The sequence below is a fragment of the Janthinobacterium lyxosi genome (assembly GCF_051380665.1).
Taxonomy (GTDB): domain Bacteria; phylum Pseudomonadota; class Gammaproteobacteria; order Burkholderiales; family Burkholderiaceae_D; genus Janthinobacterium.
Genome location: NZ_JBNYXM010000014.1, coordinates 1 through 56792, shown reverse-complemented (window position 1 = coordinate 56792; position 56792 = coordinate 1). Strand labels below are relative to the sequence as shown.

General features: G+C 62.6%; 50 protein-coding genes, 5 tRNA genes and 1 pseudogene (1 of these 56 running past the window's edge). 36 read left to right on the top strand and 20 right to left on the bottom strand.

Annotation, left to right across the window (positions count from 1 at the left end):
* A protein-coding gene (locus tag ACQ4WP_RS16645; protein ID WP_436522491.1) for an HD-GYP domain-containing protein crosses the window boundary here: on the top strand, positions 1-47 show its end. Its footprint begins 1180 nt before the window's first position; only the last 47 of its 1227 coding nucleotides appear in the window; its start codon lies off the left edge, out of view; the stop codon is at positions 45-47.
* An 84-nt stretch (positions 48-131) separates the two neighbouring features.
* A complete protein-coding gene (locus ACQ4WP_RS16640; RefSeq protein WP_436522489.1) occupies positions 132-359 on the top strand; it encodes a hypothetical protein in 228 nt (75 codons plus the stop codon).
* Here ACQ4WP_RS16640 and ACQ4WP_RS16635 read toward each other — a convergent pair.
* The 3 genes from ACQ4WP_RS16635 to ACQ4WP_RS16625 all read right to left on the bottom strand — a co-directional run bounded on the left by ACQ4WP_RS16635 (position 342) and on the right by ACQ4WP_RS16625 (position 3206).
* On the bottom strand, positions 342-1190 hold the full coding sequence (locus ACQ4WP_RS16635) for a DUF2071 domain-containing protein (protein WP_436522487.1): 849 nt from the start codon (positions 1188-1190) through the stop codon (positions 342-344). The two genes, ACQ4WP_RS16640 and ACQ4WP_RS16635, sit on opposite strands and share 18 nt — an antisense overlap.
* Positions 1191-1254: 64 nt before the next feature.
* Complete coding sequence (locus tag ACQ4WP_RS16630; protein WP_436522485.1) at positions 1255-2037, bottom strand: 3-hydroxybutyrate dehydrogenase; 783 nt, start codon at positions 2035-2037, stop codon at positions 1255-1257.
* Positions 2038-2129: 92 nt separating this feature from the next.
* The gene (locus ACQ4WP_RS16625; protein ID WP_436522483.1) at positions 2130-3206 is read right to left on the bottom strand and encodes an AraC family transcriptional regulator; all 1077 of its coding nucleotides are present in this window, start codon (positions 3204-3206) and stop codon (positions 2130-2132) included.
* Positions 3207-3332: 126 nt separating this feature from the next.
* Between ACQ4WP_RS16625 and ACQ4WP_RS16620 the strand changes: the two genes are divergently transcribed.
* The 5 genes from ACQ4WP_RS16620 to ACQ4WP_RS16600 all read left to right on the top strand — a co-directional run bounded on the left by ACQ4WP_RS16620 (position 3333) and on the right by ACQ4WP_RS16600 (position 10956).
* The gene (locus ACQ4WP_RS16620; protein WP_436522481.1) at positions 3333-4943 is read left to right on the top strand and encodes an FAD-binding oxidoreductase; all 1611 of its coding nucleotides are present in this window, start codon (positions 3333-3335) and stop codon (positions 4941-4943) included.
* Positions 4940-6508 (top strand): glycerol-3-phosphate dehydrogenase/oxidase, encoded by a 1569-nt coding sequence (locus tag ACQ4WP_RS16615; RefSeq protein ID WP_436522479.1) that lies wholly within the window; start codon positions 4940-4942, stop codon positions 6506-6508. Before ACQ4WP_RS16620 ends, ACQ4WP_RS16615 begins: the two co-directional genes overlap by 4 nt.
* Positions 6505-6873: a hypothetical protein gene (locus tag ACQ4WP_RS16610; protein ID WP_436522477.1), complete on the top strand. Its 369-nt coding sequence runs from the start codon at positions 6505-6507 to the stop codon at positions 6871-6873. Before ACQ4WP_RS16615 ends, ACQ4WP_RS16610 begins: the two co-directional genes overlap by 4 nt.
* A gap of 4 nt (positions 6874-6877) precedes the next feature.
* Positions 6878-8455 (top strand): FGGY-family carbohydrate kinase, encoded by a 1578-nt coding sequence (locus tag ACQ4WP_RS16605; protein ID WP_436522475.1) that lies wholly within the window; start codon positions 6878-6880, stop codon positions 8453-8455.
* Positions 8456-8691: 236 nt separating this feature from the next.
* Positions 8692-10956 (top strand): TonB-dependent hemoglobin/transferrin/lactoferrin family receptor, encoded by a 2265-nt coding sequence (locus ACQ4WP_RS16600; RefSeq protein ID WP_436522473.1) that lies wholly within the window; start codon positions 8692-8694, stop codon positions 10954-10956.
* Here the strand turns inward: ACQ4WP_RS16600 and ACQ4WP_RS16595 are convergent.
* From ACQ4WP_RS16595 to ACQ4WP_RS16585, 3 genes are all read right to left on the bottom strand, one after another.
* Positions 10953-12311 carry a diguanylate cyclase domain-containing protein gene (locus ACQ4WP_RS16595; RefSeq protein ID WP_436522471.1) on the bottom strand — a complete coding sequence of 453 codons (1359 nt, stop codon included), beginning with the start codon at positions 12309-12311 and terminating at the stop codon, positions 10953-10955. The two genes, ACQ4WP_RS16600 and ACQ4WP_RS16595, sit on opposite strands and share 4 nt — an antisense overlap.
* 289 nt (positions 12312-12600) lie before the next feature.
* Positions 12601-13794: an aminotransferase-like domain-containing protein gene (locus ACQ4WP_RS16590; RefSeq protein WP_436522469.1), complete on the bottom strand. Its 1194-nt coding sequence runs from the start codon at positions 13792-13794 to the stop codon at positions 12601-12603.
* 176 nt (positions 13795-13970) lie between these two features.
* A complete protein-coding gene (locus tag ACQ4WP_RS16585; RefSeq protein WP_436522467.1) occupies positions 13971-14888 on the bottom strand; it encodes a DMT family transporter in 918 nt (305 codons plus the stop codon).
* Positions 14889-15016: 128 nt separating this feature from the next.
* Between ACQ4WP_RS16585 and ACQ4WP_RS16580 the strand changes: the two genes are divergently transcribed.
* The 3 genes from ACQ4WP_RS16580 (at position 15017) to ACQ4WP_RS16570 (ending at position 18891) form a co-directional block, all read left to right on the top strand.
* Complete coding sequence (locus ACQ4WP_RS16580) at positions 15017-16435, top strand: aminotransferase-like domain-containing protein (RefSeq protein ID WP_436522465.1); 1419 nt, start codon at positions 15017-15019, stop codon at positions 16433-16435.
* Positions 16436-16533: 98 nt separating this feature from the next.
* A complete protein-coding gene (gene htpG, locus ACQ4WP_RS16575; protein WP_436522463.1) occupies positions 16534-18453 on the top strand; it encodes a molecular chaperone HtpG in 1920 nt (639 codons plus the stop codon).
* A 72-nt stretch (positions 18454-18525) separates the two neighbouring features.
* Positions 18526-18891 carry a hypothetical protein gene (locus ACQ4WP_RS16570; protein ID WP_436522461.1) on the top strand — a complete coding sequence of 122 codons (366 nt, stop codon included), beginning with the start codon at positions 18526-18528 and terminating at the stop codon, positions 18889-18891.
* Here ACQ4WP_RS16570 and ACQ4WP_RS16565 read toward each other — a convergent pair.
* Complete coding sequence (locus ACQ4WP_RS16565; RefSeq protein WP_436522459.1) at positions 18868-19599, bottom strand: alpha/beta fold hydrolase; 732 nt, start codon at positions 19597-19599, stop codon at positions 18868-18870. The genes ACQ4WP_RS16570 and ACQ4WP_RS16565 overlap by 24 nt on opposite strands.
* Positions 19600-19733: 134 nt before the next feature.
* Here ACQ4WP_RS16565 and ACQ4WP_RS16560 point away from each other — a divergent pair, with 134 nt between their 5' ends.
* Positions 19734-20768, top strand: a complete 1035-nt coding sequence (locus ACQ4WP_RS16560) for a hypothetical protein (protein ID WP_436522457.1) — start codon at positions 19734-19736, stop codon at positions 20766-20768.
* A 2-nt stretch (positions 20769-20770) separates the two neighbouring features.
* Here the strand turns inward: ACQ4WP_RS16560 and ACQ4WP_RS16555 are convergent, their stop codons facing one another.
* From ACQ4WP_RS16555 to kynU, 5 genes are all read right to left on the bottom strand, one after another.
* Positions 20771-21796, bottom strand: a complete 1026-nt coding sequence (locus ACQ4WP_RS16555) for a leucine-rich repeat domain-containing protein (RefSeq protein WP_436522455.1) — start codon at positions 21794-21796, stop codon at positions 20771-20773.
* 2 nt (positions 21797-21798) lie between these two features.
* Positions 21799-23853, bottom strand: a complete 2055-nt coding sequence (locus tag ACQ4WP_RS16550) for a toxin-antitoxin system YwqK family antitoxin (protein WP_436522453.1) — start codon at positions 23851-23853, stop codon at positions 21799-21801.
* Between the two features lie 109 nt (positions 23854-23962).
* On the bottom strand, positions 23963-24508 hold the full coding sequence (locus ACQ4WP_RS16545) for an RBBP9/YdeN family alpha/beta hydrolase (RefSeq protein WP_436522451.1): 546 nt from the start codon (positions 24506-24508) through the stop codon (positions 23963-23965).
* A 136-nt stretch (positions 24509-24644) separates the two neighbouring features.
* Positions 24645-25532 (bottom strand): tryptophan 2,3-dioxygenase, encoded by an 888-nt coding sequence (gene kynA / locus ACQ4WP_RS16540; RefSeq protein ID WP_436522449.1) that lies wholly within the window; start codon positions 25530-25532, stop codon positions 24645-24647.
* 7 nt (positions 25533-25539) lie between these two features.
* Positions 25540-26790 carry a kynureninase gene (gene kynU, locus ACQ4WP_RS16535; RefSeq protein WP_436522447.1) on the bottom strand — a complete coding sequence of 417 codons (1251 nt, stop codon included), beginning with the start codon at positions 26788-26790 and terminating at the stop codon, positions 25540-25542.
* Between the two features lie 603 nt (positions 26791-27393).
* On the opposite strand from kynU, the gene flhD reads away from it, so the two are divergent.
* The 14 genes from flhD to cheY all read left to right on the top strand — a co-directional run bounded on the left by flhD (position 27394) and on the right by cheY (position 40373).
* Positions 27394-27711 carry a flagellar transcriptional regulator FlhD gene (gene flhD, locus ACQ4WP_RS16530; protein ID WP_034758381.1) on the top strand — a complete coding sequence of 106 codons (318 nt, stop codon included), beginning with the start codon at positions 27394-27396 and terminating at the stop codon, positions 27709-27711.
* Positions 27712-27750: 39 nt separating this feature from the next.
* On the top strand, positions 27751-28314 hold the full coding sequence (gene flhC, locus ACQ4WP_RS16525) for a flagellar transcriptional regulator FlhC (RefSeq protein WP_436510287.1): 564 nt from the start codon (positions 27751-27753) through the stop codon (positions 28312-28314).
* 103 nt (positions 28315-28417) lie between these two features.
* Positions 28418-29179 (top strand): SAM-dependent methyltransferase, encoded by a 762-nt coding sequence (locus ACQ4WP_RS16520; protein WP_436522445.1) that lies wholly within the window; start codon positions 28418-28420, stop codon positions 29177-29179.
* 222 nt (positions 29180-29401) lie between these two features.
* Positions 29402-30262: a flagellar motor stator protein MotA gene (gene motA, locus ACQ4WP_RS16515; protein ID WP_436522443.1), complete on the top strand. Its 861-nt coding sequence runs from the start codon at positions 29402-29404 to the stop codon at positions 30260-30262.
* Positions 30263-30320: 58 nt separating this feature from the next.
* Positions 30321-31298: a flagellar motor protein MotB gene (motB, locus tag ACQ4WP_RS16510; protein WP_436522441.1), complete on the top strand. Its 978-nt coding sequence runs from the start codon at positions 30321-30323 to the stop codon at positions 31296-31298.
* 46 nt (positions 31299-31344) lie between these two features.
* Positions 31345-31893 (top strand): chemotaxis protein, encoded by a 549-nt coding sequence (locus ACQ4WP_RS16505; RefSeq protein WP_436522440.1) that lies wholly within the window; start codon positions 31345-31347, stop codon positions 31891-31893.
* Between the two features lie 83 nt (positions 31894-31976).
* Entirely contained in the window at positions 31977-32342 is a 366-nt protein-coding gene (locus ACQ4WP_RS16500) for a response regulator (protein ID WP_034758362.1), read from the top strand.
* Positions 32343-32385: 43 nt separating this feature from the next.
* Positions 32386-34587, top strand: a complete 2202-nt coding sequence (cheA, locus tag ACQ4WP_RS16495; RefSeq protein ID WP_436522438.1) for a chemotaxis protein CheA — start codon at positions 32386-32388, stop codon at positions 34585-34587.
* Positions 34588-34617: 30 nt separating this feature from the next.
* Complete coding sequence (locus ACQ4WP_RS16490; RefSeq protein ID WP_034758356.1) at positions 34618-35124, top strand: chemotaxis protein CheW; 507 nt, start codon at positions 34618-34620, stop codon at positions 35122-35124.
* 188 nt (positions 35125-35312) lie between these two features.
* A complete protein-coding gene (locus ACQ4WP_RS16485) occupies positions 35313-37028 on the top strand; it encodes a methyl-accepting chemotaxis protein (RefSeq protein ID WP_436522435.1) in 1716 nt (571 codons plus the stop codon).
* A gap of 71 nt (positions 37029-37099) precedes the next feature.
* Positions 37100-37972: a CheR family methyltransferase gene (locus ACQ4WP_RS16480; protein ID WP_436522433.1), complete on the top strand. Its 873-nt coding sequence runs from the start codon at positions 37100-37102 to the stop codon at positions 37970-37972.
* 9 nt (positions 37973-37981) lie between these two features.
* Positions 37982-38590, top strand: coding sequence for a chemoreceptor glutamine deamidase CheD (gene cheD / locus ACQ4WP_RS16475; protein ID WP_436522431.1), 609 nt, complete (start codon positions 37982-37984; stop codon positions 38588-38590).
* 166 nt (positions 38591-38756) lie between these two features.
* Positions 38757-39827, top strand: a complete 1071-nt coding sequence (locus ACQ4WP_RS16470) for a protein-glutamate methylesterase/protein-glutamine glutaminase (RefSeq protein WP_071078256.1) — start codon at positions 38757-38759, stop codon at positions 39825-39827.
* Between the two features lie 147 nt (positions 39828-39974).
* The gene (gene cheY, locus ACQ4WP_RS16465; protein ID WP_010396677.1) at positions 39975-40373 is read left to right on the top strand and encodes a chemotaxis response regulator CheY; all 399 of its coding nucleotides are present in this window, start codon (positions 39975-39977) and stop codon (positions 40371-40373) included.
* Between the two features lie 77 nt (positions 40374-40450).
* On the opposite strand, the pseudogene ACQ4WP_RS16460 reads toward cheY, so the two are convergent.
* A pseudogene (locus tag ACQ4WP_RS16460) lies at positions 40451-40829 on the bottom strand (SDR family oxidoreductase); the annotation flags it as partial.
* A gap of 263 nt (positions 40830-41092) precedes the next feature.
* Between ACQ4WP_RS16460 and ACQ4WP_RS16455 the strand changes: the two are divergent.
* Positions 41093-41557, top strand: a complete 465-nt coding sequence (locus ACQ4WP_RS16455) for a hypothetical protein (protein ID WP_436522429.1) — start codon at positions 41093-41095, stop codon at positions 41555-41557.
* Positions 41558-41596: 39 nt separating this feature from the next.
* On the opposite strand, the gene panC is transcribed toward ACQ4WP_RS16455, so the two are convergent.
* The 5 genes from panC to metG form a co-directional block, all read right to left on the bottom strand.
* Positions 41597-42436 carry a pantoate--beta-alanine ligase gene (gene panC / locus ACQ4WP_RS16450; protein ID WP_436522427.1) on the bottom strand — a complete coding sequence of 280 codons (840 nt, stop codon included), beginning with the start codon at positions 42434-42436 and terminating at the stop codon, positions 41597-41599.
* A gap of 54 nt (positions 42437-42490) precedes the next feature.
* Positions 42491-43417 carry a segregation and condensation protein A gene (locus ACQ4WP_RS16445; protein ID WP_436522425.1) on the bottom strand — a complete coding sequence of 309 codons (927 nt, stop codon included), beginning with the start codon at positions 43415-43417 and terminating at the stop codon, positions 42491-42493.
* Between the two features lie 17 nt (positions 43418-43434).
* Positions 43435-43644, bottom strand: coding sequence for a DUF3460 family protein (locus ACQ4WP_RS16440; protein ID WP_034778041.1), 210 nt, complete (start codon positions 43642-43644; stop codon positions 43435-43437).
* 108 nt (positions 43645-43752) lie between these two features.
* A complete protein-coding gene (locus ACQ4WP_RS16435) occupies positions 43753-44232 on the bottom strand; it encodes a GNAT family N-acetyltransferase (protein ID WP_436522647.1) in 480 nt (159 codons plus the stop codon).
* 9 nt (positions 44233-44241) lie between these two features.
* Entirely contained in the window at positions 44242-46398 is a 2157-nt protein-coding gene (metG, locus tag ACQ4WP_RS16430) for a methionine--tRNA ligase (protein ID WP_436522423.1), read from the bottom strand.
* 160 nt (positions 46399-46558) lie between these two features.
* Here metG and apbC point away from each other — a divergent pair, with 160 nt between their 5' ends.
* The 3 genes from apbC (at position 46559) to ACQ4WP_RS16415 (ending at position 49960) form a co-directional block, all read left to right on the top strand.
* On the top strand, positions 46559-47647 hold the full coding sequence (gene apbC, locus ACQ4WP_RS16425; protein ID WP_436522421.1) for an iron-sulfur cluster carrier protein ApbC: 1089 nt from the start codon (positions 46559-46561) through the stop codon (positions 47645-47647).
* Positions 47648-47733: 86 nt separating this feature from the next.
* The gene (locus tag ACQ4WP_RS16420) at positions 47734-48141 is read left to right on the top strand and encodes a DUF4399 domain-containing protein (RefSeq protein ID WP_436522419.1); all 408 of its coding nucleotides are present in this window, start codon (positions 47734-47736) and stop codon (positions 48139-48141) included.
* Positions 48142-48283: 142 nt separating this feature from the next.
* Positions 48284-49960, top strand: coding sequence for an alkaline phosphatase family protein (locus tag ACQ4WP_RS16415; RefSeq protein WP_436522417.1), 1677 nt, complete (start codon positions 48284-48286; stop codon positions 49958-49960).
* Between the two features lie 7 nt (positions 49961-49967).
* Here the strand turns inward: ACQ4WP_RS16415 and ACQ4WP_RS16410 are convergent, their stop codons facing one another.
* On the bottom strand, positions 49968-51530 hold the full coding sequence (locus ACQ4WP_RS16410) for a phospholipase D family protein (RefSeq protein ID WP_436522415.1): 1563 nt from the start codon (positions 51528-51530) through the stop codon (positions 49968-49970).
* Positions 51531-51602: 72 nt separating this feature from the next.
* Positions 51603-52841: a diaminopimelate decarboxylase gene (lysA, locus tag ACQ4WP_RS16405; RefSeq protein WP_436522413.1), complete on the bottom strand. Its 1239-nt coding sequence runs from the start codon at positions 52839-52841 to the stop codon at positions 51603-51605.
* A 102-nt stretch (positions 52842-52943) separates the two neighbouring features.
* Between lysA and ACQ4WP_RS16400 the strand changes: the two genes are divergently transcribed.
* The 7 genes from ACQ4WP_RS16400 to ACQ4WP_RS16370 all read left to right on the top strand — a co-directional run bounded on the left by ACQ4WP_RS16400 (position 52944) and on the right by ACQ4WP_RS16370 (position 56136).
* Positions 52944-53855 carry a LysR family transcriptional regulator gene (locus ACQ4WP_RS16400; protein WP_436522411.1) on the top strand — a complete coding sequence of 304 codons (912 nt, stop codon included), beginning with the start codon at positions 52944-52946 and terminating at the stop codon, positions 53853-53855.
* 68 nt (positions 53856-53923) lie between these two features.
* Positions 53924-55330 carry a glutamate--tRNA ligase gene (gene gltX, locus ACQ4WP_RS16395; protein ID WP_436522409.1) on the top strand — a complete coding sequence of 469 codons (1407 nt, stop codon included), beginning with the start codon at positions 53924-53926 and terminating at the stop codon, positions 55328-55330.
* Between the two features lie 124 nt (positions 55331-55454).
* Positions 55455-55530: transfer RNA gene (locus ACQ4WP_RS16390), tRNA-Ala, on the top strand.
* A 67-nt stretch (positions 55531-55597) separates the two neighbouring features.
* Positions 55598-55673 (top strand) — tRNA-Glu (locus ACQ4WP_RS16385).
* Between the two features lie 134 nt (positions 55674-55807).
* Positions 55808-55883: transfer RNA gene (locus ACQ4WP_RS16380), tRNA-Ala, on the top strand.
* A 51-nt stretch (positions 55884-55934) separates the two neighbouring features.
* A tRNA-Glu gene (locus ACQ4WP_RS16375) sits at positions 55935-56010 on the top strand.
* A 50-nt stretch (positions 56011-56060) separates the two neighbouring features.
* Positions 56061-56136 (top strand) — tRNA-Ala (locus ACQ4WP_RS16370).
* Positions 56137-56792: the final 656 nt, after the last annotated feature.

Sequence of the window (56792 nt, the reverse complement as noted above, 5' to 3'; positions counted from 1 at the left end):
TGCTGGACGTGGACCGTTACTGGACCGGCGAACCGGCCTTGGCATAGCGGCTGCCACGGCTGGAATAAAGTACATTTTATTAATAATAAGATATTGAAATAAGGGTGTCAGTGCCGTGTCCCGTCAGCGACATGTCCGTGCGCACCAAACCCACGCGCCAGCAGGCGGCGCAGGCGTTCGCCTTGCAGCAGACGGCGCCGAGATGCCGGGCGCCGTGCAAGGCGTGCACGGCATCATCGCTGCAAGACCAGACCCTGCAGCTGGAGCAGGCGATGGCTCTGTTCAAGCTGGAACGGCGGCGCGGTGGCCAGGCAGGTGCCACCACGCACCGGCGCGCCGCGCTACAGCAGGCGCTCTGACAGTGCTTTGAAGGGAACCTTGGGCACGAGGAAGGCAAACGGTTTTGACACCGGTGGCAACTGCCCCAGCAAGCCGCAGTCGGCGCGCAAGGCGGTCAGCGCTTGCACTTGATCCAGATCAACGGGCAAGTCGATTTCCCCGAAGACCAGCTTGTCGTTGCGTGGCACGTGCGCGATGGCCGCATCCTGGCAAGCCAGGAAGGCGACGGCATCGTGCCAGTTGCCGAACAGCGCTTGCCAGTCGGCATCCAGGCAATGGTCCGCTGTGATGTCCGCCTGCACCTCCAGCGGCGGCGCGCTGCCGGCGCCGCTGGCAATGCTGCAGCGGGCTTGTGTGGCGGAAATGTCCAGTGTCATGGAGTTCGCCAGGTGCGTGGGCAGGATATCGCTGAACAGCCGCGTGCCCAGTGCATGGGGCAAGCTATCCATGATGTTTTTTAGGAAATACACGCAAGGCACATCGGGCGCGCCCGGCGGCGTGTGGTCCAGGTAGAAGCGCCAGTTGCTTTGCAGGGGCGATGGCAGCGGCTTACGTAACGGACCCAAGAGGGCCGGGCCGAAATGTCCGTGGCGGTAGGTCAGCACGGTAAACGGCGTCTTGCCGTCGCGCTGCCACAGGGTCACGCCGGCGGGCAGCAGTTGCTGCGCGGCCCGGGCGTCGACCAGCCAGCTCACATACACGACGTCGCGCACGTCGCTGTGCAGGGTCAGGAAGGGCAGGCGGGACAGGATAGCCTGGCGCGCGTTGGCAAAGTGCGTGCAATTGGCGAGCGCGGCAAACAGGTGCCCCGGCCAGCCCGCGCGCGGGTGGCGGTAGGAGTTGTCGTGCAATTGGGAAGTCTTTCGGTTGCGCTGATGCAGGCGGACGGCGCCGCCTGCCGGATACGTTAGGTGTTTATTGCATGTGCCAGCCGTGGCTGACGACGATCGACTGGCCGCTCAGTGCCGTCGATGGGAACGCTGCCAGGAACACGGCCGTTTGCGCCACGTCCTGGGTGGTGGTGAATTCACCGTCGATGGTGTCTTTCAGCATCACCTTCTTGATCACGTCTTCTTCGCTGATGTTCAGCTGGGCTGCCTGTTCGGGGATTTGCTTGTCGACCAGCGGCGTGCGCACGAAGCCGGGGCAGATGACGTTGGCGCGGATGCCATCCTTCGCACCTTCCTTGGCCACCACCTTGGCCAGGCCCAGCAAACCATGCTTGGCGGCCACATAGGCGCTTTTGAACGGCGAGCCTTCGTGCGAGTGCACGGAACCCATGTAGATGATGGCGCCGCCGCGGCCGGCCTTGATCATTTCGCGCATGCAGGCGCGCGTGGTGAGGAAGGCGCCGTCCATGTGAATGGCGAGCATCTTTTTCCACTGATCGAACGGGTAGTCGACGACGGGACTGATGATCTGGATGCCCGCGTTGCTGATCAGGATGTCGATGCCGCCGAAGTGGGCCACGGCATCCGCCACGCCCTGGTCGACCTGCGCTTCGCTGGAGACATCCATGGCGACGGCAAATGCCTGGCCGCCCGATTGCTTGATTTCCTCGGCCGTCTTGCTGGCCGCTTCCAGGACCAGGTCGGCGATGACGACCTTGGCGCCTTGTTTCGCGTATTCAATGGCCATTTCCTTGCCGATACCACTGGCGGCGCCGGTAATCAGTGCGACTTTGTCTTTGAGTTGCATATTAATCCTTTGCATTGCGGGTTGGAGTGATCGTGGGAAGTCAGACTATGCCAGTATAGCCAGAAAACGCGCCGGGCATGGCCCCCGCACGCCTACAAGCCGGCTTGTCTCGCCTGTAATTCCTGCAGGCGCCAGGCGCCGGGATTGGTACCCGCCCAGGTACGAAACGCGTGGTTGAAGGCGCTTTGTTCCTGGTAGCCGAGCAGAAAGGCGATGTCGACCAGGGACAAGTCCGGCTCGCGCAAATAATCGCGCGCCAGGCCGTACCTGGCCTGGTCCAGCAGGGCCTGGAAGCTGGTGCCTGCGTCGGCCAGCTTGCGCTGCAGGGTGCGCGGCGTAACAGCTAGCGTGGCGGCAACGGTGGCCAGCCGCGCCGAACCCTGGCGCAAGCCTCCCACGATGGCCGCGTGCACTTGCGCCTCGATGCCGCCGCCAGTGTCCGTTTCGGCCTGGCGCTGCGCCAGCAATTGTTCCGCATGCTGGCACAGCACGGGGTACAGGCTGACGTCGGCGTTCGGCACGGGCCAATCCAGCAATTGCGCGTCGAAGGTGGCCGTGTTGGCGTCCGCGCCGAAGGCTGGCAGGCTGCCCAGCACGCGCACGTATTCGTCACGGTGCGTCGCGTGGCGCAGCAAGTTGCCGCCGCCATCGTGGGTAAACGCCAGCCGGGCCGGCGGCAGCGGCAGGCCAGCCAGCCAGTCGCCGCACACGCGGATGCCGGCAAAGACGCTGTCGACCAGGTGCCGGCTGGCGCCCGGATAGTGGCTGGCCCAGCGGTAATGCGCGACGGCGCCATCGCGCTGCAATGTCGAGCGGCCCAGGTCGTGTGCCAGCCGTTCATAGCGGGCCGTCTGTTCCAGCGCGTGGCCCACACTCTTGCAACTGAGCAAAATCAACCCATACGCGCTGTAGGTGCCCATGCGCACGCGCTGGCCCACGTGCAGGCCGAAATGCGCGTCGCCCGCCAACTGTGCGCCCGCATCGAGCAGGCGCACGTAGTCGCGCGCGGCCAGGCTGGCCGCTGACGCTTCCAGGCTGTGCGGCGCTACGCCGGCCGCGCGCGCCAGGGTGGCGGCAGCGATGCCGTGCGCGCCGGCCGCTTCCAGCAGCGGCTGCAGATAGGCGCCGGCGACCCTGCCTTCCACGTGGTGGCTGTCAGTGCCTGGCATGATGGAACAATGCAATTGTCATGAAAAACCAATACCCTTCGTCTCTGGCGGCATATGCTGTTGATAAGGCAAGGACAGTATAGCAAGCCGCCGTGGCGCGCAACTGGCCAAACACAGGGGATGTCGATGCAACGCTGGAATGGCTGGGGGGACGAGAGCGTCACATATGCGCTGAGCGCGGAGGCGCTGGCTTTTTTGGGCGAGCGCCTGGGTCCGGGCAGCGGCATGCTCGATGCCACATTTGACGAGGCCTGCGCGCGGGTTCCCGCTTCGCGCCTGGCGCCGCATCCGCTGATCGACACCATGCCTGCCACGCGCGTGCGCCATGCGCTGGGTCAAAGCCTGCCCGACTGGCTCAAGCTGCGCCATGGCCGCATCGGCGCGGTGCCCGATGGCGTGGCCTTTCCCGACAGCGCGCTGCAGGTGCGCCAGTTGCTCGCGTATGCGCGCCAGGCGTGCGTGGCCGTGATACCCCACGGTGGCGGCAGCAGCGTGGCCGGGCACCTGACGGTGGCGGCGGGGTCGCGCCCTGTGCTGTCGCTGAGCCTCCGGCGTTTGTCTGCGCTGGGCCATCTGGATCGCGAGGCGCAGCTGGCCACGTTCGGCGCGGGCGTGTATGGCCCCGACCTGGAAGCGCAGCTGCGCGCGCATGGCTATACCCTGGGCCATTATCCGCAGTCGTTCGAATATTCCACCCTGGGCGGCTGGATCGCCACGCGCTCGTCGGGCCAGCAATCGCTGCGCTATGGTCGCATCGAGCAGTTGTTTGCGGGCGGCGAAGTGGAAACGCCGTCCGGCACTTTGACGATTCCCACGTTTCCTGCCTCGGCGGCCGGCATCGACCTGCGCGAAATGGTGCTCGGTTCCGAGGGGCGGCTGGGCATCCTGACGCAGGCCACGGTGCGCATCTCGCCGCTGCCGCCCCATGAAGCATTCCACGCCGTGTTTTTCGCCGACTGGGGCCAGGCGCAGGCGGCCGTGCGGGCGCTGGCCCAGTCGCGCCTGCCCCTGTGCATGCTGCGCCTGTCGAACGCACTCGAGACGCAGACCATGCTGACCCTGGCCGGCCACAAGAAACTGGTGGGATTGCTGGAACGTTACCTGTCCCTGCGCGGCTGCGCAGAAGGAAAATGCATGCTGATGGTGGGCGTCAGCGGAGAAAAAAAACCGGCGCGCGCAGCCCTGCGCGGCGCCCTGGCGCTGGCGCGGCGGCACAAGGGCGTGCACGTGGGGCGGCACATGGGCGACAAGTGGAAGCAGGGGCGCTTTCGCAACGTCTACCTGCGCAATGGCGCCTGGGAACACGGCTATGTCATCGACACGGTGGAAACGGCCGTCGACTGGCCGCGCGTGGCACCCATGATGGCGGCGCTGGAGCAGGCGGGGGCAGGCGCGCTGGCCGCGCATGGCGAGCAGGTGCACGCCTACACGCATCTGTCGCATGTGTATGCGCAGGGCGCCAGCGTCTACACCACGTATGTATACCGGCTGGCGCCCACGTATGAAGAAAACATGGCGCGCTGGCGCAGCCTGAAGGACGCGGCCTGCGCCGCCATCGTGGCCAACGGCGGCACAATCAGCCACCAGCATGGCGTGGGCACCGACCACGCGCCGTGGCTGGCTGCCGAAAAGGGCGAGCTGGGCATCGCGGCCATGCGCGCGCTGCTGCGCCAGTTCGACCCGCAGGGCATGATGAATCCCGGCAAACTGCTGCCCGAGGCCGGGGGCGGATTGTGAGCAGGGAGGATTTGCCCGGCGCCCTGGCGCGCGACTGGGATGTGCTGATCGTCGGCGGCGGCATCACGGGCGCCGGCATCTTGCTGGAAGCATCGCGGCGCGGCTTGACGGCGCTGCTGGTGGAGCAGCGCGATTTCGCCTGGGGCACGTCGAGCCGTTCATCGAAGCTGGTGCATGGCGGCTTGCGCTACCTCAAACAGGGCCAGTTCGCGATGACGCGCGAGTCTGTGCATGAGCGGCAAGCCTTGCTGACGGATGCGGCCGGGCTGGTCGAGCCGCAGGGCTTTGCCTTTGGCGATTACGTCGGCAGGAAACCGGGGCGGCGCCAGTTCATGCTGGGGCTGGCCATCTATGACGTGATGGCGGGCCGGCGCGCGCGCCGCTATGTCGATGCGGCGGACTTTGCCATGCTGGCGCCGCACATCCAGCGCGAAGGCTTGCAGGGCGGCATGCTGTACCAGGACGCCAAGACGGACGATGCGCGCCTGGTGCTGCGCGTGCTGCAGGAGGCGCGCCGCCATGGCGGCGTGGCCGTCAATTACCTGGGCGTGGCATCGCTGCTGCGAGAGGGGCAGCGGGTCGTCGGTGCCACCTTGATCGATGGCGTCGGCGGCGAAAAGCCAACGGTGCGCGCGCGGCTGGTGATCAGCGCCACGGGCGCCTGGGCCGACGGCTTGCGCGGCCAGGTGGGAGAAAAGCCGAAACTGCGACCCCTGCGCGGCAGCCATCTGCTGCTGCCTGCCTGGCGCCTGCCGCTGGCGCAAGCCGTCAGCCTGATGCATCCGCAGGATGGCCGTCCCGTCTTCGCCTATCCATGGGAGGGCGTGACACTGGTGGGCACCACCGATGTCGACCACGGCGCCAGCCTGGACCTGGAACCGGCCATCACGCGCGGCGAACTCGATTATCTGCTGCTGGCGCTGCGCTGGCAGTTTCCGCAGCTGGCGCTGGGCGAAGACGACGTGCTGTCCACGTTTGCCGGCGTGCGCCCCGTGATCGACAGCGGCCAGCTTGACCCGTCGAAAGAAGCGCGCGAACATGCGCTATGGCTGGAAAACGGTTTGCTGACAGTGGCTGGCGGCAAGCTGACGACGTTTCGCGCGATCGCCCTCGACGCGCTGCGCTGCGCCGCGCCGCTGCTGGCGGGCTGGCAGGCGGATCTGCTCCCCTTGCCTATTTTTGACGCAACGCCGCCCTTGTCGGGCAAGGCCTTGCTGCTCGATGGCGAGCAGCGCGCGCGCCTGCTGGGCCGTCATGGTGCGGCCGCGCAGGCGCTGTGCGATGCGGCGCAGGAGGGCGAACTGGAGCAAATTCCCGGCACGCAGACCCTGTGGGCGCAGCTGCGCTGGGGCGCGCGCAACGAGGACGTGCAGCACCTGGACGACCTGCTGCTGCGGCGCACGCGCCTCGGTTTGCAGCTGGCCGGCGGCGCGCTTGCTATCATGCCGCGCCTGCGCGCCATCTGCCAGCGTGAACTCGGGTGGGATGATGTACGCTGGGATGCGGAGCAGGCGCGCTATCTGGCCCTGTGGCGCAGTCATTACAGCGTGCCGCAAGACGCATGAAGCAAACGATAAAAACAACGATAAAAAACTATAAAAAGGAGAGCATCATCGAGACCATCCTGTTTGGCCAGCCCCTGGCGCTGGGCGACGCCCGCATCACCTATGACAGCCTGTCGCCGCTGGACCTGCGCCAGCCCGTGAATGCCCTCGTCGACGACCTGGGCGAAGACTTGCTGCAAATCACGTGCGCGAATGGCGATATCGTCGACGTGGGCTGGTATCCGGCCTGGAGCGCACAGGGCGGCCTGCGCGTGGTGGCCGTGCACGGACAGGACTGGGAGGCGCCCGTATTCAGCGCGCAGCCGGAAAAAGATCCGCAAGCGCTGCTGCAGGCGCTGCGCGCCGCGCTGGCCATGGTGGGCTGAGGCCATGGCGAGCGTTTCCGGCGCCGGGCCGTATATCCTTGCCATCGACAATGGCACGCAAAGCGTGCGCGCGCTGCTGTTCGACAGGGACGGCAACCTGGCGGCCAAGGCGCAAGTGTTCCTCGAAGCGTATTACTCCGAGCACCCCGGCTGGGCCGAGCATGACGCCGACGGTTACTGGCAAGCCGTGTGCGAAGCGTGCCAGCAATTGTGGCGCAGCACGGACATCGCTAAATCCTCGGTAGCCGGCGTGGCCGTGACCACGCAGCGCGGCACGGTGGTGAACGTGGATGAACATGGCGCGGCCCTGCGCCCTGCCATCACCTGGCTGGACCAGCGCAGCACGCGCCAGATTCCCCGGCTGGCGCCATGGTGGCGCGCCGCCTTCCGCGTCACGCGCCTCGAAGGCACGATCGCGTACTTCCGCCGCGAAGCCGAGATCAACTGGATTAGCGCGCACCAGCCCGACATCTGGCGCCGCACGCATAAATTCCTGCTGCTGTCGGGTTTTCTGAATCACCGCCTCTGCGGAAAGTATATCGATTCGACGGGATCGCAAGTGGCGTACATCCCGTTCGACTACAAGCGCCACGCCTGGGCCGGGCGCTTCGACTGGAAATGGCAGGCGCTGGCGATTCAACGCTCCATGCTGCCCGAGCTGGCGACGCCGGGCGCGCGCATGGGCGCCATCACGGCGGCCGCCGCTGCGGCGACGGGCATCCCCGAGGGCACGCCGCTGCTGGCGGCCGCCGCCGACAAGGCGTGTGAAGTGCTGGGCGCGGGCTGCGTCGAGCCGCATGTGGCGTGCCTGAGCTACGGTACCACGGCCACCATCAATACGACCAACCGCAAGTATGTGGAGGTGACGCGCTTCATTCCGCCGTATCCGGCCGCCATGCCGGGCGCCTACAGCACGGAAGTGCAGATCTTCCGCGGCTACTGGATGGTCAACTGGTTCAAGGAGCAGTTCGGCGACCGCGAACGGGCAGCCGCCGCCGAAGATGGCACGGGCTTGTCTGCCGAAGCGTTGTTCGACCACCTGGTCGAGGCCGTGCCCCCCGGCTCCATGGGCCTGATGCTGCAGCCGTACTGGAGCCCGGGCATCAAGGTGCCGGGCCCGGAAGCGAAGGGCGCCATGATCGGCTTTGGCGACGTGCACACGCGCGCGCACATCTACCGCGCCATCCTCGAAGGGCTCGCGTATGCGCTGCGCGAAGGCAAGGAGCGCATCGAGCGGCGCAGCGGCATTGCGATTACGGAGCTGCGCATCGCGGGCGGCGGCTCGCAAAGCGACGCGGCCATGCAGCTGACGGCCGACATCTTCGGCTTGCCCGCCGCGCGCGCCCACGTGTATGAAAGTTCGGGCCTGGGCGCGGCCATCGCCGCCGCCGTGGGCCTGGGCTGGCATGCGGATTTTCCCGCCGCCGTGAAAGCCATGACGCGCAAGGGCAAGGTATTCCAGCCGCACCTTGGGCACAGCAAGGTCTATGAGCAACTGTACCGGCGCGTCTACCAGAAAATGTATGCGCGGCTGCAGCCCCTGTACCGCGAGATCGCCGACATCACAGGCTATCCGGAATAACTACTCATCAAATCGTATTGCGAATCATTCGCATCCGATATATGATGTGTTCCGCATTTCACCAAGGCAACGTATCCCGGTGACTGCAGTGCGCCGGCGGCGTGTCCGCGCGGGCAGAGTTCCGCCGCAACGCTTCCGTCAACGCCGCCGCTTGATCGTGCACCGCCTATCCTCTGCCCCAGTGTTTTTTCATTCCAGAAGCATCAAGTAGTAAGCAAACCCAGGCAAGGATAGCGATGAAGAGCAGCAGCAAACAAGGATTGACCCCGCTGGCCGCCGCGCTGGCGCTGGCATTGGGCGGCGCGCATGGTCATGCTTGGGCGGCAGCGATGGCCGACAAGGCCGATGCGGTGCAGATGCCCGCCATCAGCGTCTTTGGCGACGCCATCAGCGCCGGCACGGCCGGGCGCTCGTACATCAACAGCGCCGACATCGAGCGCCAGCAGGCCGACAATGTCGCCTCGCTGCTCGACACCCTGCCCGGCGTGGACCTGGCCGGCACGGCCCGTCCCAGCGGCCAGAGCCTCAATATCTGGGGTTTCAATAAAGTACAGGATGTGAAAGTCATCCTCGATGGCGTGCCCAAGGGCTTTGAAAAATACCGCCAGGGCTCCATCTTCATCGAGCCGGAACTGATCAAGCAGATCGAGGTGAACAAGGGCGCGCATACCAGCCTGTATGGCAACGGCGGTTTCGGCGGCGTCATCACGGTCGAGACCAAGGATGCGCGAGACTTGCTGGAAGGCGGCGAGAACGTGGGCGCCATGCTGAAGTATTCGCGTCATTCGAACAATGGAGAAAATGACGCCACTGTAGCCGTGTATGGTCGCAGCGCAGATGGTCGCTTCGATGCGATGGCATTTACCACCCAGCGCAAGTCCGATGATTTGCGCAAACCCGATGGCAAGCCATTCCGCTTCTCCGCCATCGATGCGCCATCGAGCCTGGCCAAACTGAATATCCGGCTGACGCCGGAGCAGTTGCTGACCCTGACGGCGATGAAGAGCGGCAGCACGGGCTGGGGCCCGTTCGCCGCCATGGGCGAGGACGTGCCCACGCCAACCGAGGCGGACATCAAGAAGTACGGCCTGGAAGAAGCGTGGCAGCGCAAGGCCGTGTACCGCGACCAGAACGACGACACGGTTTCCGTGAAGTGGCAGTATGCGCCGCAAGACCATCCGTGGATCAAGCTGACGGCCAGCGCCGGCTATTCGCACACGGACCAGCATGACAAGCGCCTGCCATCGGCTTCGCTGGGTTCCTATCTTGGTTCGCTGGGCAACGAGAGCTGGGCTTCGTACGTGGACCGCATTGCCGAAGTGCGCAATGAAAGTGTGTTTAGCACGGGCGCCGTGTCGCACGTGCTGCAAACGGGCCTGCAGTGGCACAAGAACGTGCGCGATACCCTGATGTACCACCCGTCGTCGACGGCACTGAAGGACCCCAGCTACAACTACGGCTACTTCCAGCCCTACTACATGCCGGCCGGGCGCCAGGAAACCACGGGCCTGTATCTGCAGGATGCGATGACGTATGGCGACTTGACGGTGACGGCGGCGCTGCGCCACGACCGCGTCGTCTCCGAGGGGGTGCCGAACAAGGCATCTCGCTACAACAGCCCGCTGGCGGCGGCCGGCCACGACTTCAGCGAAAAGGCGCACCAAGACTGGTCGCCCCGCCTGGGCCTGTTCTGGAAGGCGTCGAGCAGCGTGGCGCTGTTCGGCGACTTGAGCCGCACCTGGCGCGCGCCGACGATCGACGAGATGTATTCGAACGAATACTATGTGTCGTCCAGGCTCGGTTCATCGACGCCGGGCACCAGCCGCGACCTGGCCGTCGAGCGTGTGACGGCCGTGCGCACGGGCGTCATGCTGCACCGCCAGAACGTGTTCATGGAGCGCGACGACATGCAGCTGCGCCTGACCGTATACCGCAACCGCGTCAGCGACAATATCGGCCCGCGCCTGGGCATTCTGATCGAAGGCTATGTACCGGGATCTGGCAAGGTGCCGCCAGCCTTGTCGTCCTACCGCAACCTGGCCGGTTTCCGCACGCAGGGCGTGGAGGTCGAGTCCTACTACAACTCGCCGCGCCTGTTTGCCAGCGCTTCGCTGTCGAAGCAGCGCGGCACGCGCACCGGTTCGCAGCGCGACCCGTGGGGCCACGACGAACCCGTGTCGACCATCGCGCCGGATAAACTGATGGCTGGCCTGGGCTGGCGCATGCCCGACCTTGGGGCCAGCGTCGGCTGGCAGGGCCGCTTCGTGGCGAAGCAGGACCGCGTCCTGCCGGTGGGGAATGTCTACCGCCTGCCACCGTCGAAAGGCTATGCGCTGCATACCTTGTTCGCGTCGTGGAATGGCAAGCAAGGCATCTGGAGCGGCACAGAAGTGCGCCTGACGGTCGATAACGTCTTCAACCGCAACTACATGCCGTATCTGAGTGAAGCGGTGACGGGCGTGGGACGCAACGCGAAGCTGAGCGTGTCGCGCAAGTTCTAGCGCAAGACCAGCGCCTTGACCGTTTCCCAGGCCGTGCTGCCCGAATGCGTGGCGCGTACCTGGTTGCGTCCCCCTTCCTTGGCCACGTACAGGGCGCGGTCGGCGGCGACGAACAGCGCTTCGCGGTCGTCCAGCTGGTGCGGGTAGATGGTCGCCACGCCGATGCTGACGGTGATCCACGGCGAGGTGATCGATCTCGGGTGCGGCAGTTGCAGTGCCTCGATGTGCGTGCGGATGGCTACGGCCAGGTGCAGGGCGCTTTCGGCGTCCGTGTCGGCGAACAGCAGGACGAATTCCTCGCCGCCGTAGCGGGCCGCCAGGTCGCCCGGGCGGGCGGCATGCGAGGCGATGGCTTGCGCCACCTGCTGCAGGCAGCTGTCGCCGGCCGGATGGCCCAGGCTGTCGTTGTACAGCTTGAAGTGGTCGACGTCGAGCACCACCAGCGACAGGGCGCCGCTGCCGCGTACGGCGCGTTGCCACTCTTTTTCCAGGAAGCTGTCGAAATGCCGGCGGTTGGCGATTTTCGTCAGCGGGTCGAGGTAGGCGGCGCGTTGCAGGGCGTCTTCCGACTGCTTGTGGTGCGTGATATCGTGCAGCAGGCCGATATACAGGGGCTGGCGCAGATACATGGGCGTGAGCGTCAGGTCCATGCACAGCGCAGCGCCGTTGCGGTGGCGGATCGTCACTTCGCGCGTGCCGTGCTTGTGCGCCGTCTCCGGATTGGCCGCGTACATGGCGAAGTAATCGAGGTATTCCTGCGTCACCAGGGGACTGAGCAGTTCAGCGATCGAGCGTCCGGCCAATTCATTTTCGCGATAGCCCAGGTACTGGTCGCAGGCGGGATTGGTGTACTGGATGCGCCCGTCCGCCTCGATGATCAGCAAGCCCTCGGCCATGTTGTTGACGATGGTGCGCAGGCGCTCGGTCTGTTCCTGCTGGTTTTCATTGTTGCTGCGGATGTGCAGCTGGGCGCGAACGCGCGCGCACACTTCAGCCATGCGCAGCGGCTTGCTGATGTAGTCGACGGCGCCGCAGTCGAAGCCGGCCACCACGTCTTCCGTCTCCGTCTTGGCGCTCATGAAGATAACGGGAATGCGCTGCGTCAGCGGGTGCTGCTTGAGGCGGCGGCAGGTTTCGATGCCATCCATGTCCGGCATCAGCACGTCGAGCAGGATCAGGTCGGGATGGGCGCGCTGGGCGATCGCCAGGGCCCGTTCGCCGGACGTGGCGACATAGGTTTGATAGCCTTGTTCACTCATCAGCTTGCGCAGCAGCTCAAGGTTGGCCGGCGCATCATCGACAATCAAAATGGCGGCTTCATGCCGCTGGGAATGCCCCACACTGCCTGGACTCATTGCTTCCGGCCTTCTCGGATGTACTCTGCGATGCCAGCATTTGCTGCACTTTCGGTGATGCTGACTGGGTTCAAATCGGATACAGCGGTTAAATCATACCGCCTTGTCAATTTATTTGGTGGAAAAATCGATGCTGCGCGAGAAGTGGAAATATTATTTTTATACTATCTTTGGGAATAAATACACGCAGTTACTATCGTGAAGGCGGGTTTTAGGCGGAGAGACGCGTGCCCGTCGGTGCTGGGGCAGCAGTGACACGCCCCGCAGCAGCGGGGCGTGAAGAGGCGAGTTACATTTTTGCGGCGATCAGCTTGCCCAGGATGGCGATGCCTACACGGATGCGTTCCGGCGGCACCGTCACGAATGACAGGCGCAGGGTGTGCGTTTCCGGCGTGTTCGCATAGAACGGCGCGCCCGGCACGAAGGCGACCTTGTTGGCGATGGCTTCATCGAGCAATTTCATGGCGTCGATGTGTTTCGGCAAGGTGACCCAGATGAACATGCCGCCTTCCGGTTTGGTCCAGGTGACGCCGGCCGGGAAGTGCTCTTCCAGCGCCGACAGCATGGCCTGGCACTGGTTGCCGTACAGGCTGCGGATGCTGGGGATATGCCGGTCCAGGAAGCCATCCTTGATCACTTCATGCACGACCATCTGCGTCAGCTGCGAAGTGTGCAGGTCGGCCGCCTGCTTGGCCAGTTCCAGACGGCGCACCAGCGGCATCGGCGCCACCACGTAGCCGAGGCGGATGCCGGGCGTGAGCACCTTGGAGAATGAGCCCATGTAGATCACGCCGTCCGGATTCATGTTGATCATCTTCGGATATGGCTCGCCGCTGTAGCTCAGGGCGCCGTACGGATCATCCTCGATCAGGGGCAGGCCGTGGCGGGCGCAGGTTTCCACCAGTTCCACGCGGCGCGCCACGGACAGGCTGCGGCCCGTCGGGTTCTGGAAGTTCGGCAGCGCGTACAAGAGGCGCGCGCCATCGGCGACGGGGTCGATCGACGACGGCACCAGGCCCTCGTCATCGGTATCGACGGAAACGAATTCGGGACGGTAGACGGAAAACGCCTGCAGGGCGCCCAGGTAGCTGGGGGTTTCCACCAGCACGCGGCTGCCTTCGTCGATCAGGACCTTGCCCAGCAAGTCCAGCGCCTGCTGCGAGCCGGACGTCATCAACACTTGTTCCGGCAGGATGGTGCTGCCATGGCTGGACAGCGAGTCGGCGATCCACTGGCGCAGCGGCAGATAGCCATCGGTCGGGCCGTATTGCAGGGCGACCTTGCCATTGTTCGACAGGACCTTGTCGAAGGCGGTCTTCATTTCTTCCACGGGGAAGGTGGCGGGCGAGGGCAGGCCGCCGGCAAACGAGATGATCTCGGGACGCTGCGTGATCTTCAGGATTTCGCGGATGAACGAGCTTTGCAGCTGTTCCGCACGTTCGGCAAAGCGCCATTGGATCGGATTCGGATTTTCAATTTTCATACGAGTCTCACAGAAGATGCCGAGCTGCGCCGGCTGGATTTGTTGGCCCGCTTGTGGCGGTGCGTGCGCAAGCGGCGCCGGATAGGCGTCGCCATGGTGCTGCGGTATTGTACGGCTTGCACGCCGCGCTGCCCATCCGCACGCGCAAGGGCGTTGCAAACGGGCGTCAAGCCGGCCTATTTCAGCTTGCGTCCGATGGCTACCACGGCGATCACGGCGCCGGCAAACAGCAGGCTTTCACCCGTCAATGGCTCGTGCAGCAGCACGGCGGCGCCTACCAGCGTGAGGAAAGGCTGCAGCAACTGCGTCTGTCCCACACGCGCCACGCCGCCCAGCGCCATGCCCCGGTACCAGAAAAAGAAGCCGATAAACATGGAAAACACGGAGATGTATGCAAAGCCCAGCCAGGCCGCGCCGCTGGCCTGCGCCATCAGTGCGCGCTGCGGCCAGGCGTCCCACAGCACCACGGGCAGCGCGAAGGGCACGGCCAGCAGCAGCGCCCAGGAAATTACGTGCTGGCCGGGCATGGCTTGCGCCAGGCGTCCACCTTCGGCATAGCCGAGTGCAGCCAGCAGCACGGCGGCAAACATCAGCCAGTCGGCCATGTGGAAGCTGCCGCCGCCCTGGCGCAGCGCAAACGCCACCACCAGTGCCGTGCCGAGCAGGGCCATCAGCCAGAATCCCGGCGATGGGCGTTCCTTGCCGCGCAGCACGGCAAACACGGCGGTGGCCAGTGGCAAAATTCCCACCAGCACGGCGCCGTGCGAGGCGGGCAGGCTGCGCATGGCGATCGACGTCAGCCAGGGAAAGCCCAGCACGCAGCCCAGCGACACGAGCGCCAGCGGCAGCCATTGTTCGCGCCGCGGCAACGGTGCGCGCTGCTGCCATAGCCATAGGCCGGCCAGGCTGGCAGCCACCAGGGCGCGGCCCAGGGCGACAAAGGTGGGATCGAGTTCGGCCACCGCCAGGCGCGTAAAGGGCAGGGTCAGGCTGAAGAGGGCGACTGCGATCAGGCCCAGCAGCAGGCCCTTGCGGTCATCGCTGAGGCGGGGCGGGTGGCTGGTAGAGGCGGCGGTGCTCGTGTGTGAAGGCATGGGTTTCCTGGTGCGTGCGGTAAGGGAAAGGTATGGATTTTGTGTGATCCATGCTGCTATCCTAGGCGTGAATAGCAGTACAGTACAAGTACACTTCCACGCATAATTTCACATACTGTCATGGTCAAATGAGTAATACACTTCCTTTGCTGTCGCGCGCCTCGGGCGAAACCCTGATCGACCAGATCGCGCGCTCGCTGGCGGCGCGCATCGACGACAAGCTGCTGCGCGGCGGCGCGCGCATGCCTTCGATCCGCCAGTGCGCCGCCAGCTTGAGCGTGTCGTGCGCCACGGTGGTGGCCAGCTACGACAAGCTGGTGGCGCGCGGCTACCTCGAATCGCGGCGCGGCGCCGGCTTTTTCGTGCGCGAGCGCTCGCCGTTGAACACGCCGGCGCCACCGGCTGGCGTGCAGGATGCGGCGGCGCAGACTATGGACGTGGTCTGGCTGATCCGAAACATGTTCCGCCGGACGCCGGCCATCCCCGCGCCCGGCTCCGGCATGCTGCCAGCCGAGTGGCTCGACGGCGACCTGGTGGCGCGCGCCTTGCGCGACGTCAGCCGCCAGCCCGGCAATTTTCTGCTGGGCTATGGCACGCCGCAGGGTTTCCTGCCGCTGCGCCAGCAGTTGCAGCTGAAACTGGCGGGGCTGGAAATCGCCTGTCCGCCCGAGCAGATCGTCACCACGGTGGGCGTGATGCAGGCGCTGGACCTGGTGGCGCGCGAGTTTGCCCGCCCCGGCGAGACCATTTTCGTCGACGATCCTGCGTATTGGCTGATGTTCGGTGCCTTTGCCGCCATGGGCATGAACGTCATCGGCATCCCGCGCTTGAAAGACGGCCCCGATATCGCCGTGCTGGCCGAGCTGGCGGCCTTGCACCGTCCCAAGCTGTACGTGATCAATTCGGTGCTGCACAACCCCAGCTCGACGTCGCTGTCGGCGGCCAAGGCTTTCCAGGTGCTGCGCCTGGCCGAACAGCACGACTTCCTGCTCGTCGAGGATGATATTTACTGCGACATGCACCCGGGCGGCGCGGTGCAGCCGGCCACGCGCCTGGCTGCGCTGGACCAGCTGCGCCGCGTGATTTACCTGGGCGGCTTTTCCAAGAGCCTGGCGGCGAACCTGCGCGTGGGCTTCATCGCCACGTCGCCGGAGCGGGCGCAGCGCCTGGCTGACCGCAAGATGCTCGCCACGCTCACCACCAGCGACATCGGCGAACGCGTGGTGTATAAAATCCTCTCGCAGGGGCTGTACCGCAAGCATGCGGAGCGCCTGCGCACGCGGCTCGACAGGGTGCGCGAGGGCACGTACCGCAAGGTCGAACAGGCGGGTTTGCGCTTTGATCCTGCGTCGGCCGGCATGTTCGTGTGGGCGGACGCGGGCTGCGACACGAATCTGCTGGCCGAAAAGGCGCTGGCCGAGGGGCTGGTACTGGCGCCGGGCAGCCTGTTTTCGCCGCGCCAGCTGCCGTCCACCCGCATGCGCCTGAACCTGGCCACGGTGCAGGACGAGCGGGTATGGGCGTTTTTCGCCCGCGCACTGGGGTAAACTGAACATTGCAGGACATTCGACAGTGGCTCTTGAAATTGCTTGTACCATCCCCAACTCCGTAGAATCCGTCCTATCCACAAGACTATGAGGTAAAAATGGCTGTCTCCGAAAAGCAAACCCTGGGTTTTCAGACCGAAGTGAAGCAAATGCTGCACCTGATGATCCATTCCCTGTACTCGAACAAGGAAATCTTCCTGCGCGAATTGATCTCGAACGCGTCCGACGCGGCCGACAAATTGCGCTTCGAAGCGATCGATAACGACGCCCTGTATGGCAACGATCACGAATTGAAGATCAAGGTCAGCTTCGACAAGGATGCGCGCACCATCACCATTTCCGACAACGGCATCGGCATGACCCGTGACGAGGCGATCTCGCACCTGGGCACCATCGCCAAGTCGGGCACCAAGGAATTCTTCGGCAAGCTGTCGGGCGACCAGCAGCAGGACGCGGCCCTGATCGGCCAGTTCGGCGTGGGCTTCTATTCCGGCTTCATCGTCGCCGACAAGATCACCGTTGAAACGCGCCGCGCCGGCGTGGACGCTGCCGAAGGCGTACGCTGGGAATCGGCCGGCGAAGGCGATTACAGTATCGAAAGCATCGAAAAAACGGGCCGCGGCACGGACATCATCCTGCACCTGCGCGAAGGCGAGGACGAATTGCTGTCGAGCTGGAAGATCAAGTCCATCATCCGCAAATACTCGGACCATATCTCGCTGCCGATCGTGATGCAGAAGGAAGAGTGGGACGACGAGAAAAAAGAAACCGTCCTGAAAGACGAATTCGAAACCGTCAACCAGGCCAGCGCCCTGTGGGCCCGCAACAAGGCCGACATCACGCCGGAACAGTACGACGAGTTCTACAAGCACGTCTCGCACGACTTCCAGTCGCCTTTGAGCCACACGCATAACCGCGTGGAAGGTCGCAGCGAATACACGCAACTGCTGTACATCCCGGCCAAGGCGCCGTTCGATATGTGGGACCGCAACAAGCGCGGCGGCATCAAGCTGTACGTCAAGCGGGTCTTCATCATGGACGATGCCGAGCAGCTGATGCCGACCTACCTGCGCTTCGTGCGCGGGGTGATCGACTCGGCCGACCTGTCGCTGAACGTATCGCGTGAAATCCTGCAGGAGTCGCGCGACGTCAAGGTGATCCGCGAAGGCTCGACCAAGCGCGTGCTGGGCATGCTGGAAGAACTGGCGAACGCGGACGAGCAGGACAAGAAGGACAAGTACGCCGTCTTCTGGAAGGAATTCGGCCAGGTGCTGAAAGAAGGCATCGGCGAAGACGCGGCCAACAAGGAGCGCCTGGCCAAGCTGCTGCGCTTTGCCTCGACGGCCAACGACAGCGACGAGCAAATCACCTCGTTCGCCGACTACGTGGCGCGCATGAAGGAAGGCCAGGACAAGATTTATTACGTCACGGCCGATAATTACGCGGCCGCCAAGAACAGCCCGCACCTGGAAATCTTCCGCAAGAAGGGCGTCGAAGTGCTGCTGCTGACGGACCGCGTTGATGAATGGATGCTGTCCTTCCTGCAGGATTTCGAAGGCAAGGAACTGGTCTCCGTTGCCAAGGGCGGCCTGGACCTGGGCGCGCTGGAAGACGAAGCGGAAAAGAAAGAGCACGAAGAAACGGAAACTTCGTACGCCGACCTGGTGGGCAAGATGAAGACCGTGCTGGCCGACAAGGCCAAGGATGTGCGCGTGACGTTCCGTCTGACCGATTCGCCAGCTTGCCTGGTGGCCGATGAAAACGAATTGTCGGGCAACCTGCTGCGCATGCTGAAGGCGGCAGGTCAGAGCGCGCCGGAATCGAAGCCGATTCTGGAAATCAACCCGAACCACCCGCTGGTGACGCGTCTGAAATATGAAGACGCGCAAGGCGGCAAGTTCGGCGACTGGGCCAACATCCTGTTCGACCAGGCCATGCTGGCCGAAGGCGGTTCGCTGGCCGATCCTGCCAGTTTCGTCAAGCGCCTCAACGAATTGCTGCTCAATTCGGCGAAGTAAACGCCTCGCTGCAAACGTCAGCAAGCCGGCCCTTTCTTCGTGAAAGGGCCGGCTTTTTCTTTAAGGAGCATCATGAAAATCCGCCTGATGGCCGGCCTGGGCGCGCATGCGCTGGGCTGCCTGCTGTTTATTGTGTTGAGCTGGCTGGGTTTTTTCCTGTACACGCAGCTGTTTGGCAGCCTCGGCTCGCGCGGCGTGGCCGGTGGCCTGGCCCTGCTGCTGGTGTTTTACGTGTATGCGGGCACGAATTTGTTGCTGGCGCTGCTGCCGCCCTGCAGGGTGAAACTGCTGCTGTGCGCCCTGCTGGGCGCGGCGGTGCTCGCGTATCTGCTGCCCCAGCATCCGCTACGGGCGATTTACTTCAGCGTGCTGTCGGGCGGCTTGAGCTGGCTGGCCGTGCTGGCCAGCGCGCGCCTAATTGACCGCCTGCGGGGCTGACAGGCCGTTGAGAAAGGCGGCGACCGCATCGGCTGCCGCTGCCGGCGCCGCCTGCAGCAGCATGTGCGGCGCGTCGATGTCGACCAGTTGCGTGCCTGGTGCCAGGCGCAGGATTTGCAAGGCGTTTGCCGGCGGCACCAGGCGGTCGTGGCGGGCGCGCAGATACAGCACGGGCAGGCTGCCGCGCCCGAAGCTGCGCGAGGTGTCTGTTTCCAGCACGGCGCGTAGGCGCTGGCGCAGCACGCTGGGTGGCACCTGCGCCAGCGCCTCCGCCAGTTCCGCCTGCAGAGGCGGCGTGGAGCAGGGTGCCAGCAGCGCCTGGCGCAGGGCGAAACCGGGCAGGGTGCCAAAGGGGACGAATTGCAGCAGGTGGCGCAGCGGCGCCAGCATCGGGCGCGGATTGCGCACGAACGAACAGCACAGGATAAGCGCACGCATGCCGGGTGGCGGATTGGCGCGCAAAGCTGCCCCCAGCGGGCCGGAAAACGATTCGGCCAGCACGACGAAAGGGCCGCCCTGCGGCAAGCGTTCGCGCACGAATGCTTGCAGCGCCGCGTAATCGAGTGGCGCGGCCGGATAGGCGATGGCCTGGGTCTCGATGGCGGTCTGTGCGCGCAAGGCGGCGTCAAAACGCTGGAAGAGCCGTGCCGTGCCGTCCATGCCGGGCAGCAGGACAAGCAGGGGCGAGGCGTGGGTTGGTGTCGTCATTGCGGCCATCATAACAGCCGCGCCGGCACGCATGCGGTCCGTCAGTCGCACCGCATGGGTGCCGGCGCCATGCTAGAATCCCCGGCGCGTCATGCGTGGCCGGAATCGTGGCCAAATCCCCGACAGACAGAATCATGCATATCATTTTTTCGAATTACCGCACCCTGGGCGTCTTGCTGGCAGCGGCCTGCGTCCTTTCCCAGCCTGCCCGTGCCACGGCGGCGCCCTCGGCGCCGGCCGGGAAAAGCCTGTCCTCCTTGCTGGCCGGCGGTCCCTTGCCGCGCCTGAGCGACGATGCGCTGGTGCGCGCGGCCCTGTTCGATTTCTTCGGTTACGCGCGTGGCAGCTACACGGAAGACGATGAATTGCTGCTGGCGCAGGCGCTTGAAGCGATCAGCGAAAAGCGCGACGCCACGCGTACCGTGCTGGCCGATGGCCGCCAGTTGCTGGCGTCGATGAATGACCGCAAGCAGGGCCGGGAACGGGGCGCCATGCTGCTCGACAAGCGCGGTGCCATCATCGCCTTTGGCCTGGTCAACGGACATTGCCACCTGGAGGGCCAGCCGCTGGCGAAAGTCTGCAATCCCGATCCGAATACGGTACTGACGGTGTTCCATCGCAAGGGTATGCTGGTCGGCGAAGCGGCGCCCTTGCTGGCCTGGGCCCGGCAATTGCCGCCCATGCTGGCGCTGATCGCGGGCGACAAGGAAGCGGGTGCCGATGGGCAGAAGATCGCCAGTGTCGAATATGTGCTGGCGCAGCCGGCCCTGCCGGGCTGGAACCGCGCCCAGTTGCCGCCTGCGTATCCACCGGCGCTCTTGCCGCTGCTGCTCGATAAATCCACGGTGCTGACGTCGGCCGGCGCCGGCGTGTTTGCCTATCCACTCACACTGAAGGGCACGAAACAGAATAATGTGCTGGACCATGCCGAAGGCCGCCCGCCGCGCGACCTGGAAGTGGCGCTGCGCAGCTATGCCAGTTTCGACACGGTGGTGGAACGCTATCGCCAGCTGGCCAAGGGGGCCAGGCTGCAGCGCAATGAACGCACGGCTTACCTCGATGGCAACATGGGGCAGGGCAGCTACCGCGTCTACATCCGCAACACGGGCGCGGACGGCGTGATGATCGACGTGGCATTGTGGCAGCGCAAGCTGGCGGCCGGCCGCTAGATTCAATAAAAGCGCGCCTTTTCGTAGCCCCGCGCTGCCAATTGCGCCTTGATCTCTTCATCGCGCTTTCTTTTCCCCGTCGCCAGGGTCAGCTTGTTTAGTGTTGCCGGCAAGCCGCCAACCAGCAGCGCATCGATGTCGAGCTGCGTCAGGTACACGGCCAGATTGCCGAGCGCCGGCAGGACCGCGACGCCGTGCAGCCGCTCCAGGGTCTTGCAGTTGCGCAGGATCAGCCACGCCAGCGCGGGATTTTCACCCAGCCGAATTTCTTTTACCTTGATCTGGTCTTCCACCGACAAGCGCTGCAGGCGGGGAAAACGGCCGATGTCGCCCAGGTCTTCCAATCCCCGCACGCGCACTACTTCCAGGTCTTCCAGCAGCGGCGCCGCAACGTGGGCGATCGACGCACGTCCGCCCAGGATGAAGCGCAGCTTCTTCAAGGCCGGCATGGCGCCGATGAAGTCCACGTCATCCTTGCTCTTGACTTGCGACAGCGATAGCTGCGCCAGCGCGGGCAGGGCCGTGATGGCGGCGATGTTTTTCACGTGGCCCGTCGTGTGCAGCTGCGCCAGTTGCGGCCAGTGCCGTAGCGGCGCCAGGTCGATGTTCGCCTTGCGTGTCTCGCCCAGGCTCAGGTATTCCAGTGCGCGCAGATTCTCCAGCGCCAGGATGTCGTGTTCCAGCATCTCGTAGACGCCCAGCTGCAATCGCTTCAGGTGCCGCAGTTCACCCAGGGTCGCCAGGTTGACGGCACTGGTGTGGCAGTCCAGCGCGAGGTTGGCAACATGCGGCAGCGCGCGCAGGATGGCGGCGTCGAATGGCGTGAAGTGGTAGCCGTAGAAGCCGATTTCCATCGCCTCGCGGCACCTGGCCGCCAGCGCATCGGGGTCCGCCAGCAGCGGTTCCGGTGCAAAGTGTTCGCCGAATTGCACGATCACTTTGCAGTCGGCGGCGATGGCGGCGCACAGGGCGGCGGTATCGATGCTTGTTGGGTTGTGGATGCGCTGCGGCTGCCTTGCTTGCGTCATGGTCACAGTCCGATGGGGTAGTCCACCTGCCTGGGGGGCGGGCAGCCTTCCGGCCCCGGGAACGTCTGCTTGCCCGTGTCATCGTAGCGCTTGCCGCAATCGACGAGCACGCGTTTGCGGAAGGTGAAAATGCTGGCCACCTTGCCGTTTGGGTGGTAGCAGATATTGTCGCCATCGCGGTCGGCCGAAGCGTAGCTGATGATCGACTGGCCGTTGACCGTGCGCGTGCTGTGGCCGCTGCGCGGCTCCGTGCATTTGAGCTGGCCGCTTTCATAATAGGCGTTGACGACGGAGGTGTCGGCGGCGCGGTCCACCAGCAGTTCGTCCTTGCGCTTGCCATTCGGGTAGTTCGAATAGCCTTCCTGGCGCTGACCGTACTGGAAGGCGTAGTAATACTGCGGCTTGCCGTCCGGGTAGTACATGTGGTGGTACTCGCACACATCGTCGCGTGTGCTGCCGTACTCTTTGAAGGTGCAGCGGTGGATGTCATTGAGCAGCTGGCCGTCTTCGTAGTATTCGCGCAGGTGGGTGAGCAGGCGTCCCTGGTCGATGATGGCCAGGCGTTCCGGCTTGCCGTTCGGGTAGTAGCGCGCATCCAGGCCCTGCTTCTTGCCGTTGTCCCACAGTGTATCGAGGCGCAGGATCTTGCCGCTGTCGTCGAATGCCTGTTCGCGCCCATCGAGCTGGCCGTTGCGGTAGGTGGCCGTGTAGATAACGTATTCCTTGCCGGCCGGACCCAGATAGCGCGTGCGACTGCCATCGAGCACGCCCGCCTGGTAATGGTCGCGCACGCGCAGCGCGCCCCTGGCGTCCGTGTCGACCGCCTCGCCCTGCTTCTTGCCTTTCACGAAAGTGACGCTTTGCGTGACCTTGTCCTTGAGCTTGAGCTTCCACGGCCCGTCGCGCAAGCCGTCGATGAAGCTGCCGTCGCCGTCTTCCGTGATCCACGGCCCGTGGCGCGTGCCGTTCACGTAAATGCCGCGCGTTTGCAGCTTGCCTCCCATGCGGCGCTCGTGCGGGCCGTTCAGCTGGCCGCCCGCGTAGGTATCGAAACCCGTCACTTCCTCTTCATCGGCATAGTTGACGACCGTCCAGCGGCCTTCGCGCTTGCCGGCCCGGTAGGCGCCACTTTCGCTCTGCTTGGGATAATCGAAGTGCCACAGGCCTTCTTGCAGGCCGTTGATGAAATTGCCTTTTTCGCTGCCCTCGTGCATGCCCTCGCGTACCCACAGTCCCTGGCGCTTGCCCTTGGCGTACTGGCCCCGCTCGACCACCGAACCGTCGTCCCAGGCCAGGCTGTAGAGGACGGACGGGCCGTCTTCGCTGCCAGTGAATTGCCGCGGCGTCGTTTCCCACGTCACTTGCCACAGGCGGTAATTGGGCAGGATGCCGGCGCCTGCATCGCTGTACAGGGTGTAGCTGGCGGTCAGGAAGCGCTCGCCTTTCTTCTGGAAGGTTTTCTTGTAGGTGATGGCGTCCTTGCTGCCAGCCGCCACCGGCTTGCCGTCATCGCTGTAGTAGCCGACGATGGTGCCTTGCGTATGGTCGATGGCGTCGAAATCGGCATTGCCGCTCTTGCCCCGCGGGACGCTGTAATCCATCGGCGCCAGTTTCGCCAGCGCCGCCTTGACCTGCCCCGCATTGGGGGCGGCGCTTTGCGCCACGATGCGGTTCAGGGCCGGCTGGAGGCCGTCCAGGCGGCGGTACTTGCCGGAGCTGCGATGGTAGCGGTAGGCGCGCAGGCCGTTCTTGTCACCCTGGCGTAACAGCACCAGCATGGTTTGCACGCTGGTGTCCGACTCCTGGTCCAGCGATGCGTAGAAGATGGAGCGGATGACGGCGTTGCCGAACTGGTCGAGCAGCAAGGGTTTCGCGGTGCTGCTCTTGCATTCGCAGTAGTAGCCGTTGACGCCCTCTTTTTCCTTGAGGAAGGCGACGTCCAGGCCGCTGTCCTGCGAGGCAGTGATGGCGGGATGGGCGAGGCTCTTGCCTTCGTAGAAGGGCGCGCCGTGGGCGAGGGCGGAGCAGAGGAGCAGGGGCAGAAGCAGACGTTTCATCGTGAGGCTGGCGCCGGGGCGCCGCAATGGAAAGGCCACGATTCTGCCTGTGTTCTCTGACGCGGGCAAATGTGCGCGCGCGTATCGTGTGCGGTGCGCGCCCTGCCGTTCAGGGCTGGTGCGCGGCGCAAAAATCCAGCAGCAGCTGCTCGCCGTCCGGCCAGGGGCCGTAGCCGGCATCGCCGTTGATATGGCCGGCGTCGCCGATCATGGTCAGTTCGCTGCCCCAGGCGGCGGCAAACGCGCGTGCCCGCGCGAAGCTGACGTAGGGATCATCGCCGCTGGCCACCACCAGGCTGGGAAAGGGCAAGGCTTGCAGCGGCATGGGTGCAAAGCCCGTCGTGCCGGCGGGATAGGAGGGCGCTTCCACATCGCTGGGGGCGACCAGGAAGGCGCCGGCGATCTTGTGCGGCGAGCCGCTGGCCGCCCAATGGGCGACGAGGGCGCAGGCCAGGCTGTGCGCGGCCAGCACGGGCGGGCGCTCGCAGGCGGCGATGGCGCGGTCGAGTTCCATTACCCACTCGTCCTTGTCCGGCGTCTGCCATTCCCCATGCGGCACGCGCGACCACTGCGGGTGGCGCGCTTCCCAATGGGTTTGCCAGTGCTGCGGCCCGGAATTCCACAGGCCGGCCAGGGTCAGAACGAGAGGCGACATCATTTCTCCTTGTGAAATGCCCGACAAAATCGTAGCGAGCGGCAGTGGATTGTGGCCGAGACGCGCAGCTGTGCGCATGCACAGTGAGCATCGCAGGCCGCAAGGCGCGCCGCGCAGTAGATTTGGTCTGGCATTTTTATAGTTCGGTGCGTAGGGCGAATAGCTCCGGGAACAATACCACGTCGAGCATCTTGCGCAAATAGCTCACGCCCGCCGTGCCGCCCGTGCCCGTCTTGAAGCCGATGATGCGCTCGACCGTCGTCACATGGCGGAAGCGCCAGAAGCGGAAGGCCGTCTCCAGGTCCACCAGCTTTTCGGCCAGCTCGTACAAGGCCCAGTGTTTCGACGGGTCGCGGTAGACTTCCAGCCAGGCCGCTTTTACCGAGGCGTCGGAGGCGGTCGGCAGAGTCCAGTCGGCGTCCAGGCGCTCGGGGGCGATGTGCAGGCCGCTGCGCGCCAGCAGCTTGACGGCTTCATCGTAGACGGACGGCGTGCGCAGGGCCGCGTCGAGCACCTTGTAGGTTTCTGGCGCCGTCGTATGCACGTTGAGCAGGGCGGCGTTCTTGTTCCCCAGGATGAATTCGATCTCGCGGTACTGGAAGGACTGGAAGCCGGACGAGGCGCCCAGGTAGGGACGGATGGCCGTGTATTCGGGCGGCGTCATGGTGGCCAGCACGTCCCACGCATGCACCAGCTGGTCCATGATGCGCGCCACGCGGGCCAGCATCTTGAAGGCGGGCGCAAGATCCCCGCTTTGCAGGTTGGCGCGCACGGCGTGCATTTCGTGCAGCATCAGCTTCATCCACAATTCGCTGGTCTGGTGCTGCACGATGAATAGCATTTCGTTGTGGTTCGGCGACAGCGGATGCTGGGCCGTCAGGATGCGGTCCAGCGCCAGGTAGTTGCCATAGCTCATAGATTCGCTGAAATCCATCTGCGCGCCATGCCACTGCGCCTCCTGGTCGCCGGCATGCATGGGGCAGCCGCTGGTGTTTTCCTTGTTCATATTCTTTTCGTCGCTCATGGGAGGGTCAGGTCACAGCGTCGCGCTTGGCGGCGATGTCGTAGGCTTGGGTGTCGAGGATGTCGCGCAGGATTTCCACGGCATCCCACACGTCGGCAAAGCTCGTGTACAGGGGCGTGAAGCCGAAGCGCATGATGGCCGGCTCGCGGTAGTCGCCGATGACGCCGCGCGCGATCAGCGCCTGCATCACGGCATAGCCGTGCGGATGCGTGAAGCTGACCTGGCTGCCGCGCCGCGCATGCTCGCGCGGCGTGACGAGGCCCAGCGGATGGTCAGCGCAGCGCTGCTCCACCAGGGCGATGAACAGGTCCGTCAGGGCCAGCGACTTGCGGCGGATGGCTTCCATGCTCGTTTGCGCAAAAATCTCCAGGCCGCATTCGACCAGGGCCAGTGACAGGATGGGCTGCGTACCGCACAGGGCACGCGCGATGCCGTCAGCGGGCGTGTAGCCCGGGTCCATGGCGAACGGCGTGGCGTGGCCCCACCAGCCGGACAAAGGCTGGCGGAAGCGCGCCTGGTGTTTTTCCGGCACCCAGATGAAGGCGGGCGAGCCGGGGCCGCCATTCAGGTATTTGTAGGTGCAGCCGACGGCCAGGTCGGCGCCGGCGCCATTCAGGTCCAGCGGCACAGCGCCGGCCGAATGGGCCAGGTCCCACAGCGCCAGAGCGCCCTGCGCGTGGCAATGGCTGCTGACGGCAGCCATGTCGTGCTGGTAGCCGGTGCGGTAGTTGACGTGCGTGAGCATGGCGACGGCGCAATCGGCAGCGATGGCTTGCGCCAGTTCCTCGGGACTGTCGACCAGGCGCAACTGGTAGCCGCGGTCGAGCCAGGCGGCCAGGCCTTGCGCCATGTACAGGTCGGTGGGGAAGTTGCTGCGTTCGCTGACGATGATTCTGCGCGCGGCATGCGCGGGATCGCTGGCCTGCATCTGCAGGGCGGCGGCCAGCGCCTTGAACAGGTTGACGGAGGTGGTGTCGGTGATGACCACTTCGCCCGTGCCGGCGCCCAGCAGCGGGGCCAGGCGGTCACCCAGGCGCTTGGGCAAGTCGAACCAGCCAGCCGTATTCCAGCTGCGGATCAGGTCCGTGCCCCATTCGGCCGTGATGACGTGCTGGGCACGGGCCAGGGCCGCTTTCGGCCGGGCACCCAGGGAATTGCCATCGAGGTAAATTACGCCTTGTGGCAAGTCGAATTGCTGGCGCAGGGGCGCCAGGGGATCATCGAGATCGCGCGCGCTGCAGTCATGTCGAGAAATCATGGTGGCTTTCATGTTAATTCTTGTCTTAATGGCACGATATTGTTTGAGGTCTAAAGTATTGTGCGGGAGCAGGCAGTGTAGCAAATCCCCGCCAAAAAGCGGAATTTCCGCGCCGGACGGGGGACGGAAAGTACCTCCCTGCTGGGCGTCAACGAAAAAAATCACACTTTTAAAAATATTTTCAAATCGCCCTAAAGTTCTGCGATTCGCCGCCGTCAACAATTACATGAACGGTGTCAAACCGCTCAAAAAGAACGCGGGACTTTATATATTTTTCGAAAAAGCCCTAAAGTTCCTGCCAAGGCAGCCGTTATCTAGGTAAGCAGACTTGATTTTGGTCAAGTTGTTGTAAAAAAGTGATATTTTTTACAGGCTTGAAGTCGGGTAAATCCCGCCTCGCGCCCACCTTCCACATCCGCGCCGTTACTGGCGTGCGACCATGATCGAGCAGTGTTTGTCAGACAAACACCTACGGTCCTGCCCGCCATTTCCCGACCAAAAATACAGTCCTTCGCCTCTGTTGCGTTTGATGTTGCTCCTGCAGAATGTATCTCACTGGCAACAAACAATGCCAGCTGAATTCAACGGATTGAGGAGATGGAAATGACTGCTAACGACATGATGGCTGAGATTCGCGACGCTAACCTGAGCTACCTGATGCTGGCTCAGCAAATGATTCGTGCGGACAAGGTAACGGCCATCTTCCGTTTGGGCATAGCCGCCGAAATCGCCGAATTGATCGAAGGCATGAGCAATGCGCAAATCCTGAAGCTCGCAGGCGGCAACATGATGCTGGCCCGCTTCCGCTTCGACGACAGCGCCATCCTGGGCATGTTGACGAACTACAATAAAGACCGCTCGCTGGCCCAGTCGCATGCCGCTATCCTGATGGCCGGCCAGGGCGTCGAAGAAATCGCTTAAGTTTTTAAATTAGTACTCGTCAGTCGCGGAGTAGTCAGCATGGCCAAGAAAAGTGTCGTATCGGAAGCGCAAGAAATCCAGCTGGCCATCGAGTTGATACAGCTGGGCGCGCGCCTGCAACTGCTGGAGACCGAAGTCTCGCTGTCGCGCGAACGCCTGCTGAATCTGTACAAGGAATTGAAAGGCGTCTCGCCGCCCAAGGGCATGCTGCCCTTTTCCACCGACTGGTTCCTCACCTGGCAGCCGAATATCCATTCCTCGCTGTTCATCAATATCCACAAATTCCTCGTCGACCACGCCGGCGCCACCGGTATCGAAGCCGTGATGAAGGCGTATAAGCTGTATCTGGAGCAAATGCCGCCAGAGGCCGGTGAAGAGCCGCAGCTGTCGCTGACGCGGGCCTGGACCCTGGTGCGCTTTTTCAGCAGCAAGATGCTGAACATGGCGCCTTGCGGCAAGTGCGGCGGCAAGTTTGTCGTCAACTGCCTCGACCTGAATGCCGATTATGTCTGCGGCCTGTGTCACATGCCTTCGCGTGCAGGCAAGACCAAGAAGGCGCGCGATGAAGCGGCCGCAGTCGCGTCGCCGAGTGTGACCGCCTGATACTGCCCCCGCATCGTTCAAGCCGGAGCCGGTCGCCAGACCGGACTCCGGCTTTTTCATAGTGCTTTCGCTTACACTGGCGTTTTCCTTCGATGACTGTCTCATGCTGCAACAAATCCTGCGCGCCCCCGCGCTCAAGGCCATCCTGATCCAGGTGCTGGCCTTTCCCTTGATGTTGCTATTGGTATATGGCCTGGCGCGTGCGGGCGTGGTCATGTCGTTGCCGGTCGTCGCCTTGCTGCAGGGCGTGCTGGTGGCGCTCATTACCTGGCGCGCGGGCCTGGCGCGCTGGTGGTGCGCCATCGGCCTGCTGTTTGCGCCTGCGCTGCTGGCGGCCAGCTTGTTGCACTGGCCCCCGGTCGTGTTCCTGGCGGCCTTTGTTTTCCTGCTGAGCCTGTATTGGTCCACGTTTCGCACGCAAGTGCCGTTTTATCCGTCGGGGCCGCGCGTATGGCATGCGGTCGCCGAGCTGATTGCGCACCGTCCCGGCGTGCGCCTGATCGATATCGGCAGCGGCTTGGGCGGCCTGGTGCTGGACCTGGCGCGGCGCCGGCCCGATGGGCAGTTTTACGGCATCGAACTGGCGCCGCTGCCGTGGCTGGCAAGCCGCCTGCGCGCGCGGCTGTCGGGGAGCCGCGCGCGCTTCCTGCGCGGCGACTACGAAGCGCTCGATTTCAGCCGCTACGACGCGGTCTTTGCTTACCTGTCGCCAGCGGCGATGGCGGCCCTGTGGAGCAAGGCGGAAAGGGAGATGTTGCCCGGTAGCATGCTTCTTAGTTACGAATTCCAGATTGCGGCACGCGAACCCGATAAGACCATCGCCGCCACAGAGGGTGGCCCTTTGCTTTACATATGGTGCTTTTAAGCAATTGTCTGCGTTATTTGCTTGCCCGGAGGGCGATCTCACGTTATTGTAGTTCCACACGGCATTTTCTCGGAATTGCATTGAAAAGCGGCGCATTTCAATTAACTTTCGGTTACTTTTTTTTTGCCGCTGCCTTCGTCGGCGGCGCAGCCGCCGGAGGGCAGGAACGGGTTTGAACATGCCGGGCACACAGCCCCGGCCTTTATTGGGAGTCAGGGCACTTTGTTAGTCATAATCGGATACATCATCGTCTGCGCCTCGGTCTTTGGCGGCTTCGCAATGGCAGGCGGCCATCTGGCGGCGCTGTTCCAGCCGATAGAATTGCTGATGATCGGTGGCGCCGCCCTGGGCGCCTTCCTTGTTGGTAACAATAACAAGGCCATCAAGGCGACGATTGCGGCCTTGCCCAGCCTGTTCAAAGGTTCGCGCTATACCAAAGAGCTGTACATGGAACTGATGTCGCTGCTGTTCGAAGTGCTCAGCAAAGTGCGCAAGGAAGGTTTGATGTCGATCGAAGGCGATATCGACAAGCCCGAAGAGAGCCCCCTGTTTTCCAAGTATCCGGCCGTGCTGGCCGATCACCACATCGTCGAATTCATGACCGATTACCTGCGCCTGATGGTATCGGGCAATATGGATGCCTTCCAGATCGAAAACCTGATGGATAACGAGATCGAGACGCACCATCACGAAGGCGCCGTGCCGGCCCACGTGATTGCCAAGGTGGGTGACGGCTTGCCCGCTTTCGGTATCGTCGCCGCCGTCATGGGCGTGGTGCACACGATGGAATCGGTGGGCATACCCCCAGCCGAGCTGGGCATGTTGATCGCGCACGCGCTGGTCGGCACTTTCCTCGGCATCTTGCTGGCGTATGGTTTCGTGGGTCCCCTGGCCAGCCTGCTGGAGCAGAAGCTGGACGAGTCGAGCAAGATGTTCCAGTGCGTGAAAGTAACCCTGCTGGCCAGCCTGAACGGGTATGCGCCGGCGCTGGCCGTGGAGTTCGGCCGCAAGGTCCTGTTCTCGACCGAGCGTCCGACGTTCAACGAGCTGGAAGACCATATCAAGAAATCGAAAACGAAGTAAGCAGTGAACATACGCCTGGACACCATGAGTCATTTGCAGCACACGGAAGGGGGACGCCATGGCCGATGAAGGCATGCGCCCGATTATCGTCAAGCGTATCAAGAAGACGGCTGGCGGCCACCATGGCGGGGCGTGGAAAATCGCCTACGCCGACTTTGTCACGGCCATGATGGCCTTCTTCCTGCTGATGTGGCTGTTGGGTTCCACGTCGAAGGGCGACTTGAACGGCATTTCCGAATTCTTCAAGACACCCCTGAAAGTGGCGATGGCGGGCGGTTCCGGCAGCGGCGAGAGCAATTCCGTGATCCAGGGCGGCGGCCAGGACCTGTCGCGCCACGATGGACAAGTGCGCAAGGCGCAGGAAGAGCCGCAGCGCAAGTCGTTTGACCTCAATTCCGCCAAGGCCGCGCTCGAACGTGAGGAAGGCCGGCGCCTGGAGGTGCTCAAGGCGCGCATTGAGGCGACCATCGATGCCAATCCCCTGCTGAAAAAATACAAGAACCAGTTGCTGCTCGATATCACCAGCGAAGGCTTGCGCATCCAGATCGTCGACGAGCAGAATCGTCCGATGTTTGCGCTTGCCAATGCGAATCTGCAACCATATACCAAGGAAATCCTGCATGCCATCGGCTTCGTGCTCAATGAAGTACCGAACCGCATCGGCCTGTCCGGGCACACGGATTCGACGCCCTACATGAGCGATGCCGGCTACAGTAACTGGGAATTGTCGGCTGACCGCGCGAATGCGTCGCGGCGCGAACTGGTGATTGGCGGCATGAAGGAAGAAAAAGTATTGCGCGTGGTGGGACTGGGCTCGGCCGCCCACCTGGACAAGCTCGATCCCTTCAATCCGATCAACCGGCGTATCAGCATCATCGTCATGAACAAACGCACGGAAGAAAATGTTCTGCGCGATGGGTCGGCGATAGAGCTGCCGGTGACCGATGCCGCTTCCGCCGCTGTCGCTTCAGGGCTGGTGGCCGGTGCGCCGCCCGCGGCGGCGCCAGCTCCCAGCCCGGCAGCGGCAAAAAAATAACACGCAAGGCTGTCAACGCGTGGTGTAGTGAAACAATGAGACCTTTATGACAAGAAAGAAAATACTTGGCTCGCATGTAAAACGTCTGCTGTCTGGCGTGTCGGACCATGGCCGCAAGCACTTGACGGAGGTGGAAACCGACCTGGTGCAGACCGGCATCTTGCTGGAAGAGGCGATCGAAAAGCTGTCCTTCAATTTCATGGCGATACACGCAGCCGTCGCTGCGCAGCAAGATACCATCGCCATGCTGCTCGAAGGTGGTATTCCGGCCGAGCAGCAGCGGGAAAAACTGCTGGCATTGCAGGGCGAAGTAGGGGGCTACGTGAATGCCGCCATCACCAGCCTGCAGTTCCAGGACATGACCAGTCAGCTGATCGAGCGCACCTTGAAGCGCGTGACGGGCTTGCGCGAGTTCCTCGGTACCCTAGGCTCGCATGGCGCGGAGATGTTGCCGGAGAGCGACAATGAAGAAATTGTCGCCTTGCTGGGACGGGTCAGCATGGCGCTGGCGATTCAAAGCCTGGAGTTGCGCAGCGTGCTGCGCAAGGCTGTCAGTCAACAGCATTTGGAAAGTGGCGACATCGAGCTGTTCTAGCATGCCAGTGTGGAACGCTTGCGGTTGCATGGATTGATTAATCAAATACTCGGGCAGGATGCCCGGAATAAGTGGGAGCAAAGATGGCCAAAACGATACTTGCAGTGGACGATTCCAGCTCATTGCGCCAGATGGTGGCGTTCAGTCTGAAAGCCGCCGGTTACCAGGTGGTGGAGGCCGTCGATGGCCAGGACGGACTGGAAAAAGCCAAGCTGCAAACCGTGGACCTGGTATTGACGGACCAGAACATGCCGCGCATGGATGGCCTGGAGCTGATCAAACTGCTGCGCGAACTGCCGACGTACCAGAAGGTGCCCATCCTGATGCTGACGACGGAGTCGTCGGACGAAATGAAGTCGAAAGGACGTGCCGCCGGCGCCAATGGCTGGCTGGTCAAGCCCTTCGATCCGCAACGCCTGATCGAAGTGGTCAAGAAGGTGATCGGCTGATGCCAGCCGCGCAGCGCAACGATGCAATTGACGGAGTCACTCTATGACCATCGATATTAGCCAGTTTTTTCAGGTCTTTTTCGATGAGGCCGAAGAACTGCTGGCTGAAAAAGAACGGCTGTTGCTGGCCGTTGATATTGCGGCGCCCGACGCCGAAGACTTGAATGCCATTTTCCGCACCGCCCATTCGATCAAGGGCGGCGCATCGACGTTCGGCCTGAGCGACATGAGCGAGGTGACGCACATCCTCGAGTCGCTGCTCGACCGCATCCGTCAGGGCCAGATGGCCCTGACGGCGGAACACGTCGACGCCTTTTTGGCCGCCAAGGACATCCTCAAAATGCAGCTCGACGGCCATCGCCTGGGCAGCGCCGTCGACCAGGATGCCGTGGCCAATGTGCGCATGATGCTGCAGTCGTTCTCGCAGGACGTACCCGTGGCCGCGCTCACGCCTGTTGCGCCAGCCTTCCATACGGCGGAAAAGGCGGCCGTCAGCCATGCCGGTGGCCAGCGCTACCGCCTGGAGCTGCCGAAGATGGAAGAGCGTGAAGTCGAGGCGCTGGCGGCCGAACTGGGCTTGCTGGGCGATGTCGCCGTGTCCACCCTGGCCGACGCCCGCAAGGTGCTGGAAGTGACGACGCATGAAAGCCTGGACGATATCCTGGCCATCTGCTCGTTCGTGCTCAATCCCGACGACATGGTGATCACGCAGGCACCGCCATTGGCGCCAGGCGAAGCCGAAGCGGCCCGCGCGGCGCAGGAAAAAGCCCAGGGCTATGGTTTCTTCGACCCGCTGCCAGGGGCGCCGGTCGCTCCGGGCGCGATGGACCCCGGCTATGGCTTCTTCCAGCCGCTCGAGGACATCCGCGCCGCCGCCGGTGTGCAGAGCGACACCGAACAGGGCTATGGTTTCTTCCAGCCTTTGGCCCAGATCCGCGCCGATGCCGCCAAGGCGGGCAACGCCGGCGCTGCCGGCGTGCCGGCCGTGGCGAGCGCCGCGACCGAGGTGGAACAGGAAAAGAAACCGGCCAAGAAAGAGGGCGAGAAGGCCGGTACCGAATCGTCGTCGATCCGCGTCTCGATTGAAAAGGTCGACCAGCTGATCAACCTGGTGGGCGAGCTGGTGATCACGCAGGCGATGATCGAGCAGCGCGCCGGTGCGCTCGACCCGATGCTGCACGAGAAACTGCTCGACAGCGTCAGTCACCTGACGCGCAATACGCGCGACTTGCAGGAAGCGGTGATGTCGATCCGCATGATGCCGATGGATTTCGTCTTTTCGCGCTTCCCGCGCATGGTGCGCGACCTGGCGACCAAGTTGGGCAAGAAGGTCGATTTCATCACCAATGGCGCCGCCACGGAACTGGACAAGGGCCTCATCGAGCGCATCGTCGATCCGCTCACGCACCTGGTGCGCAACAGCATCGACCACGGCGTGGAAATGCCGGCCGCCCGCGTGGCCGCCGGCAAGACCGAGGCCGGCCGTTTGTTCCTCTCGGCCAGCCACCAGGGCGGCAACATCATCATCGAAGTATCCGATGATGGCGCGGGGCTGAACCGCGAGCGCATCCTGGCCAAGGCGCAGCAGCAGGGACTGGACGTGTCCGAGACGATGAGCGACGCCGAAGTGTGGCAGCTGATCTTCGCGCCCGGCTTTTCCACCGCCGAAGCGGTCACCGACGTGTCGGGTCGTGGCGTGGGCATGGATGTCGTCAAGCGCAATATCAGCGCCATGGGCGGCGTGGTCGATATCCGTTCGGCGAAGGGTTTCGGCACGACGATTTCCATCTCGCTGCCGCTGACCCTGGCCATCCTGGACGGCATGTCGATCCGCGTCGGCGACGAAGTATATATTTTACCGCTGGGCTTTGTCATCGAATCGCTGCAGCCAGCCGTTGAGGATATCAAGGACATCGCTGGCCGCGGGCAGGTGGTGAAAGTGCGCGGCGAATACCTGCCGCTGATACCGCTGTACCAGATGTTCGACATCGTACCGCGCTTTACCCGTCCCTCGGAAGGCATCTGCGTGATTCTCGAGACGGAAGGGCGCAAGGCGGCCCTGTTTGTCGACGACCTGGTGGGACAACAGCAGGTCGTGGTGAAAAACCTTGAATCGAATTACCGCAAGGTGGTGGGCATTTCGGGCGCCACCATCCTGGGCGATGGCGGCGTGTCGCTGATTCTCGATGTCGCTGCCCTGATCCGTTCCTCTCGCCAGCTGGCCGACGAGTCCATTTTTTCGTAATACCGATAGATAAAGATAGGAAAATGCACCATGTCAGATACTCAACAAACATCCGGAAGCAATGCGGGCGACGGCAAGGACATCGCCGGCCGTGAATTCCTGGCCTTTACCCTGGGCTCTGAAGAGTACGGCATCGATATCCTGAAGGTCCAGGAGATCCGTGGGTACGAAGCGGTCACCCGCATCGCCAACGCGCCTGAATTCATCAAGGGCGTGATCAACCTGCGCGGCATCATCATTCCCGTGGTCGACATGCGCATCAAGTTCAACCTGGGCACGCCCGTGTACGACCAGTTCACGGTGGTGATCATCCTGAACATCGGCGGCCGTATCGTCGGCATGGTGGTCGACAGCGTTTCCGACGTCACTACCCTGACGCCGGAGCAGGTCAAGCCGGCGCCGGAAATGGGCACCGCCTTCTCGACCGACTACATGATCGGCCTGGGCACCATCGACGAGCGCATGCTGATCCTGGTCGATATCGACAAACTGATGTCGAGCAGCGAGATGGGCCTGATCGACAAGCTGGCGGCGTAAGCGGCCGGACGGCAGCAAGGCGGCGCCCGGTGCGCCGCCGTTTTGGCACGCAAAGAATCACTACAGATATGCATGTACCGGCGCGGCCAGAGGCGCGCCGGCAGGCTGCAAGGTCCGACAGAGACCAGGCCATAACACGGCGCCGTCCGGTTGAACGGGCGCCGTTCACATAAATATTGGAGACTGTAATGAGTTTGCGCGATTTCAAGATAGGCACCCGCCTGGGGATAGGTTTTGGCAGCATCCTCGCCATCCTGGTGGTGGTGATCGTTTCGGCGAATGCACTGAATTACCGTAACAAGGCCCAGTTGCTCACGGGCCTGGCACTGGCAAGCGAAAAGAATACGCAGGCGTCGCTGATGAAAAGCGCGATGCTGGAAACCGGTATCGCCATGCGCAATATCGGCCTGCAGGGCGATGTGGGCCTGATGCAGGCGGAAGAGGGCAAGGTGCGTGAGCAGCGCAAGCTGTACGACGGCGCGCGCGGCAAGCTGGCCAGCCTGGGCCTGTCCGAGGGCGAGAAGGCGCTGCTGGCCAATATCGCCAAGGTCGACGGCGAAGTCAATGCCGCCTTCAAGGAAGCGATGGGACAGGTGCTGGCGTTTAACAGCGAGGGCGCGGCGAAGGTGATTGCCACCCGCATCGACCCCTTGAACAAGACGACCCTGGCCGATATCAACAAGCTGCTCGACTTGCAGCGCGTGGCGCAGCAAAGCTTCATGGACGACTCGCTGGCGGCCGATGCGCGCCTGATGACGGTACTGTTCATCCTGGGCGGCGCGGCGGTGGCGATCGGCGCCTGGTGCGCCATCTTCATCACGCGCTCGATCACGGTGCCGCTGTCTGGCGCACTGGCCGTGGCGCAGAAAGTGGCTGCCGGCGAGCTGACGTCGCGCGTGGTGGTCGAGGGCAAGGATGAAACGAGCGCGCTGCAGCAGGCGCTGAAGGACATGAACGAAAGCCTGGTGCAGACGGTCAGCGACGTGCGCAATGGCACGGACACCATCACCGTGGCGTCGCGCGAGATCGCCAGCGGCAATGCGGACCTGTCGGCGCGCACCGAAACGCAGGCCAGTTCGCTCGAAGAGACGGCATCGTCGATGGAAGAGCTGACGTCGACCGTGAAGCAGAACGCGGACAACGCGCGCCAGGCCAACCAGCTGGCCGTGTCGGCGTCGTCGGTGGCGGAGCAGGGCGGCAGGGTGGTGGCGCAAGTGGTCGATACCATGGGTTCCATCAAGGACAGTTCGCGCAAGATCGTCGATATTATCGGCGTCATCGACGGCATCGCGTTCCAGACGAATATCCTGGCCTTGAATGCGGCCGTCGAAGCGGCGCGCGCAGGCGAACAGGGACGCGGTTTTGCGGTGGTGGCGTCCGAAGTGCGTAATCTGGCCCAACGGTCCGCTGGCGCAGCCAAAGAGATCAAGGGCCTGATCGGCGACTCGGTCGACAAGGTCGATGCCGGCAGCCGCCTGGTGGATGAGGCGGGACAGACCATGGGCCTGATCGTCACGTCGATCCGGCAGGTGGCCGACATCATGGGCGAGATCACGGCGGCGACGCAGGAACAGAGCCATGGCATCGAGGAAGTCAACCAGGCCATCGCGCAGATGGACCAGATGACGCAGCAAAATGCGGCGCTGGTCGAGGAAGCGGCGGCGGCCGCCGAGAGCATGCAGGAGCAGGCGCAGAAACTGGCCGACGCCGTTAGCATCTTCAAGCTGGACGGCGAGAGCGCCGCGCAGGCGGTCATGCCCGCGCCCGTGCCGGTGAAAGCGGCACGGCCTGCACCGGCAGTGGCGGCAACTACACGGCAGTTGGCAAAGACGGCGCAAGCCGGCACGCCACCGCCCGCGAAAAAGCTGGCGGCGGCCGGCGGCGACGATTGGGAAGAGTTCTGACGCCAACCCGGTTCCGCTAGTTATACTTGCAAAGGCATTGGTCAGAGTAGTCATAGAGAGGTAAAAACAAAATGCCGCAAACTAAAACGGATTCGGTCAAGGAATTTGATTTCACGGGCAAGGACTTCGAACGGGTCCGCGCCATGATTTACAAGCGGGCCGGCATCGCGCTGGCCGACAGTAAGCAGGAGATGGTCTACAGCCGCCTGGCGCGGCGCCTGCGCGCGACGGGCATCTCCTCGTTCGTCCGCTACCTGGACGACCTGGAAGCGGGTCGCATGGGCGACGAATGGGAAGCGTTCACGAATGCGCTGACGACCAACCTGACGTCGTTCTTTCGCGAGGCGCATCACTTCCCGCTGCTGGCCGAGCATGTGAAAAAACTGAGCGGGCCGATCACCATCTGGTGTTCGGCCAGTTCCACCGGCGAGGAGCCGTATTCGATCGCCATGACGGTGTGCGAGGCGTTCAATACGCTCACGCCGCCGGTCACCATCATCGCCACGGACATCGACACGAACGTGCTGGCCACGGCCGCCAATGGCGTCTACAACCTGGACCGGCTCGACAAGATGCCGGCCGACCGTGCGCGGCGCTTTTTCTTGCGCGGCAAGGGCGACCGCGAAGGGCAGGTACGGGTGCGCCCGGAACTGCGTCAGATGATCACCTTCAAGCCGCTCAACCTGCTGGCCGACAGCTGGCCATTGTCTGGCCAGTTCGACGTCATCTTCTGCCGTAACGTGATGATTTATTTTGACAAGGCGACACAGCGCAAGATCCTGTCGCGCTTTGTGCCATTGATGAAGCCTGATGCCCTGCTGTTTGCGGGCCATTCGGAGAATTTCCTGTACGTGTCGGATTCATTGAAGCTGCGCGGTAAAACAGTCTATGAGCTCGATCAGCCTAGGGGCGCCGCGCCCAAGGTATCGTCGCATCGTACATGAGAGTGAAATATGAGCCTGGAATCCAAAGAGCAATTTGCCACTAACGTCTATTACGACAGGACGTTCAATTGTGACGCCGCCAAGATCCTGCCTGGTGAGTATTACTTTACCAACAAGGACATGCTGATCGTCACCGTGCTCGGCTCCTGCGTCTCGGCCTGTATCCGCGACCGCGTCACGGGCCTGGGCGGCATGAACCACTTCATGCTGCCCGATGGCGGCAGCGATCCGAATAGCCCGATTTCCGCGTCGATGCGCTATGGCACCTACGCCATGGAGATTCTGATCAACGATTTGCTGAAGGCCGGCGCGCGGCGCGAGAACATGGAAGCGAAAGTCTTCGGCGGCGGTGCCGTGCTGCGCGGCTTCACGGCGATCAACGTCGGTGAACGCAATGCGGCCTTCGTCATCAATTACCTGAAGGAGGAAAAGATGCGCGTGGTGGCCGAGGACTTGAATGACATCCACCCGCGCAAGGTGTATTTTTTCCCCCGCAGCGGCAAGGTGCTGGTGAAAAAGCTGATGCAGACGCATAACGACACCCTGGTGCGCCGCGAACTCGATTACGCAAGCCGTCTCAAGGTTGCGCCCGTGGGTGGCGAGATCGAGCTGTTCTAGTAACACCGGACCAAACCTACTGCGCGTAGTGCTTTGCGGCCTGCGATGTTCACCGTGCTTCAGCACGGTTGCGCTTCTTAGCCACAAATCACTGCCGCTCGCTACGGTTTTGTCTGGCGTTTTTACCGATTAAGAATAAGGGCCGCAAGGCCTGGAAGGATATTTTATGAAGATCAAAGTATTGATCGTGGATGATTCGGCGCTGATTCGCAGCGTCATGACGGAAATCGTGAATAGCCAGCCCGATATGGAAGTGGTGGGGGCGGCGCCCGATCCGCTGGTGGCGCGCGAGATGATCAAGCAGACCAACCCTGACGTGCTGACCCTCGACGTCGAGATGCCGAAGATGGATGGCCTCGACTTCCTGGAAAAACTGATGCGCTTGCGTCCGATGCCGGTGCTGATGGTGTCGTCGCTGACCGAGCGCGGTTCGGAAATCACCATGCGCGCGCTGGAACTGGGCGCCGTCGATTTCGTCACCAAGCCAAAGATTTCCATCCAGAGCGGCATGCGCGAGTACACCGACATGATCGCCGACAAGATCCGTGCCGCCTCGAAGGCGCGCATCCGTGCGCGCACCTTGCCGTCGGCTGGCGACAGGGTGGCAGCACCGCTGCCTGCGTTGCGCAGCCCCTTGACGTCGAGCGAAAAGTTGATCATCGTGGGTGCCTCCACGGGCGGCACGGAAGCGATCCGCGAATTTTTGATGCAGATGCCGTCCGATTGCCCCGGCATCCTGATCACCCAGCACATGCCGGAAGGCTTTACGCGCTCGTTTGCGCGCCGCCTCGATTCGCTGTGCAAGATCTCGGTGCAGGAAGCGGCAGGCGGCGAACGCGTGCTGCCCGGCCACGCCTACATCGCGCCCGGCCATTCGCACCTGACCCTGACGCGCAGCGGCGCCAACTACATGACCAAGATCGACCAGGGCGAACCGGTCAACCGCCACCGTCCGTCGGTCGATGTGCTGTTCCGTTCGGCCGCGCAATCGGCAGGCAAGAATGCCGTCGGCGTGATCCTGACCGGCATGGGCAAGGATGGCGCACAAGGCATGTTGGAGATGAAGGCCGCAGGAGCGTATAATTTTGCGCAGGATGAAGCGAGTTGCGTGGTGTTCGGCATGCCACGTGAGGCGATCGCCATCGGTGCTACGCATGAAGTCGGCGCTTTGACGGCGCTGCCCGGCATGGTGCTGGGCCACCTGGCTGCGCATGGCATGCGTGCTTTGCGCGTGTAAGCCACGTTTTGTATGATCTGGGGCAAGTTTGTTCGCCTAAAAGCAACGAAAATGCTATCCTACAACTTGCTGCCGTAGTGTCGACCATAATGTCGGCATTCATGTCGATATTATTAACAAACCGCTACAGAAACAACGGAGTTATTCATGGCTGATCCAAAGATGAAATTTTTAGTCGTTGACGATTTTTCGACGATGCGCCGCATTGTCCGGAATCTGTTGAAGGAACTGGGTTATGCCAACGTCGATGAGGCGGAAGACGGCGTGATGGGCCTGGCCAAGCTGCGCGCGGAATCCTACGATTTCGTCGTCTCGGACTGGAACATGCCTAACATGGATGGCCTGACGATGCTGCAGCATATTCGCGCCGATCCCGCACTGGCCAAGCTGCCCGTGCTGATGGTCACCGCCGAAGCGAAAAAAGAAAACATCATCGCCGCCGCGCAAGCTGGCGCCAGCGGTTATGTTGTCAAGCCGTTCACGGCCGCGACCCTCGATGAAAAGCTGAACAAGATTTTCGAGAAGCTGGAAAAAGCCGGCGCCTGATCACGGTTTGATACGCTTCAAACAAAACGCTGCCAGTGCGAACTGGCAGCGTTTTTTTTCGTCGGCTTGGACCTTGCTTACGCCAGGCCGCCGTTGGCGCGTAAAGTTTGTCCATTCACCCAGCGGCCATCCGGCCCCGTCAGGAAAGCCACGGCGGCGGCGATGTCGTCTGGCGTGCCCAGGTGCTCCAGGGGCGCCATTTTGCTCATGCGCTGTATCGTTTCTGCCGTCTTGCCGTTCAAGAACAGGGCCGTGGCCGTGGGGCCGGGGGCAATGGCGTTGACGGTGATGTTCTTGCCGGGCAATTCCTTGACGTTGACGGCGAACAGGCTATCGAAGGTGGCGTCACCCGTGCCGGCCAGGGAAGGCCGCTTCGGCCGCATCGAACAGTGCTTGCACGTCGTCCGCATCGGCGACGTTGGCCTTGACCGCAATGGCGGTGCCGCCATCGGCAAGTGCGGTGTCTCTGCGAGCCGGTATGGCAATTGTGATCTTTATTGTTGTGTGGATAAAGATGGCTGTAATGGTTTTAGTGTGCAATTAAAATTAACAATCCTGTTCAAGCCACTGCACCGGTTGCCTGGCCAAAGCTGCCATGCAGCTGGTTGCGAAGTGGAATGAAATATTTCCCAAAGTTAACTTTACACCTCAACTAAAGTGGCTCATGATCGCTGCACTATTCCACCTCTGTCCCCGACCCCGACAAGAAGGAGCGCAACATGCGCCGAGCACCCGTATTATACTTTGCCCTGAGCACGGCCTTGCTGGCAGCGTGCGGCGTGAGCCTTGAGCAAGCCAGCGTTGCACCCGCCGTTGTCGAGGTGCAGCCCGGCGACGTCCAGGAGCCTGCCATACAGCCGGCAGCCGACGGCGATGGCCGGCATGCCTATCTGCACCGCGTGGGTGGCCATGATTATGTCAGCCTGAGCCAGAATGGCCCGCAGGGCGGCTTGCTGATACTCACAGGTGCGCCGCGCGGTGCGCACGCCATCCGCCTGCTGGCAGCCGATCCGGCCCAGGCACGGGCCATCCTGCGCAGCCTGAGGCTGCCTGCGCACCAGCGCAAGCTGTGGGAGGGGGAGGAAATCGTGCTCGATGCGGCCAGCTATGACATGCTGCACGCGGCACGCGGCGGCAATAAGCCGCTGTTTGCCGAGCTCAAGCTGGTAGGAATGGAGAAGTAAGGGGAGAAACGGGGCCGAATGGCCCCGTCGTGACTGCGTTTAAATTTCGAGATTATCGATCAGGCGCGTCTGCCCCAGCTTGGCGGCGGCCAGTACCACCAGCGGTTCACCGGCAGCCAGTTCGGCGGCGCTCGGCGCTTGCAGGTTGGCGCGCTTGCGCACGGCGATGTAGTCCGATTTCCAGCCGCGGCCATCGAGCAGCTGCATGGCTGCCTGTTCCAGTTCGCCCACGGCCAGGTTGCCCTTGCGCACTTCCTCGGCGACGACTGTGAGCCCCTTGAACAGCTCCGGCGCTTCCGCCCGTTCGCTTTCCGACAGATACATATTGCGCGAGGACAAAGCCAGGCCATCGTCGGCCCGGTACGTTTCGGCGGCGATGATTTCTGTCGGCAACGCGAATTGGCGCGCCATGTTGCGGATGATCATCAGTTGCTGGTAATCCTTCTTGCCGAACACGGCCACTCTTGGACCCACGCAGGAGAACAGCTTGGTGACGACCGTGCACACGCCTTCGAAGAAGCCGGGGCGAAATTCGCCTTCCAGGGTATTGCCCAAGTCATCGGGCGGGCGCACGCGGTATTCCTGCGGCTCCGGATACAGTTCTTTTTCCGTCGGGGCGAACAGCACGTACACGCCTTCTTTTTCCAGCTTGGCGATGTCGGCCGCCATGGTGCGCGGATACTTTTCGAAGTCTTCGTTCGGCCCGAATTGCAGGCGGTTCACGAAGATCGAGGCGACGACGGGGTCGCCATGCTTGCGCGCCAGGCGCATCAGCGACAAATGGCCTTCATGCAGGTTGCCCATGGTGGGGACGAACGCCGTGCGCAGCTGTCCGCTGAGCTGGTCGCGCAATTCTTCGATGTCGGAAATAATTTTCATGGATTGCTTTCGCTAAAACCCCGTTGTACGGTGGTCAGTGACAAAGGGAGGGAATCAGGCGGGCGAATACGCCAGCCGGACGTAGATGGGGGCAAACGGTTCTGCTTGCGTGATTTCGATCAGGGTTTCCTTGGCCAGTTCCAGCAGGGCCACGAAGTTGACCACCACCACGGGCACGCCGCCGGCAATGTCGAACAGCTCGCTGAACTCGACAAAGCGCGACGATTGCAAGTGGCGCAGGATGCTCGACATATGCTCGCGCACGGACAGTTCCTGGCGGCTGATGCGGTGATGCTGGGTCAACTTGGCGCGTTTCAGCACGTCGAGCCATGCCTGCTGCAAGTCCACCGGTTCCACGTCGGGCCAGGTGGGCGTCAGGCTTTGCTCGATGAAGATCTGCGTGCGCACGAAATCGCGCTCGAACTGGGGAATGGCGTTCAGGTCGTAGGCGGCCAGCTTGATCTGCTCGTATTCGAGCAGGCGGCGCACCAGTTCGGCACGGGGATCGCCGCCGTCTTCCTCGACGTCGCTCTTGCGCGATGGCAAGAGCATGCGTGACTTGATCTCGATCAGCATGGCCGCCATCAACAGGTACTCGGCGGCCAGCTCCAGGTTGCGCACGCGGATCTGGTCGACATACTTCAGATATTGCAGGGTGACCTGCGCCATCGGAATATCGAGAATGTTGAAGTTTTGCTTGCGGATCAGGTAGAGCAGCAAGTCGAGCGGGCCTTCGAAGGCTTCGAGGAAGATTTCCAGCGCGTCCGGCGGAATGTACAAATCCGTCGGCATGCGCAGCATGGGCTCGCCATACAGGCGGGCGATGCCCAGGGGGTCGGCGGCAGGCGCCGCGTCCGTGCTTGCAGATGCTGCAGGGTCGCCGCTGCCGTCGCCGTCAGCGACAGGTTCGGGCGACTCGATGGCTGCGCCGGCACCGGAAGCGTCGGCTTCCGGCGTCACTGCAGACTCTTCAGGCAACATCGTGCCGGTTCCAGATCTTAGTTCTTGTTCTGGTAAACGTAAGCCTGTTGCTTGACGGCCGACGCCAGCTGGCGTTCCTGCTCATCGATGCTGACGGCCGGCTTGTCCCACAGCAGGGCGCGGCCCGCTTGCTGGCCCGCTTCCATGCCAGGATTCTTGGCCTTCAATTCAGCGATGAACAAGGTGTGGTCGGATACGTAGTTGTTGTGTTTTGCAGGCAGTTTCATATTCTCTTCTGGGTGTCTTATAAGTAAGGTCAGCCGGCCGTATTTTACCGCGCCGTGTCGCTTGGCGGGTTGTTGTATCGGCAAGTCCGGGCGCGAAATTGCTAAAAATCAATAACGCAACAAACGCCGCATCACCATCGGCGCCGGTTCGGCGGGGTTGGCGTGCGAATATTCCAGTTCTTCGGCCAGCTCGAATTCGAAGGCCGCATAAAAATCGATCAACTTGCGCTGGTCGCGCCGCACCGCCAGGCGCAATTCCTCGGCCTGGCACGACAGGCCGTGATGAATGATGGCTTCCAGCAAGTGCTGCGAGACGTGGCTGCCCCGGTAAGCGGGCAGCACGCCCATGCGTGAAATCTTCCAGATGGCCGGGTCGCTGTCGAGCGGCATCCAGCGCAGCGAACCGGCTGGAATGTCGTCGATCAACAACAGAAAACCGCCGCCGTGGCGCAGCTGGGCTTGCACCTGCTGCGCCGTTTCGTGATGCCCGCTGGACGAGGCCGCGACCTTGCCGGCCCACGCAGCGCGGGTCAGATCGGCCATCAGTTGTGCATCGGCATTCGTTGCTTCGCGCACCACGATATTCATCATCGGTCCTTAGCGGATGCGCATGCCAGGTTCGGCGCCCGGCCACGGGTTCAGGATGTAGATGCCCGGATTCGCCTTCTCGTCGGCGGCGGACGCGGCCATGACCATGCCTTCCGAAATGCCGAACTTCATCTTGCGCGGCGCCAGGTTGGCCACCAGCACCGTCAGCTTGCCAACCAGCTCTTCCGGTTGATACGCCGAACGGATGCCGGAGAACACATTGCGCAAGCGGCCTTCGCCCGCATCCAGCGTCAGGCGCAGCAGCTTGTCGGAGCCGTCCACCAGTTCGCAGTTGACGATTTTCGCGATGCGCAAGTCGACCTTGAGGAAGTCGTCGATCTTGATCTCTGGCGCCAGTTCCTCGATGGCGGCCGCTTGCGCGGCAGGGGCTGCGGCATCGTTCGCGGCGTCGCCGGCTGGGGCGGCAATGGCAGCTGCCGCTTGCGGTGCGTCAAACAGCGCTTCGATCATCTTTGCATCCATGCGGGTCATCAAATGGCTGTAGGCGCCGATGGTACGGCCCAGCATGCTGTTCGAGACGGCGTCGCCGAACACTTGCGTATCCGCCCAGCTGAACTCAGCGTCGTTGAGGAACGAGGCCACGTTCTTCGCCACGCCCGGCAGCACAGGCGACAGCAAGATCGTCAGCTGGCGGAACAGGATCAGGGCCGTGGTGCACACGTCGTGCAGTTCGGCCGTTTTTTCGACGTCCTTGGCCAGGATCCACGGCTTGTTTTCATCGACGTACTGGTTGGTGATGTCGGCGATTTCCATGATCTCGCGCAAGGCCTTGCCGAATTCGCGGTTTTCAAAGTGCGCGGCGATGCTGGCCTGGCGCTCGACGATGACGCCGTTGACGTCCACCGTCAGTGCGCGGTTGATCCAGCTTTGCGCGCCTTCCGACAGCATTGATGCCAGCTTGCCGTCGAAACGCTTGGCGATGAAGCCGGCGCAGCGGCTGGCGATGTTCACGTACTTGCCGATCAGGTCGCTGTTCACGCGGGCTACGAAGTCGTCGCCGTTGAAGTCCAGGTCTTCCACTTTCGAGTTCAGCTTGAAGGCGATGTAGTAGCGCAGCCATTCCGGGTTCATGCCCAGGTCCAGGTAGCGCAGCGGCGAAATGCCCGTGCCGCGCGACTTCGACATCTTTTCGTTATTGACCGTCAGGAAGCCGTGGACATTGACTTTCAGTTTGTCGATTACGGGGTGGCCGGCAAATTTCAGCATGGCGGGCCAGAACAGCAAGTGGAAGGAGACGATGTCCTTGCCGATGAAGTGGATTTGTTCCGTGGCAGGATCGTTCAGCAGGGCGTCGAAATCAAGGCCTTTCTTGTCGCAATAGTTTTTCAGGCTGGCCAGGTAACCGACGGGCGCGTCCATCCACACATAGAAGAACTTGCCCGGCGCATCGGGAATCGGGATGCCGAAGTAGGGCGCGTCGCGCGAGATATCCCAGTCGGCCAGCTTTTCGCCCGCTTCGCCCAGCCATTCGCTGACCTTGTTGACCATTTCCGGCTGCAAGCGGCCTGGCGTATTCAGCCAGCTTTTCAGGAATTCGAAGCAGCGCGGGTCGGACAGCTTGAAGAAATACTGTTCCGACGGCTTCATCACGGGCGTCGCGTTGGTGAATACCGAGAACGGGTTGACCAGGTCGGTTGGCTGGTAAGCGGCGCCGCACACTTCGCAATTGTCGCCGTACTGGTTCTTGGCGCCGCATTTCGGGCATTCGCCCTTGATGTTGCGGTCGGCCAGGAACATGCCTTTGACGGGGTCGAAGAAGCGGTCGACGGTTTTCGTGACGATCAGGCCCGTATCGCGCAGCTTGCGGTAGATCGATTGCGACAGGTCAACGTTTTCCGGCGAATCGGTCGAATACCAGTTGTCGAAGGCGATATGGAAGCCATCGAGGTACTGGGCGCGGCCAGCGGCGATGTTGGCGACGAATTGCTGCGGCGTGATGCCTTCCTTTTCGGCGGCGATCATGATGGGCGTGCCATGCGTATCGTCGGCGCCCACAAAGTGCACTTCACGGCCGGCTGCGCCATCGCGTTGCATTCGCTGGAACCGGACCCAGATATCAGCCTGGATGTATTCCATGATGTGGCCAATGTGAAAAGCGGCGTTTGCGTAAGGCAGGGCAGTGGTGACGAACAGCTTGCGAGTCATGATTGATGCACTTTTGGGATGGATAATAGGACATTTTAACAGCGGAAGCGCAATATGAGCAGATGCAGCGCTGGCAAGTGATGCTTTTGTCTTTATCGCGCTTGGCGATTTTGCGCTAGACTGCGCGTATTGCACATATGTAGTACACACGGAGATTTACATGAGCATCACAGTAGAAGACGTCAAGGCCGCGCTGGCCCAGGTTATTGATCCAAATACACATAAAGATTTCGTTTCCAGCAAAACCGTCAAGAATCTGAAAGTCGATGGTAATGACATTTCGCTCGACATCGAGCTGGGCTACCCCGCCAAAAGCCAGATCGACCTGATCCGCAAATCCGTGCTGGCCGCCCTGCGCGTGCTGCCGGGCGTGGGCAATGTCAGCGTGGGCGTCTCGTCAAAAATCATTTCGCACACGGTGCAGCGCGGCTTGAAGCCGATGAGCAACGTGAAAAACATCATTGCGGTCGCTTCCGGCAAGGGCGGCGTTGGTAAATCGACGACGGCCGTCAACCTGGCCCTGGCCCTGGCGGCCGAAGGCGCCAGCGTCGGCATGCTCGACGCCGATATCTATGGCCCGTCGCAGCCGATGATGCTGGGCATCAGCGGCCAGCCGAAGACCCTCGATGGCAAGAGCATGGAACCGATGGAAAACCACGGCCTGCAAGTGTCGTCGATCGGCTTCATGATCGATCCGGACGAACCGATGGTGTGGCGCGGCCCGATGGTCACGCAAGCGTTGCAGCAGTTGCTGGACCAGACCAACTGGCGCGACCTCGACTACCTGATCGTCGACATGCCGCCAGGCACGGGTGACATTCAATTGACCCTGTCGCAAAAAGTGCCCGTCACCGGCGCCGTGATTGTCACGACGCCGCAGGACATCGCGCTGCTGGACGCGCGCAAGGGTCTCAAAATGTTCGAGAAAGTCGGCATTCCGATCCTGGGCGTGGTGGAAAACATGAGCACGCATATCTGCTCGAACTGCGGCCATGCGGAAGAAATCTTCGGTGCGGGCGGCGGCGCGAAGATGTGCGCCGACTTCGGCGTGGAATTCCTCGGCGCCTTGCCGCTGACCATGGCGATACGCCAGCAGACCGATTCCGGCACGCCGACCGTCGTGGCCGAGCCGGACGGCCCTGTCGCCGTCATCTACAAGCAGATCGCCCGCACCATCGCGATCAAGGTGGCGGAAAAGGCGAAGGATATGACAAGTAAATTCCCGTCGATCGTCATCAAAAACGATTAAACGTTGGGCTTGGCGCTCTCCTGCGCCAGTGTCAGCAGGGGATGGTTTCATGCAGTCCGTGTTGTTACTAAACAAGAGGAGACATCATGCAATTGACCACCGTATTCCTGCGCCAAGCTGCAGCCGTGATCGCTGGCAGCCTGCTGGCCGCCAGCGCTTTCGCCCAATCCGTTTCGTTCGTGGAACCGGCTGACGGCGCCACCGTCAGCAGTCCGTTCAAGGTGAAATTTGCCGTCAGCGGCATGGACATCAAGCCGGCCGGCGACATGACGGCAAAGACGGGTCACCATCATTTGCTTATCAATATGGGGCCGATGAAGGCGGGTGAGATGATACCCATGGATGACAAACATTTGCATTTCGGCAAAGGACAGACGGAAACGGACGTCACCTTGCCACCAGGCCAGTACACGCTCACCATGCAGTTCGCCAACGGCGCGCACCAGTCGTATGGGGCGGAGTTGAGCAAAAGCATCAAGGTGACGGTCAAGTAATCGCCCGCCTGTCTCCAGGCAGGGCTGCCAGGGCCGGGTTCCAGCGATGGAACCTGGCCTTTTTCATATTGTTGTCTCTTGTCATCATTGCGTCATATAGTCGGCGTATGCTGGCCGGTGGCCTAACTTTGGATGAGTGCATATGAGCAAGAATTTCTCCCTTTCCCGGCAACTGGCGCATGCGCTGCTGCTGGTGGCTGGCGTGGCGGCATGCCAGGCGCAGGCCGCCAAGGTAGCACCGGCCACTGTGGCGCAGCCGAAGCTGGTGGTGGTGCTGGTGGTCGATGGCTTGCCGCAAGAACAGGTGACGCGCTACCGCGACCAGTTTGGCCAGGGCGGTTTCCGCCGCCTGCTGGAGCAGGGCGCGTGGTTCAGCGATGCGCACCAGGCGCATGGCATCACGGTCACCGCCATCGGCCACTCGGCGGTCCTGTCGGGCGCCTACCCGTACCAGCATGGCGTAATCGGCAATAACTGGATCGACCCCGTGACGAAAAAATCCGTGTACTGCACCGAGGATGGCAATTTCCACTACATCGGCGAAGCAACGCAGCCCGACGACGGCACCGCGCCAACCAAGCTGCGCGTGAGCACCCTGGGCGACGAGCTGCGCTATTCCACGGGCGACAAGGCCAAGGTCGTCACGGTGTCGGGCAAGGACCGGGGCGCCATCTTGCTGGCCGGGAAAACGGGCACGGCCTACATGTATATGGAAAAGACGGGCAACTTCGCCAGCAGCACCTATTACATGCAGCAGCATCCGCAATGGGTGCAGCGCTACCAGGCCAGCAAGCCGCAGGATCGCTACTATGGCAAGAGCTGGACGCCGCTGCTGGCCGATTCTGCCTATGCGCGCGACGCCCGTGATGATCTGGTGCCGGCCAAGCCGGGTACGCGCAACACCTTCCCGTTTGCCTACTACAGCGACAGCGGCAAGCTCGATGGCGAGTACTACAGCCGTCTGAAGTCCGGCCCCTTCCTCGATGAACTGACGCTGGAATTTGCCCGCGCCGCCATCGATGGCGAGAACCTGGGCCGCAACCCGGCCGGCGTGCCCGATATCCTGGGTGTGAGCCTGTCCGCGCACGACTATGTGAACCATGCCTATGGCCCGGAAAGCAAGATGTCGCACGACCACCTGCAGCGCCTGGACCGCATGCTGGCCGGCTTCTTTGCCGACCTGGATAAAAAAGTCGGCATGGACAACGTGCTGGTGGTGCTGACGGCCGACCATGGCTTTGCCAACGTGCCGGAATTTGCCGAAACGCGCGGCTTCTCGGCCAGGCGCATCGACGGCGCCAAACTGGTCGATGCCTTGAGCCAGCACCTGGCCACGACCCTGGGCGTGGACAAGCTGGTGACGACGTCGTCGCTGCCGAATATCTACCTCGATTACGCGCTGGCGGAAAAGAGCGGCGTCAATCGCGCCGCCCTGGAAGACGCGGCGGCCCGTTTCCTGCTGCAGCAGGACGGCCTGGCGCAAGTCTACACGCGCACGCAGATGGAAACAGGGGCGGTGGTCACGCGCATGGACACCCTGATGCGCCGCGCCTGGAACCGCCAGTTGTCGGGCGACCTGATGGTAGTCACAAAGCCTGCCTGGTACTTCGGCAAGGGCGTTGGCGGCACTTCGCATGGCACGCCGTACACGTATGACACGAACGTGCCGCTGATGGTATTCGGCCCCCGCTGGATCAAGCCGGGCGCCTATGGCCAGTACGCGGAAGTAGTCGACATCGCCCCGACCCTGGCCCATTTACTGCGCATCCGCCAGCCATCGGCGTCGGAAGGGCGGATTCTGACGGAAGCGGTGCGCTAGCCGCTCGTTACAGCAGCCAATCGATCGGCAGCACCGACAGAATCGCCACTCCCATGCGCTTCCACACGCTGGTGCCCGGTTCCGTGTCGTAGCGCGTGGTGGTGCCGCTGGCGTCGCGGGCGAGCCAGTACAGCGCGCCGTCGGCGTCGAGCAGCACCTGGTAGGCGCGCTGCGGGATGGTGGTGCGCATGGCTTGCCCCAGCTGGCTGGCCAGCGCGGGGCTATCGATGACGAGGCCCATTTCCGTGTTCAACTCGATCGAACGAGGATCGAAATTGAACGAACCGACAAAGATGCGCCGGTCATCGACGGCAAAGGTCTTCGCATGCAGGCTTGATGCGGAGCTGCCGAAGCGGCCCGGTTGTTCGCGCGCATCGCCCCGTTCCCACGAGCGGCGCGACTCGTACAGCAGCACGCCCGCTTCCAGCAGCGGTTTCCTCCATTTCGCATAGCCCGCATGCACGGCCGCCACGTCGGTCGCTTCCAGCGCATTCGTCAGGATGCGCACGCCCACGCCTTTACTTGCCAGGTCGGCAAAGGCCTGGGTGCCCGATTTGCCTGGCACGAAATACGGCGATACCAGATCCACTTCCTTTTCCGGCACGCCCAGCAGGTTTTGCAGGTTTTCCGCCACGCCCGTGCCTGGCCGGGCTTTGTCCAGTACCTTGGCCGGGTCATCGCTGACCATGCGCGTGCGCGCCCATTCGAAGGGCAGGGTGCGTTCCATCATCTGCTTGACGAAGGGCGAGGTGCGCAGCGCCTGCACGTATTCCTCGGCCGCCTTGGTATCGTCGATGCGGTCCGCCTCGGCGGCGATGGTGGTCGCGTCGCCCTCGACAGGGCTGGTGAGCAGCAGCCTGGCCGGGTAGGCCGAGGCGCTGTTCCAGTAGCGGTCGAAATCCTGCGAGACGTCGTCGACGACGGGACCGACGGCCAGCACGTCAAGGTCGGCAAACAGCACATCGCCGGCCGCGCCAAAATATTCATCGCCCACATTGCGCCCGCCGACGATGGTGGCCTGGTTATCGACCGTGAACGATTTGTTGTGCATGCGCCGGTTGAGGCGAGAAAAATCTGTGGCAAAGGCCAGCGCGCGCGGCGCGCGGGGCACGAAGGGATTGAACAGGCGGATTTCCAGATTCTGCTGCTTGCCCAGCATCGTCAATGTCTGGTCCAGGTCCGCCGTGTTGTTATCGTCGAGCAGCAGGCGCACGCGCACGCCCCGTTCGGCCGCCTGGCGCAGGGCGTCGAACAGCAGGGTGCCCGTGATGTCCTTGTGCCAGATGTAGTACTGCACGTCCAGGCTGCGCTGGGCCGCGGCGGCCAGCAGGGCGCGCGCGGCAAAGGCGTCGCGCCCGTCGACCAGCGGGTAAATGCCGGACACGCCGGGATGCTGCGCCACCATGGGGGCTATGGCCGTGGCCAATTGGGTGTGTACCGTATCGGCCATGACGGTCGACGCGCTGCGGCCTTCCAGCGAAGGCAGTGAAACGCAGCCGGCGAGGACGGCGGGCAGCAGCAGGGGCAGCAGCAAGCTGGCGCTGCGGCGGGCAAGAGTGGTGGCGGGCATGGTGCACTTTCATCGAGTTGCCCCGATGTTAGCAGATGCCCATGCCCGCATGGGGCGGGTATCGGAAACCGCTTAGAACTGTTCCAGCGCGATCAGCTCGGCCACCGTCTGGCGGCGGCGGATCAGCCGCGAAGCAGCGCCATCGACCAGGTATTCGGCCGCATGCGGGCGGCTGTTGTAGTTCGACGACATCGATGCGCCATACGCGCCCGCGCCTTCGAAGACGACGTAGTCGCCCACCTGCGCTGCAGGCAGAAGGCGTGTTTCGACCACGCCGCCATCGCGCTGGGTGAAGACGTCGCCCGATTCGCACAGGGGGCCGCCGACCACGGTGGCGCGCTGCACATCGAGAACGCGGCCGTCATGCGCAATCACTGACATTTCATGGTAGCTGCCGTACATGGCGGGGCGCATCAGTTCATTGAAACCCGTATCTAACAAGGTGAAGTGGTTGCCACCCATTTGCTTGGTGGCGCGCACTTCGGCTACCAGCAGGCCCGCGTCTGCCACGAGGAAGCGGCCCGGTTCGATTTCCAGGTGCACGGCGTGGCCCAGGTGCGTCTCGATCTGCTTGCGCGCCGCATCCCACAGCTGGAAGTAGTGGTCCGTGTCGACGGGCTGCTCGCCTTCGCGGTAAGGCACGGACAGGCCGCCGCCCGTGGAAATGGCTTCCAGGTCATGACCCATGTTTTTCACCAGGTCGACCATGGTGCCGCAGACGGTTTCCAGGTGGCTGTAGTCGACGCCCGAGCCGATGTGCATATGCAGGCCCACCAGGTGTAGTCCATGTGCGCGGATGACGGCCAGCGCCTCTGGCAGCTCTTCATGCCAGATGCCGTGCTTGCTGTTTTCGCCGCCCGTATTGGTTTTGTTACTGTGGCCATGGCCATAGCCGGGATTGATGCGCAGCCAGACGCGGTGGCCGGGCGACACTGGGCCCAGCTGGCGCAGCATGTCGACGGAGCCGCAATTGACTTCGATTTTCGCCGCCGCCACGCGCGCCAGGGTGGCGCGGTCGAACAGGTCGCAGGTGAATACCACGCCGGCCGCGCCGTTGGTTTGCGCCGGCGTAAAGCCAGCCTGCAGCGCGCGCTCGATCTCACCCAGCGAGACGGCATCCACGTGGACGCCCGCTTCGCGCATCAAGGTGAGCAGATGGATGTTCGAGTTGGCCTTTTGCGCGAAGCGCACGGTGTCGAACTGCGCCAGCTGCGCCACGCGCGCGCGGATGGTGGCCGCGTCATACACCCACAGGGGTGTGCCGTGTTCCTGGGCGAGTTGGGCGAGGGTCTGGTCGTTGACGGGCTTCATCGTGTGCTTTCGGGGGAATGAGGAGATGACTGCATGATGGCCGATTGTGCTTCGAATATAAAATATCCATTTAGGCATACCTTATTCATTTATGATATGACCATGACTATCTCCTTGCGCCATATCGAAGTGTTTCGCGCCATCATGACGACGGGCAGCGTGACGGCCGCCGCCGCCATGCTGCACACCTCGCAGCCCACCGTCAGCCGCGAGCTGGCGCGCCTCGAGCACTTGACGGGCCTCACGCTGTTCGAGCGCGAGCGGGGGCGGTTGCGTCCCACGGCCCAGGCGCTGCAGCTGTTCGAGGAAGTGCAGCGCGCGTATTTCGGCCTGGAGCGCATCGTCAGCACGGCGGCGGCCTTGCGCCAGTTCGACCAGGGGCAGCTGTCGATCGCCTGCCTGCCCGTGTTTTCCCAGTCGCTGCTGCCGCAGGCTTGCAAGCGCTTCGCCGCCGATTTTCCCAAGGTGAGCATCAGCATCACGCCGCAGGAGTCGCCGCTGCTGGAGGAGTGGCTGTCCGCGCAGCGCCACGATATCGGCCTGACGGAAGTGGGCAATGCGCCGCCGGGCACCGCGCTCGATACGCTGATGTCCGTCGATGAAGTGTGCGTGCTGCCCGACGGCCATGCGCTCGCAAGCAAAACCGTGCTGCTGCCGGCGGACTTCGCGGGCCAGCCTTTCATCAGCCTGGCCGCCGTCGACCCTTACCGCCAGCAGATCGACGCCATCTTCGCGCAGGCCGGCGTGGAGCGGCGCATGGCGCTCGATACGCACAGCGCCGCTTCTGTGTGCGCCATGGTGCGCGAAGGCGTGGGGCTGGCCATCGTCAATCCGCTCACGGCGCTGGACTATGCGGGGCAGGGCTTGCAGATTCGCCGCTTCGGCGTTTCCTTGCCGTTCACTGTGAGTCTGGTCAAGCCCCTGCACCGGCCCTTGTCGCAACTGGTCGCCCTGTTCGAGCAGGCGCTGCATGCGCAGGCGGACGAAGTGAAAAGGCGCTTGCTGCAGCTGTGACGGCGCTTGTGGAGCGGCGGCGGTCAACAGAGTAAAATGGCGTTTTACTTCAAAGCCTGATTACTTCGATGACCACAACCGCTACTCCCGTCCGTACCCGTTTCGCTCCCAGCCCGACCGGCTATCTGCACCTGGGCGGCGCCCGCACCGCTTTATATAGCTGGGCGTATGCCCGACACTTCGGCGGCACCTTCGTGCTGCGCATTGAAGACACGGACGTGGAGCGTTCCACGCCGGAAGCCGTGCAAGCCATCATCGAAGGCATGAAGTGGCTGGGCCTGGACCACGACGAAGGCCCGTTCTACCAAATGCAGCGCATGGATCGCTACCGCGAAGTGGTGGCGCAGATGCTGGCTGAAGGCACTGCCTATCATTGCTATTCCTCGCAGGAAGAGGTTGAAGCGATGCGCGAGCGCATGCGCGCCGCTGGTGAAAAACCGCGCTACGACGGCACCTGGCGCCCGGAGCCGGGCAAGACCCTGCTGGCCGTACCCTCCGACCGCAAGCCCGTCGTGCGCTTCAAGAACCCGCTCGATGGCGACGTGACGTGGGACGACGTGGTCAAGGGTGCGATCACGATTTCCAATCGCGAGCTGGACGACCTGGTGATCGCCCGCCCGGACGGCACGCCAACCTACAACTTCTGCGTGGCAGTCGATGACTGGGACATGCAGATCACGCACGTGATCCGCGGCGATGACCATGTCAATAACACCCCGCGCCAGATCAACATCCTGCGCGCCATCGGTGCACCGCTGCCACTGTATGGCCACCTACCGATGATTTTGGGGGCGGACGGCGAGAAGCTGTCGAAGCGCCACGGCGCCGTCAGTGTGATGGATTACCCGGCGCAGGGCTTCCTGCCGGAAGCGATGCTGAACTACCTGGCGCGCCTGGGCTGGAGCCATGGCGACGATGAAGTGTTCTCGACCGAGCAGTTCTGCGAGTGGTTCAACCTGAACCACCTGTCGAAATCGGCGGCCCAGTTCAACAATGAAAAACTGGCCTGGCTGAACAACCACTATATCAAGCAGGCCGACAACACCCGCCTGGCCGACCTGGCGCGCCCGCAAATGCTGGTCGCCGGCGCCGTCTTCGAAGGCGCGCCAGACCTGGCGCAAGTGCTGGGCATGATGAAAGAGCGCGCCAACACCATCAATGAACTGGCTGCCGCCTCGATGCTGTTCTTCCGCGCGCCGCAACCGGAAGCGGAACTGGCGGCGCAGCACATCACGGATGCCATCAAGCCCGTGCTGGCGCAGTTTGCCGAGCGCATCGCCGCGGTGGAGTGGAGCAAGGAAGCCGTCGCCGCCATGATCAAGGAAGTGCTGGCCGCCAACACCATCAAGATGCCGCTGCTGGCCATGCCTTTGCGCCTGATTTTGACGGGCCAGCTGCAGACGCCGGCCATCGACCAGGTGGTGGTGATGTTCGGCCGCGACACCGTGCTGGCGCGCCTGGCAAAGTGGCTGTAATCGCTGCGCCGAATTGAACGTGTAAATGCAGTGCAGAAACCGCCCCTATGAAAAGTTGCTCATAGACGAAAAAGGGTATTTGCAGAGTGAAACTTCTTTGCTATACTCTTGTTTCTGCACCAACGGGGGTATAGCTCAGCTGGGAGAGCGCTTGCATGGCATGCAAGAGGTCAGCGGTTCGATCCCGCTTACCTCCACCAGCAGCAAAATCGCAGTCAGGTTTTGTTAGTCGTTGAAGTGGTGCAGTTGTTGTTTGGAAGTTCCGCGGTCCCCATCGTCTAGAGGCCTAGGACATCACCCTTTCACGGTGAGTACAGGGGTTCGAATCCCCTTGGGGACGCCAGGTAGTTGTGGTATAGTAGTGGCAGTTGTTTGTACTGATTGTTGTAAGTTCAGGCCCGTAAAAAGCGGAATCTGGATGGAAAGCAAGTAGTGGAACAAAGTCGCCAAGTGCGGCTTTTATTATTTCTGCGCCCGGGGGGTATAGCTCAGCTGGGAGAGCGCTTGCATGGCATGCAAGAGGTCAGCGGTTCGATCCCGCTTACCTCCACCAACAGCGCAGAAGTAAAGTGGCAAACTGTAGAAGTAAAAATGTAGCACCAAGGTCCCCATCGTCTAGAGGCCTAGGACATCACCCTTTCACGGTGAGTACAGGGGTTCGAATCCCCTTGGGGACGCCAGTTCAGTCTGGTGTTCTGGTTGTAAAGAAGTAGCAGTGTTTCTGCGCCCGGGGGGTATAGCTCAGCTGGGAGAGCGCTTGCATGGCATGCAAGAGGTCAGCGGTTCGATCCCGCTTACCTCCACCAACAGCGCAGAAGTCACACGATAATCAAAGTCGCCTTGGGCGGCTTTTTTTATTTCTGTGACACTTTCCGCCATGCCCCTCGGGGGAATGTGGCTAAGCTGTTAGCGCGCTTGCATGGCATGCAAGAGGTCAGCGGTTAGCTCCCGCTTACCTCCACCAATAGCGCAGAATTCACATGATAATTAAAGTCGCCTTGAGCGGCTTTTTTTATTTCTGCGACACTTTCCGCCATACCCCTCGGGGGAATGTGGCTAAGCTGTTAGCGCGCTTGCATGGTATGCAAGAGGTCAGCGGTTAGCTCCCGCTTACCTCCACCAACAGCGCAGAAGTCACATGATAATTAAAGTCGCCTTGAGCGGCTTTTTTTATTTCCGTGACACTTTCCGCCATACTCCTCGGGGGAGTGTGACTAAGCTGTTAGCGCGCTTGCATGGCATGCAAGAGGTCAGCGCTTAGCTCCCGCCTTACCTCCACCAACAGCGCAGAAACAGGTAGTGAATAAATCAAAGTCGCCTCGGGCGGCTTTTTTTTTGGTGCGCCAGGCATGGCGCGACGCGCGCGAGCGCGGCTCGACTGACTGTGGTGGTTAGTTGAGTGACTTGGAGGTGAAAGTCCTCTGCACACCGGGCAAGGGGAAGTGCTAGCTGAACGGCAAGG

Bases quoted from the DNA above. Each gene is read 5' to 3' on its own strand.
- ACQ4WP_RS16640 (WP_436522489.1), top strand. From the start codon at position 132: ATGTCCGTGCGCACCAAACCCACGCGCCAGCAGGCGGCGCAGGCGTTC.
- ACQ4WP_RS16630 (WP_436522485.1), bottom strand. From the start codon at position 2,037: ATGCAACTCAAAGACAAAGTCGCACTGATTACCGGCGCCGCCAGTGGT.
- ACQ4WP_RS16625 (WP_436522483.1), bottom strand. From the start codon at position 3,206: ATGCCAGGCACTGACAGCCACCACGTGGAAGGCAGGGTCGCCGGCGCC.
- ACQ4WP_RS16620 (WP_436522481.1), top strand. From the start codon at position 3,333: ATGCAACGCTGGAATGGCTGGGGGGACGAGAGCGTCACATATGCGCTG.
- ACQ4WP_RS16610 (WP_436522477.1), top strand. From the start codon at position 6,505: ATGAAGCAAACGATAAAAACAACGATAAAAAACTATAAAAAGGAGAGC.
- ACQ4WP_RS16605 (WP_436522475.1), top strand. From the start codon at position 6,878: ATGGCGAGCGTTTCCGGCGCCGGGCCGTATATCCTTGCCATCGACAAT.
- ACQ4WP_RS16600 (WP_436522473.1), top strand. From the start codon at position 8,692: ATGAAGAGCAGCAGCAAACAAGGATTGACCCCGCTGGCCGCCGCGCTG.
- ACQ4WP_RS16595 (WP_436522471.1), bottom strand. From the start codon at position 12,311: ATGAGTCCAGGCAGTGTGGGGCATTCCCAGCGGCATGAAGCCGCCATT.
- ACQ4WP_RS16590 (WP_436522469.1), bottom strand. From the start codon at position 13,794: ATGAAAATTGAAAATCCGAATCCGATCCAATGGCGCTTTGCCGAACGT.
- ACQ4WP_RS16585 (WP_436522467.1), bottom strand. From the start codon at position 14,888: ATGCCTTCACACACGAGCACCGCCGCCTCTACCAGCCACCCGCCCCGC.
- ACQ4WP_RS16580 (WP_436522465.1), top strand. From the start codon at position 15,017: ATGAGTAATACACTTCCTTTGCTGTCGCGCGCCTCGGGCGAAACCCTG.
- htpG (WP_436522463.1), top strand. From the start codon at position 16,534: ATGGCTGTCTCCGAAAAGCAAACCCTGGGTTTTCAGACCGAAGTGAAG.
- ACQ4WP_RS16570 (WP_436522461.1), top strand. From the start codon at position 18,526: ATGAAAATCCGCCTGATGGCCGGCCTGGGCGCGCATGCGCTGGGCTGC.
- ACQ4WP_RS16565 (WP_436522459.1), bottom strand. From the start codon at position 19,599: ATGACGACACCAACCCACGCCTCGCCCCTGCTTGTCCTGCTGCCCGGC.
- ACQ4WP_RS16560 (WP_436522457.1), top strand. From the start codon at position 19,734: ATGCATATCATTTTTTCGAATTACCGCACCCTGGGCGTCTTGCTGGCA.
- ACQ4WP_RS16555 (WP_436522455.1), bottom strand. From the start codon at position 21,796: ATGACGCAAGCAAGGCAGCCGCAGCGCATCCACAACCCAACAAGCATC.
- ACQ4WP_RS16550 (WP_436522453.1), bottom strand. From the start codon at position 23,853: ATGAAACGTCTGCTTCTGCCCCTGCTCCTCTGCTCCGCCCTCGCCCAC.
- ACQ4WP_RS16545 (WP_436522451.1), bottom strand. From the start codon at position 24,508: ATGTCGCCTCTCGTTCTGACCCTGGCCGGCCTGTGGAATTCCGGGCCG.
- kynA (WP_436522449.1), bottom strand. From the start codon at position 25,532: ATGAGCGACGAAAAGAATATGAACAAGGAAAACACCAGCGGCTGCCCC.
- kynU (WP_436522447.1), bottom strand. From the start codon at position 26,790: ATGATTTCTCGACATGACTGCAGCGCGCGCGATCTCGATGATCCCCTG.
- flhD (WP_034758381.1), top strand. From the start codon at position 27,394: ATGACTGCTAACGACATGATGGCTGAGATTCGCGACGCTAACCTGAGC.
- flhC (WP_436510287.1), top strand. From the start codon at position 27,751: ATGGCCAAGAAAAGTGTCGTATCGGAAGCGCAAGAAATCCAGCTGGCC.
- ACQ4WP_RS16520 (WP_436522445.1), top strand. From the start codon at position 28,418: ATGCTGCAACAAATCCTGCGCGCCCCCGCGCTCAAGGCCATCCTGATC.
- motB (WP_436522441.1), top strand. From the start codon at position 30,321: ATGGCCGATGAAGGCATGCGCCCGATTATCGTCAAGCGTATCAAGAAG.
- ACQ4WP_RS16505 (WP_436522440.1), top strand. From the start codon at position 31,345: ATGACAAGAAAGAAAATACTTGGCTCGCATGTAAAACGTCTGCTGTCT.
- ACQ4WP_RS16500 (WP_034758362.1), top strand. From the start codon at position 31,977: ATGGCCAAAACGATACTTGCAGTGGACGATTCCAGCTCATTGCGCCAG.
- cheA (WP_436522438.1), top strand. From the start codon at position 32,386: ATGACCATCGATATTAGCCAGTTTTTTCAGGTCTTTTTCGATGAGGCC.
- ACQ4WP_RS16490 (WP_034758356.1), top strand. From the start codon at position 34,618: ATGTCAGATACTCAACAAACATCCGGAAGCAATGCGGGCGACGGCAAG.
- ACQ4WP_RS16485 (WP_436522435.1), top strand. From the start codon at position 35,313: ATGAGTTTGCGCGATTTCAAGATAGGCACCCGCCTGGGGATAGGTTTT.
- ACQ4WP_RS16480 (WP_436522433.1), top strand. From the start codon at position 37,100: ATGCCGCAAACTAAAACGGATTCGGTCAAGGAATTTGATTTCACGGGC.
- cheD (WP_436522431.1), top strand. From the start codon at position 37,982: ATGAGCCTGGAATCCAAAGAGCAATTTGCCACTAACGTCTATTACGAC.
- ACQ4WP_RS16470 (WP_071078256.1), top strand. From the start codon at position 38,757: ATGAAGATCAAAGTATTGATCGTGGATGATTCGGCGCTGATTCGCAGC.
- cheY (WP_010396677.1), top strand. From the start codon at position 39,975: ATGGCTGATCCAAAGATGAAATTTTTAGTCGTTGACGATTTTTCGACG.
- ACQ4WP_RS16455 (WP_436522429.1), top strand. From the start codon at position 41,093: ATGCGCCGAGCACCCGTATTATACTTTGCCCTGAGCACGGCCTTGCTG.
- panC (WP_436522427.1), bottom strand. From the start codon at position 42,436: ATGAAAATTATTTCCGACATCGAAGAATTGCGCGACCAGCTCAGCGGA.
- ACQ4WP_RS16445 (WP_436522425.1), bottom strand. From the start codon at position 43,417: ATGTTGCCTGAAGAGTCTGCAGTGACGCCGGAAGCCGACGCTTCCGGT.
- ACQ4WP_RS16440 (WP_034778041.1), bottom strand. From the start codon at position 43,644: ATGAAACTGCCTGCAAAACACAACAACTACGTATCCGACCACACCTTG.
- ACQ4WP_RS16435 (WP_436522647.1), bottom strand. From the start codon at position 44,232: ATGAATATCGTGGTGCGCGAAGCAACGAATGCCGATGCACAACTGATG.
- metG (WP_436522423.1), bottom strand. From the start codon at position 46,398: ATGACTCGCAAGCTGTTCGTCACCACTGCCCTGCCTTACGCAAACGCC.
- apbC (WP_436522421.1), top strand. From the start codon at position 46,559: ATGAGCATCACAGTAGAAGACGTCAAGGCCGCGCTGGCCCAGGTTATT.
- ACQ4WP_RS16420 (WP_436522419.1), top strand. From the start codon at position 47,734: ATGCAATTGACCACCGTATTCCTGCGCCAAGCTGCAGCCGTGATCGCT.
- ACQ4WP_RS16415 (WP_436522417.1), top strand. From the start codon at position 48,284: ATGAGCAAGAATTTCTCCCTTTCCCGGCAACTGGCGCATGCGCTGCTG.
- ACQ4WP_RS16410 (WP_436522415.1), bottom strand. From the start codon at position 51,530: ATGCCCGCCACCACTCTTGCCCGCCGCAGCGCCAGCTTGCTGCTGCCC.
- lysA (WP_436522413.1), bottom strand. From the start codon at position 52,841: ATGAAGCCCGTCAACGACCAGACCCTCGCCCAACTCGCCCAGGAACAC.
- ACQ4WP_RS16400 (WP_436522411.1), top strand. From the start codon at position 52,944: ATGACTATCTCCTTGCGCCATATCGAAGTGTTTCGCGCCATCATGACG.
- gltX (WP_436522409.1), top strand. From the start codon at position 53,924: ATGACCACAACCGCTACTCCCGTCCGTACCCGTTTCGCTCCCAGCCCG.